The 57,671-nt window shown below is 69.9% G+C and carries 40 protein-coding genes, 2 tRNA genes and 1 pseudogene (1 of these 43 running past the window's edge); 24 read left to right on the top strand and 19 right to left on the bottom strand.

Annotated features, from left to right (window positions below; translation table 11 throughout):
• On the top strand, positions 1 to 427 hold the 3' end of the coding sequence (locus OEB96_RS12875) for a DUF4215 domain-containing protein (RefSeq protein WP_266215897.1). The gene continues 1,091 nt to the left of window position 1, outside the view; the window shows 427 of its 1,518 coding nt (coding positions 1,092-1,518); the start codon falls outside the window, past its left edge; its stop codon occupies positions 425 to 427.
• 33 nt (positions 428 to 460) lie between these two features.
• Here OEB96_RS12875 and OEB96_RS12870 read toward each other — a convergent pair whose 3' ends face one another.
• Both OEB96_RS12870 and OEB96_RS12865 read right to left on the bottom strand, forming a co-directional pair.
• Entirely contained in the window at positions 461 to 1,627 is a 1,167-nt protein-coding gene (locus OEB96_RS12870) for a S41 family peptidase (RefSeq protein ID WP_266215896.1), read from the bottom strand.
• Positions 1,628 to 1,797: 170 nt separating this feature from the next.
• On the bottom strand, positions 1,798 to 3,354 hold the full coding sequence (locus OEB96_RS12865) for a hypothetical protein (RefSeq protein ID WP_266215895.1): 1,557 nt from the start codon (positions 3,352 to 3,354) through the stop codon (positions 1,798 to 1,800).
• A gap of 325 nt (positions 3,355 to 3,679) precedes the next feature.
• On the opposite strand from OEB96_RS12865, the gene erpA reads away from it, so the two are divergent.
• Positions 3,680 to 4,084 carry an iron-sulfur cluster insertion protein ErpA gene (gene erpA, locus OEB96_RS12860; RefSeq protein ID WP_323137370.1) on the top strand — a complete coding sequence of 135 codons (405 nt, stop codon included), beginning with the start codon at positions 3,680 to 3,682 and terminating at the stop codon, positions 4,082 to 4,084.
• A gap of 16 nt (positions 4,085 to 4,100) precedes the next feature.
• Here the strand turns inward: erpA and OEB96_RS12855 are convergent, their stop codons facing one another.
• Positions 4,101 to 5,567, bottom strand: coding sequence for a hypothetical protein (locus OEB96_RS12855; protein ID WP_266215894.1), 1,467 nt, complete (start codon positions 5,565 to 5,567; stop codon positions 4,101 to 4,103).
• Positions 5,568 to 5,669: 102 nt separating this feature from the next.
• The gene (locus OEB96_RS12850; protein ID WP_266215893.1) at positions 5,670 to 6,629 is read right to left on the bottom strand and encodes a MopE-related protein; all 960 of its coding nucleotides are present in this window, start codon (positions 6,627 to 6,629) and stop codon (positions 5,670 to 5,672) included.
• A gap of 158 nt (positions 6,630 to 6,787) precedes the next feature.
• Here OEB96_RS12850 and OEB96_RS12845 point away from each other — a divergent pair, with 158 nt between their 5' ends.
• Complete coding sequence (locus OEB96_RS12845; RefSeq protein WP_266215892.1) at positions 6,788 to 8,215, top strand: amidohydrolase; 1,428 nt, start codon at positions 6,788 to 6,790, stop codon at positions 8,213 to 8,215.
• Positions 8,216 to 8,262: 47 nt separating this feature from the next.
• On the opposite strand, the gene OEB96_RS12840 is transcribed toward OEB96_RS12845, so the two are convergent.
• Positions 8,263 to 12,177: a serine/threonine-protein kinase gene (locus OEB96_RS12840; protein WP_266215891.1), complete on the bottom strand. Its 3,915-nt coding sequence runs from the start codon at positions 12,175 to 12,177 to the stop codon at positions 8,263 to 8,265.
• A 277-nt stretch (positions 12,178 to 12,454) separates the two neighbouring features.
• Between OEB96_RS12840 and OEB96_RS12835 the strand changes: the two genes are divergently transcribed.
• Both OEB96_RS12835 and OEB96_RS12830 read left to right on the top strand, forming a co-directional pair.
• A complete protein-coding gene (locus OEB96_RS12835; protein ID WP_266215890.1) occupies positions 12,455 to 13,396 on the top strand; it encodes a hypothetical protein in 942 nt (313 codons plus the stop codon).
• A 186-nt stretch (positions 13,397 to 13,582) separates the two neighbouring features.
• Positions 13,583 to 15,112, top strand: coding sequence for a hybrid sensor histidine kinase/response regulator (locus tag OEB96_RS12830; protein WP_266215889.1), 1,530 nt, complete (start codon positions 13,583 to 13,585; stop codon positions 15,110 to 15,112).
• Between the two features lie 42 nt (positions 15,113 to 15,154).
• Here the strand turns inward: OEB96_RS12830 and OEB96_RS12825 are convergent, their stop codons facing one another.
• Complete coding sequence (locus OEB96_RS12825; RefSeq protein ID WP_266215888.1) at positions 15,155 to 16,708, bottom strand: NAD(P)/FAD-dependent oxidoreductase; 1,554 nt, start codon at positions 16,706 to 16,708, stop codon at positions 15,155 to 15,157.
• A gap of 248 nt (positions 16,709 to 16,956) precedes the next feature.
• Between OEB96_RS12825 and OEB96_RS12820 the strand changes: the two genes are divergently transcribed.
• Entirely contained in the window at positions 16,957 to 17,700 is a 744-nt protein-coding gene (locus OEB96_RS12820) for a DUF6875 domain-containing protein (RefSeq protein WP_266215887.1), read from the top strand.
• 124 nt (positions 17,701 to 17,824) lie between these two features.
• Here the strand turns inward: OEB96_RS12820 and OEB96_RS12815 are convergent, their stop codons facing one another.
• Complete coding sequence (locus OEB96_RS12815) at positions 17,825 to 18,541, bottom strand: glutathione S-transferase family protein (protein WP_266215886.1); 717 nt, start codon at positions 18,539 to 18,541, stop codon at positions 17,825 to 17,827.
• Entirely contained in the window at positions 18,538 to 22,470 is a 3,933-nt protein-coding gene (locus tag OEB96_RS12810; protein ID WP_266215885.1) for a serine/threonine-protein kinase, read from the bottom strand. Before OEB96_RS12810 ends, OEB96_RS12815 begins: the two co-directional genes overlap by 4 nt.
• A 321-nt stretch (positions 22,471 to 22,791) precedes the next feature.
• Between OEB96_RS12810 and OEB96_RS12805 the strand changes: the two genes are divergently transcribed.
• A complete protein-coding gene (locus tag OEB96_RS12805) occupies positions 22,792 to 23,577 on the top strand; it encodes a hypothetical protein (protein WP_266215884.1) in 786 nt (261 codons plus the stop codon).
• A 9-nt stretch (positions 23,578 to 23,586) separates the two neighbouring features.
• On the opposite strand, the gene OEB96_RS12800 is transcribed toward OEB96_RS12805, so the two are convergent.
• Both OEB96_RS12800 and OEB96_RS12795 read right to left on the bottom strand, forming a co-directional pair.
• Positions 23,587 to 25,221, bottom strand: a complete 1,635-nt coding sequence (locus OEB96_RS12800) for a hypothetical protein (protein WP_266215883.1) — start codon at positions 25,219 to 25,221, stop codon at positions 23,587 to 23,589.
• 42 nt (positions 25,222 to 25,263) lie between these two features.
• Positions 25,264 to 25,806, bottom strand: a complete 543-nt coding sequence (locus tag OEB96_RS12795) for a hypothetical protein (protein WP_266215882.1) — start codon at positions 25,804 to 25,806, stop codon at positions 25,264 to 25,266.
• 1,149 nt (positions 25,807 to 26,955) lie between these two features.
• Here OEB96_RS12795 and OEB96_RS12790 point away from each other — a divergent pair.
• From OEB96_RS12790 to OEB96_RS12780, 3 genes are all read left to right on the top strand, one after another.
• Positions 26,956 to 28,107: an elongation factor Tu gene (locus tag OEB96_RS12790; protein WP_266215881.1), complete on the top strand. Its 1,152-nt coding sequence runs from the start codon at positions 26,956 to 26,958 to the stop codon at positions 28,105 to 28,107.
• Positions 28,108 to 28,167: 60 nt separating this feature from the next.
• Positions 28,168 to 28,244: transfer RNA gene (locus OEB96_RS12785), tRNA-Pro, on the top strand.
• 16 nt (positions 28,245 to 28,260) lie between these two features.
• Positions 28,261 to 28,336: transfer RNA gene (locus OEB96_RS12780), tRNA-Pro, on the top strand.
• Positions 28,337 to 28,406: 70 nt separating this feature from the next.
• Here the strand turns inward: OEB96_RS12780 and OEB96_RS12775 are convergent.
• From OEB96_RS12775 to OEB96_RS12765, 3 genes are all read right to left on the bottom strand, one after another.
• Entirely contained in the window at positions 28,407 to 28,742 is a 336-nt protein-coding gene (locus OEB96_RS12775; protein ID WP_266215880.1) for a hypothetical protein, read from the bottom strand.
• Positions 28,739 to 31,774: a protein kinase domain-containing protein gene (locus OEB96_RS12770; RefSeq protein ID WP_266215879.1), complete on the bottom strand. Its 3,036-nt coding sequence runs from the start codon at positions 31,772 to 31,774 to the stop codon at positions 28,739 to 28,741. Before OEB96_RS12770 ends, OEB96_RS12775 begins: the two co-directional genes overlap by 4 nt.
• 156 nt (positions 31,775 to 31,930) lie before the next feature.
• Positions 31,931 to 32,590 carry an RNA polymerase sigma factor gene (locus tag OEB96_RS12765; RefSeq protein WP_266215878.1) on the bottom strand — a complete coding sequence of 220 codons (660 nt, stop codon included), beginning with the start codon at positions 32,588 to 32,590 and terminating at the stop codon, positions 31,931 to 31,933.
• A 318-nt stretch (positions 32,591 to 32,908) separates the two neighbouring features.
• Here OEB96_RS12765 and OEB96_RS12760 point away from each other — a divergent pair, with 318 nt between their 5' ends.
• Complete coding sequence (locus OEB96_RS12760; protein ID WP_266215877.1) at positions 32,909 to 34,267, top strand: RNA ligase family protein; 1,359 nt, start codon at positions 32,909 to 32,911, stop codon at positions 34,265 to 34,267.
• Between the two features lie 14 nt (positions 34,268 to 34,281).
• Entirely contained in the window at positions 34,282 to 35,553 is a 1,272-nt protein-coding gene (locus OEB96_RS12755) for a geranylgeranyl reductase family protein (protein WP_266215876.1), read from the top strand.
• A gap of 4 nt (positions 35,554 to 35,557) precedes the next feature.
• Here OEB96_RS12755 and OEB96_RS12750 read toward each other — a convergent pair whose 3' ends face one another.
• Entirely contained in the window at positions 35,558 to 36,304 is a 747-nt protein-coding gene (locus OEB96_RS12750) for an MYXO-CTERM sorting domain-containing protein (RefSeq protein WP_266215875.1), read from the bottom strand.
• Positions 36,305 to 36,390: 86 nt separating this feature from the next.
• On the opposite strand from OEB96_RS12750, the gene OEB96_RS12745 reads away from it, so the two are divergent.
• The 3 genes from OEB96_RS12745 to orn are packed head-to-tail and all read left to right on the top strand — an operon-like array spanning position 36,391 to position 39,239.
• Positions 36,391 to 37,431 carry a threonine ammonia-lyase gene (locus OEB96_RS12745; RefSeq protein ID WP_266215874.1) on the top strand — a complete coding sequence of 347 codons (1,041 nt, stop codon included), beginning with the start codon at positions 36,391 to 36,393 and terminating at the stop codon, positions 37,429 to 37,431.
• Positions 37,431 to 38,654 (top strand): hypothetical protein, encoded by a 1,224-nt coding sequence (locus OEB96_RS12740; RefSeq protein ID WP_266215873.1) that lies wholly within the window; start codon positions 37,431 to 37,433, stop codon positions 38,652 to 38,654. The genes OEB96_RS12745 and OEB96_RS12740 overlap by 1 nt, the downstream gene beginning before the upstream one ends.
• Positions 38,655 to 38,672: 18 nt before the next feature.
• Entirely contained in the window at positions 38,673 to 39,239 is a 567-nt protein-coding gene (gene orn, locus OEB96_RS12735) for an oligoribonuclease (protein ID WP_266215872.1), read from the top strand.
• A 27-nt stretch (positions 39,240 to 39,266) separates the two neighbouring features.
• Here the strand turns inward: orn and amrA are convergent, their stop codons facing one another.
• Entirely contained in the window at positions 39,267 to 39,866 is a 600-nt protein-coding gene (gene amrA, locus OEB96_RS12730; protein WP_266215871.1) for an AmmeMemoRadiSam system protein A, read from the bottom strand.
• Between the two features lie 130 nt (positions 39,867 to 39,996).
• Here amrA and OEB96_RS12725 point away from each other — a divergent pair, with 130 nt between their 5' ends.
• Positions 39,997 to 42,411, top strand: coding sequence for a S46 family peptidase (locus OEB96_RS12725; protein WP_266215870.1), 2,415 nt, complete (start codon positions 39,997 to 39,999; stop codon positions 42,409 to 42,411).
• Between the two features lie 96 nt (positions 42,412 to 42,507).
• Positions 42,508 to 43,797 (top strand): pyridoxal phosphate-dependent aminotransferase, encoded by a 1,290-nt coding sequence (locus OEB96_RS12720; RefSeq protein ID WP_266215869.1) that lies wholly within the window; start codon positions 42,508 to 42,510, stop codon positions 43,795 to 43,797.
• A gap of 324 nt (positions 43,798 to 44,121) precedes the next feature.
• Here the strand turns inward: OEB96_RS12720 and OEB96_RS46630 are convergent.
• Positions 44,122 to 44,730: pseudogene (locus OEB96_RS46630) on the bottom strand (sigma 54-interacting transcriptional regulator); the annotation flags it as partial.
• A 197-nt stretch (positions 44,731 to 44,927) separates the two neighbouring features.
• A complete protein-coding gene (locus OEB96_RS12710) occupies positions 44,928 to 47,453 on the bottom strand; it encodes a hypothetical protein (RefSeq protein WP_266215867.1) in 2,526 nt (841 codons plus the stop codon).
• Positions 47,454 to 47,628: 175 nt separating this feature from the next.
• On the opposite strand from OEB96_RS12710, the gene OEB96_RS12705 reads away from it, so the two are divergent.
• From OEB96_RS12705 to OEB96_RS12680, 6 genes are all read left to right on the top strand, one after another.
• Positions 47,629 to 48,909: a vWA domain-containing protein gene (locus tag OEB96_RS12705; protein WP_266215866.1), complete on the top strand. Its 1,281-nt coding sequence runs from the start codon at positions 47,629 to 47,631 to the stop codon at positions 48,907 to 48,909.
• Between the two features lie 42 nt (positions 48,910 to 48,951).
• Positions 48,952 to 50,286: a choice-of-anchor V domain-containing protein gene (locus OEB96_RS12700; protein ID WP_266215865.1), complete on the top strand. Its 1,335-nt coding sequence runs from the start codon at positions 48,952 to 48,954 to the stop codon at positions 50,284 to 50,286.
• A complete protein-coding gene (locus OEB96_RS12695) occupies positions 50,283 to 51,002 on the top strand; it encodes an MBL fold metallo-hydrolase (RefSeq protein WP_266215864.1) in 720 nt (239 codons plus the stop codon). The genes OEB96_RS12700 and OEB96_RS12695 overlap by 4 nt, the downstream gene beginning before the upstream one ends.
• A gap of 43 nt (positions 51,003 to 51,045) precedes the next feature.
• Positions 51,046 to 51,450 (top strand): TerB family tellurite resistance protein, encoded by a 405-nt coding sequence (locus OEB96_RS12690; RefSeq protein WP_266215863.1) that lies wholly within the window; start codon positions 51,046 to 51,048, stop codon positions 51,448 to 51,450.
• 184 nt (positions 51,451 to 51,634) lie between these two features.
• A complete protein-coding gene (locus OEB96_RS12685; protein ID WP_266215862.1) occupies positions 51,635 to 53,494 on the top strand; it encodes a hypothetical protein in 1,860 nt (619 codons plus the stop codon).
• 4 nt (positions 53,495 to 53,498) lie between these two features.
• Positions 53,499 to 54,089 carry a nucleotidyltransferase family protein gene (locus OEB96_RS12680; protein ID WP_266215861.1) on the top strand — a complete coding sequence of 197 codons (591 nt, stop codon included), beginning with the start codon at positions 53,499 to 53,501 and terminating at the stop codon, positions 54,087 to 54,089.
• A gap of 160 nt (positions 54,090 to 54,249) precedes the next feature.
• Here the strand turns inward: OEB96_RS12680 and murD are convergent, their stop codons facing one another.
• Both murD and mraY read right to left on the bottom strand, forming a co-directional pair.
• A complete protein-coding gene (gene murD / locus OEB96_RS12675) occupies positions 54,250 to 55,683 on the bottom strand; it encodes a UDP-N-acetylmuramoyl-L-alanine--D-glutamate ligase (RefSeq protein ID WP_266215860.1) in 1,434 nt (477 codons plus the stop codon).
• Entirely contained in the window at positions 55,680 to 56,807 is a 1,128-nt protein-coding gene (mraY, locus tag OEB96_RS12670; protein ID WP_266215858.1) for a phospho-N-acetylmuramoyl-pentapeptide-transferase, read from the bottom strand. The genes murD and mraY overlap by 4 nt, the downstream gene beginning before the upstream one ends.
• 531 nt (positions 56,808 to 57,338) lie before the next feature.
• Between mraY and OEB96_RS12665 the strand changes: the two genes are divergently transcribed.
• Positions 57,339 to 57,671 (top strand): transposase (locus OEB96_RS12665; protein WP_266215857.1); only part of this gene is annotated, 333 nt, incomplete at its 3' end.

Genomic DNA, 57,671 nt, shown 5'->3' with positions numbered 1-57,671 from the left:
GCTGGCGTGCCCTCCGGGCTGGGGCCTGTGCTCACGGGCGCAACACGTCAACCGCAACACGGGGTGGAACGTACCCACGGGAGCCTTTGGCACGCCCGAGGTGGTCGTGGGGGAGATCTACTGCCGTGCCGGCAGCGGAGCCGGTCACTACACCCTGGGGCCCTACGACGGAGTGACGAGCCTACAGGACGATCCTCCCGTCAATTGCGGCTACGGCAGCTCGCGGTCGAGCTGCCCCAGCGTCTTTGGGTGCAACGAGACATACGTGCGCGCGCTGTGCTGCACGCCCACGCCCAGCTGTGGCAATGGTGTGGTCGACTCGGTCGAAGAGGAGTGCGACGACGGCAACCTCGACGAGAACGACGATTGCCTCAACTCGTGCTCGTGGCGCCAGCCCTCGGCGCACGGGGGTGGCGTGGGCTGCTGAGGGGCGGGCTCGCGCGCATGCCACCGATGATCGCTAGGGTTCGGCCCGGCGCAGCCCGAGGTCCGCGAGTGCCTCGTCGACGGCCCGCTCCATTTGGTCGGTGGTCAGCACCACGTCGGGCGTGACGCCGACGCCATCGATGGCGGCGTCGTCGGGCGAGAAATAGCGTGCGATGGTCAGCTTGAGCACCGAGCCATCGGGCATGCCCATGATCTCCTGCACGGTGCCCTTGCCGTAGCTGCGCTCGCCCACGCTGCGCGCCCGCCCGTTGTCGCGCAGGGCCGCGGTGAGCAGCTCGGCCGCCGAGGCGGTGTGTCGATCCTGGATGATCACCAGCGGAGTCTCGGTGTCGGTGCCCGCCTCGTGGGCGAGCTCCTCGCGGAGGATCCGACCCCCGCGGCCGCGGGTGCGGGTGAGGATGCCGCGGCGTACGAAGCGGTCGGCCACCACGAGCGCCTCGTCGACCTCGCCACCTGGATTTCCTCGGAGGTCGAGCACCACCGCCGCGAGGCCATGGGAGCCGGCGGAGCGCCGTAGCTGCGCGAGCTGCTTCTTGAACGCCTCTCCGGTGCCGCGGCGAAAGCCACGAAGCTCGATGATCGCGGCCTTGCCCTCGAACCCGTGCGCCCCCGCCACGGGCAACAGCTCGCTCACCAACTGCTCGCGCGGTGCCTCGCCGAGGGTGAGGTCCACGCGGGAGGGGCTGGAATCGTGCCGACGCTGCACCCGCAGAGCGACCTGCTCGCCCACCTCACCCGCGAGCAGACCCTCGGCCTCCACCTGGCTGAGCAGGCGTCCGACCTCGGTGCCGTCGATCTCGAGGATGCGATCGCCAGGAGCGAGGCCCGCGAGCGCTCCGGCCGAGCCCGGCAGCACGCCCATCACCTCGAGCACGCGGTCACCTCCGCCGGGGGCGGCGTGCAGGTGCACGGCCAGGCCGGCGGTGCCGTCCTTGACCTGGGTGCGCAGAGCCTTGCGCTCTTCGGCCGTGAGGAAGTGGCTGTGGGCATCGAGCCCGGCCACGATGTGCTTGAGCCCGCGTGCGAGCAGGGTCGAGCCGTCCACGGGATCGACGTAGCGATCGAGGACGGCATCGAGGGCCTGATGGAACGAGTCGCGATCGAAGCGGGAGCCCGCCGCGGTGGCTTCGGGGACGGTGACGGTCCGCCCCGGTAGCCACAGCACCATCGCGCTCGCCACGACCACACCGCACGCGAAACCGCTCCACCAGGTCGAGGTCCGGGTCCGGATCGGGCTGCGCCTCACCCCACCATCGTGGCCCACGATCCCGTCGCTTTCCAGCGAATCGGCTTCGAGGCGCCGGGACCTGCGAAGGCAGCTCCAGCTCGGCGGGCGGTCGCCGATCGGTACTACTTGGTCCCCTTGCCCTCGTTCTCCTTGGCCTTGATCTTCTGCAGGATCGCCTCGCCCTCGTCGATCACGTCGTCCTCGGCGGTGCGCTTGTCCTGACCCATGGCCGCGATGTCGGCGTCCATGTTCTCGAAGCGCGCGAGCATCTGGTAGAGGCCCAGGCGGCTGCCTGGCGCGGGACCCTCCACATCCGTGTCGTCGTCCTTGGCGGGAATGTAGATCTCCCCGCGCGCGCCATCGATCACGCACTCGTGCGCGGCATTGAGAATCGCCTGCGGATCCTTGACCGACGGCAGCCCCTGAAGGACCGCGTACTCCTCGGCGAAGTGGTTGATGAACGTGTCGATCGCCGCCGCCGAGCCACAGCGGGCGTAGAGCGGGTCGTACTTGTCGGGCACCACCGCGGTGGCCGTGTTGATCACGTTGTCGGCGTCGCGCTCCGCAAAGTCGCCGCCCGCGGTGGCCAGCATGCCGAAGTCGGAGAGCAGGTGGCCGTAGATGATCGAGCGCAGGTAGGCCTTGCGCAGCGCCGCTCCGTCGAGCTTCTTGCTGAACACGTAGGTGAGGTCGTTGTAGCCGCCACCGAGGTCCTCGCGCATGATGCCGAAGCCCAGGTCCTTCTCGGGCTTGACCTTCTTGGCCTTGTCGGGGATCTCGGGCGAGCCCTCCATGATCCACAGCGAGTGGGTGTCCTCGAGGAACGCCTCGCGCTCCCGCATGTCTCGCATGTTGAGCAGGGTGCCGATGAGCTGCTCGTCCTTGCGGATCTCGGTGGCCCATGCCTTGAACTGGGCCGAGGCCATCGCGTCCTCCCAGCTGATGGGCGGCGGCTCCTCCTTGCCCAGCTCCTTCTTGATGTCGCGCAGCACCCCGCGGAACGGCTCGTCGCCGGCGACCACGCGGCGGGCGTACATCTTCACCGCCATCCAGTCGTCCCAGATCTTCTGCTTGTTGTCGACGTAGTATGCCCGCATCTCCTCGACCGGCCCGCGCACGTCCTCGGGCAGCGAGGCCACGTCGGCCTGGGCCGAATCGCTGTTGAAGTACTGCAGCATGCGCAGCTCGGCGTAGGCCTTGAGGATCCTGTCGCGCTGCTCCTTGCCGTAGCCGTTCTTGACGCGTGCGACGAGGTCGGCGTACTCGCGCCGCGCGTCCTTGCGGTAGGCCCACGCATCGGCCTCGGCCGTGGCCTGCACGATCGCGCGAACCTTCTCGTTCTGGGGCAGCCCGGCGGGAACGCGGATCACCGCCATCACGCCCGCCTCGAGCTCGTACTTGTAGTCGCCCTCGGGCATGATCTCCGCGTCGGCCACGCCCGGCGGCTTGTTGAGCGCGTAGACCTTCGAGAGCACCGGCATCAGCTTGTCGCGCAGCGGATGCGGCGGAACCTCGGGCGGGAGCTCGACCTTCTCCTTGGGCTCCTTTTGCATGCCCTCCATCTGGCGCTGCATCGCCTCGTCGCGGTCGCAGCCAGAGGAGGCCAGCAGGAGCCCGAGCCCCACCACGGGAGCCCAGCCAACGATGCCAAGGGGCGATTTCAGGACGCTTGCCGCCATTTGCGCCCACGGTAGGCGTCCGCGCCGGGGCCTGTCAAACGTCGGGAACGGTGGCGGCGATCGCGACGCGGCTAGGCCAACATCGGGCCAACTTTGGGCCGACTTTGGGGCCGACTTTGGGGTGGGATCGCCGCCGAGCCTCACCGGATGGGTAACCTCTCGCCGGCCGGGGCGGTCCTTCGGTCCGCTGCCGAAGCCCCTCCTCGCCGGTTCTTCTTCCTCCCCCGGGACGCGAGGACTTGACCCCGGCGGCCCGTGAACGCAATCTTCCCCAACGTTAGCTTTGGCGACGAGAGCCGCGCCAGCTGCGCAACACTGGAGACCCATGTCCACCGAGACCATGACGACCGAGGCGACCGAGCCCAAGGCAGCGCCCGAGCCGATCGACGATCCCGCGATGGCGGGCGCCCTGTCGCTCACCGAGACCGCCGCGGACAAGGTTCGGGAGATCCGCGAGGCCGAGACCATCGAGCCCCACTACGCCCTGCGGGTCAAGGTGATGGGTGGCGGCTGCTCCGGCTTCCAATACGACCTCTACTTCGACGAGCACGCCGAGGGTGACTACGTGTTCGACAGCCAGGGGGTCACCCTCGTGAGCGACCAGATGAGCTTCATGTACCTGATGGGCACCTCCATCGACTACGTGGAGGGCCTGCAGGGGGCGGGGTTCAAGTTCAACAACCCCAACACCACGGGCAGCTGCGGCTGCGGGTCGTCGTTCTCGGTCTAGCGTCTCATCGACCCGCCTACTCGACCGGGATCACGTTCTCCTGGATCAGCCCCGCGAGGCACCGCAGTGCGGGGCTGAAGTCGGTATCGCAGATCGACTCCATGCAGCAACGGATGTCGCTCTCGTCCTCGTTGGTGGCGGGGTCGTCTTCGACGTCGAGGGCCTGGCAGACCTCTTTGATGCGCACGGGCGGGATCGCCTGACCGGTGAAGCCACCCATCCCGTCTTCACCCGTACAGCCGGGCCCGATGCCGAACTGGTACTGCTTGAACGACGCGTCGATCATGTTGTTCCAGTCGTCGGGCAGGATGTCACCGCCGTTGGCGTAGTCGGGGTCGCGCCAGTCGCGGTACTCGAGGTCGAACAACCCGCCCGCAGTGGGCTGATAGGGCGGATCGGGGTTGCGCGCGGTCACGGGCGGAATGCCCACGATGCCCAGCATCACCACGCGCCGGTTCTGATCCTGGAGGAAGTCGACGTACTCCTGCACGGGCCGCAGCCGATCCCCGGTGGACTCGCAGTTGCCGTAGAGCCCGTTGCCATCGGGGCCGTCGCAGGAGACCCCCGCGTTCCAGCAGATGGCGCTGGTGGGCTGGGCCATGCCGGTCTCGGGGTGATCCTCCTGAAAGGCGGCGTCGGCCATCACCGACTCGTCCACGATCGAGCAGTCGGCCTCGTCGGTGATGATCGCCACCGCGAGCAGTGAGCCGGTGCGCAGGAACGGGTCGGAGCCCTGGTTCCACGGAGCGCCGGGGTCGAGCGCCTGCAGCATGCTGTCGAGCGGCGACTCGTAGCCGCAGCCGTCGATCCCCTGCGGGCCCACGCACGACAGGGTCTGCGCCGCCGGGCTGTCGTCCATGCCATCACCGTCGACGTCGGCGGGAGCCACGTCGGGCACGTTGTCGAGCGAGCCGTTGAAGGAGATGAAGTCACCCTCGGGGGCCAGGGGCGTGGGGCAAACGGTGGTGCAGGCGCCCTCGGCATCGACGGGCGGCATCGACACGCTGGTGAACCGGTCCAGCCGATCGGTGCACGCACTGCTGATGGGCGTGCCCTCCTCGGGCGAGCGACCGGGCTTGTAGTAGGGGTCGCACAGCGGATTGCCCGAGTCGGTGGTGGTCACCATGATGTGCACGTTGGCGGCCACCGGGTTGCCCATGGCATCGGTGAGCTCCTCGAGCCCTCGCACCAGCTTGGGCATGTTGAGCGCCAGGTTCAGCTGCTCCTCGCCCATCGAGCCCGAGTTGTCGATGACGAACAGCAGGTCGACCTGGTCGTCGCACTGCCCGACGCCCTCACCGCAGTTGATGGTGCCGGTGTCTGCGTTGCCGACGTCGAGGATCGGTCCGGACTCGTCCGCCGCCGTCAGCACGATCCCGCTCTCGCCCGAGCCACCGTCGGTCGAGGGCGGCTCCTCCTTGCACCCGCTCACCCAGACGAGCAGTCCGAACGACGTCAATCCCCATCGCCACGCGTCGACCATGCGAGCATGCTAGCAGCCGCAGGTGCCTGGGCCCCAGCGAAGGTTTGGAATGACCGGCTGCGGCTCGGTCGAATCAGCACGTCGGGCGTCGGTGCGCCCCTCCTACCACACGTAGCCGGCCGTCCCCTCGCCGACGTAGCCGAAGCTCGCGATCGCGTTGTCTCGCTCGGCCGCGCTGGTGGTGTAGAAGTGGTCGCCGTTGGCGGCCCGGTAGAGTCGGTAGAGGGGGATCGAGCCGGCCGTGCCCGCGCCGGTGGCGATGTAGCCCAGCACGCCCTCGAGCTGCAGTCCCTCGCAGCCGGGATCCTGGGTGTAGAGGTGGAAGCCACCCGGCTGATAGCAGCGGTGGAAGGCGGTCAGCCCCGCGTGTGCGCCCGCGTAGAGCTCGAAGTAGCTGGCCACCTCGAGCGAGAAGCCGGCCCCCTGCCCCTCGGCGAGGCTGGCCGTGTAGAAGTGCTCGCCGGTGGTGGGATGCACGAAGCGATGCACGCTCACGCGGCAGCCGCCCACGCCTTCGTCGAAGTCGCCGTCGCAATCGTCGTCGTCGAGGTTGCAGCTCTCGGCCGCCGGGGCCGGCGCATCGCAGACCTCGGCGTTGCCCATGCACACCGTGGTCCCGTTGCCGCACGCGTTGGAGCATGCCTGCCCCACGTCGTCCACGGCTCCGTTGCAGTCGTCGTCGAGGCCATTGCAGACCTCGCCGCCCGGCAGCGCGGGAGTGCACGGCTGAGGGATCCCACCCACGCAGGTGGGCTGGGTGACCTCGCACGAGCCCACCCCGCAGGTTTGCGATGGCTGGTCCTCATCGACCTGACCATCGCCGTCGTCGTCGAGGCCATTGCAGATCTCCCCGCCCGGCGGAGGCGGATCGTCGGTGTCACCGGTGGGCGGCCCGACCGTGGTGGCCGAGCCACCCCCCGAGCCGTCGGCCACGTCGTCGCCGCTGGCGCCGTCACCGGTGCCATCGGAGCCGCCCCCGGCCTCGCCCACGCTGAAGGCCGAGCCCGCGCCATCGGTCCCCGTGCCCACGGCACATCCCAGCAGCAGCAGCGACGACGCCACGGCTTCCCATCCGGCACGCCAGAGGAAGCGTCTTGCGCACACACGCGCCTTGCCCGTCGAGCTCATCGTCGCGTTCGCCTGGTGGACCCACGATACCACTGCCGCGGGTCCCTCGCGCCTTCGCGCGTGGTGTCGATGGCGTCGTATGCTCGCCGTGCATGCGCGCCCCGCTGCCGGCTTCGTTCGTGCTCGTGACCGTCCTGCTCGGGGCGCCCGCTTGTCGGCCGACCACGGCGACCCCGATCGACGCCGACCCGCCCCAGCCCACGTCGCCCGCGTCTGCGCGTCCGGTCACGCCGGAGCCTCGCGAGGTGGTGCTGCCCGAGGTGGTGGGAGCATCGCCGCTCGCGGCCGAGATCGACCGCCTCGCGGCGGAGCTCGAGCCGGCGGTGGTGGGCTACCGCCGGGATCTCCACGAGCATCCCGAGCTGGGCAACCGCGAGCATCGCACGGCACGGGTGATCGGCGACCACCTGCGTGCCCACGGCTGGAGCGTGCGCACCGGGGTGGCGCACACCGGGCTGGTCGCCGTGCTCGAGGGCACGGCCCCGGGACCGGTGGTGGCGCTGCGGGCCGAGATGGACGCGCTGCCGGTCGAGGAGCAGACCGGCCTGCCGTTTGCGTCCAAGGCCACCGCGTCGTGGCGCGGCCAGGACACGCCGGTGATGCACGCGTGCGGCCACGACATGCACATGGCGATCGCCATGGGCGTGGCCGAGCTGCTGCCTCGCCTGCCCCGGCGGCCGGGCACCGTGGTGATCTTGTTCCAGCCGGCCGAGGAAGGCGCTCCCGAAGGCGAGGAGGGAGGGGCCGAGCTGATGGTGGCCGAGGGTGCGCTGGCCGAGCCCGCGCCCGAGGTGATCTTCGGGCTGCACGTGGTGCCCGAGCCGGTCGGCGACGTGCTCTATCGGGTGGGGCCTGCCATGGCCAGCGCCGATGCGCTGCGCATCGTGGTCAAGGGCAAGCAGACCCATGGCGCGTACCCGTGGCGAGGGGTCGATCCCGTCACGGTCTCGGCTCAGATCGTGCTGGCGCTGCAGACCATCGTGACCAGACAGCTCGACACCACCAAGAGCGCGTCGGTGATCTCGGTGGGCAGCATCTCGGGGGGCGTGCGCGGCAACATCATCCCCGACGAGGTGGAGATGATCGGCACGATCCGCACCTTCGATGCCGGGATCCGCCAGCAGCTGCACGAGCGCATCGAGCACATGGCTCGCCTCACCGCAGAGGCGTCGGGGGCCACGGCCGAGGTGACCATCGACCTGGGCTATCCCGTGGTCGACAACGATCCCATGCTGCTGTCCCGCATGCTGCCCACGCTGCAGCGGGTGGCCGGCCCCGGGCGCCTGCGCGAGCGACAGCCCGTGCTGGGCGCCGAGGACTTCGCGTTCTATCAGCAGCGGATCCCGGGGCTGTTCTTCTTCCTGGGCATCGTGCCCGAGGGCACCCCGGTGGCCCAGGCGCCCAGCAACCACTCGCCCAGGTTCCTCGCCGACGAGGCAGCGCTCGGGATCGGCGTGCGTGCGATGAGCCACCTGGTGGCCGACTACTTGTTCGCGGCCCAGCCCGATCCTCGGCCCTGAACACTGGAGTCGGTCCCGCCGTCGGGTCCCGCCGTCGGGCCCCGCCGTCAGGTCCCCGACCCGAGCTCGATCCACTGCGTGGCGAGCTGCAGGATGCGTGCGTTCTCGGGAACCCGGGTCGAGAAGCTCTCGCGTAGCTCCGGTTCGTCGATGCGGCGCGCTCGCTCGTCGACGCTGCGCTTGGCCGAGAGGATGGCCGCCCGGGCCTCGTCGAGGTGGCCGGCCGCCGCGAGGGCTTCGGCCCAGGTGAGCCGAATGAACGACTCGCCCTCCTGCACGCGATCGAGCGACTCGAGACCCTCGATCGCGATCCTGGCGTCCTCCAGCGCGAGCTGCGGGGCTCCCGACGAGAGGTGGATCTGCGCCCGGGTCGCACGCGAGATCGAGCGAGAGACGGCGTGGCCCTCGAGCAGCTCGATCGCCAGATCCACGTGACCCATTGCCTCGTGCGTGCGGCCTTCGTGGAGCAGGATCCACGCGATGTGGCAGCGGGTGAGGCCCATCATGCGCTGGTTGCCGTGCCGTTCGAAGCTGGCGAGGGCGTCGAGCTCGAGCTCGAGACCCTCGGTGAACCGACCAACGTCGACCAGGCGCCGGCCGAGGTTGTGGCGGGTAACGGCACAGACGTGCTCGAGCCGCAGCTCGACGCAGCGCTCGATCGTCTGCCGCAAGAGCGCCTCGCCCCGCTCGCGGCTCCCGACCTCGAGCATGAAGAAGCCGGCGCCGGCAAAGTGCTCGAGGGAGTTGCGCAGGCTCCCCGCGCTCTCGAACGCGTTGGCGGCGGCCTCCATGGCCTGGTACGCCTGGCTCAGATCGCCGTCGGCGATCGCGAGCATCGCTCGTGCCGAGTGCATGGTTGCGGCGGCCTCGGGATCCTCGTCGACCATGGTGGCCGTGATGTCGATGATCTTCTCCACGAGCCGTCGCGACGTCGCGACGTCGCCGGCGGCGGCGAGCGGCACGGCGGCGCGCACGAGGCCCATCGCGCCGCTGCAGCTGGCCAGCTCGGCGTTCATCAGTCGGTCGATGAGCTGCCCCACTCGCCAGGGCTGCTCGGTGCGGCTCATCGCGAGCGCAGCCTCCCCGGCGGCGCTGTACCAGCGGGCGCTGCCCAGGGGGAGCTCCTCGAGCGCGGCCATGGCCGCTTCCACGGCCTCCTGATGGCGGCCCGAGATCGCATGGAGCTCGGTCCGGCGCAGCAGCAACCGCCCCCGAGCCTCACCGGGCACGGCATGCCGCTGACCCCGCTCGACGAGCTGGAGCACCACGTCGAATTCGTGCCGCTCGAACGCCTGGTCGGCTGCCGTCGCGAACCACTCGGTGGCCTTGGGATGATCCTCTCCGCGCAAGAAGTGCTCGGCGAGCACCACCGCTTCCTGGCCCCCCGCGCGCTCCAGCCAGCGCCCCGCCAGGCGATGGCCCACGCGCCGATCGGCGTCGGTCAGGGTGGCGTAGGCCGCGTCGCACACCAGCGCGTGCCGAAACGTGTACTCGTAGTCACAGGGGATCTGCGAGCGTGGGCGAGGGGTCAGCCATTCTTCGTTGGCCAGGCGCATCAGCGTGGGTCCGAGCGCCTCCACGTCGGCATCGCGTCCCAGCAGCTCGCGGATGCCTCCCTGCCATGCGGTCTCGCCGAACACGCTGGCGGCGCGGAGCACCTTGCGCTCGAAGCTGGTCAGCGAGCCGAGCCGCGCCTGCATCATGCCCAGAACGGAGTCGGGCAGCTCGCCGCCCGAGCCATCGGCGACCGCGCGGATCAGCTCCTCGAGGAAGAACGCGTTGCCGCCGGCTCCCTTGACGATCCGCTCCACGTCGTGGTGCTCGACCGTGTCCCCGAGCACCTCGTGGACGAGCTTGCGGGCCGCCCGGGGCGCCAGCGGCGAGAGCTCGAGGGTCTCCACGTCGCGATGCTTCCACAGCTCGGGGAAGAGGTCGTGCACGGTGGGCCGAGCCAGCGCCAGGACCAGGATCGGCTGGCCCTCCAGCTGCTCGAGCAGCGTGTCCATCAGCTGCACGGTCGCGGCGTCGGCCCAGTGCAGATCCTCGAGCACGAACAAGACCGGGCTCGCGTTGCTCTCGGCCCGCAGCCAGGTGACCCAGGCTTCGCGGATTCGGGCGCGCAGCGAGGCGGAGTCCTCGCGGGCCAGTCGTAGCTCGAGCGGGGCGTCGTTGCCGTAGGCAGAGACGAGCTCGCCCAGATACAGGGTGACGCGCTCGATCTCTTCGCGGCCCACGTGGCGCGCGATCCGAGTCCGCAGCTTGTGCTGCCGAATGGCCGTGGGCTCGCCGTCCTCGAGGCTCGCCGCGCCGCAGAGCACCCGGGACATCAACGACAGCGGCGCCTGGGTCCGCATCGGATCGGCGCGACCGAGGAAGGTGGTCACCGGTTGTCCGGGGTGCGATCGGAGGCGGGCGTCGAGTTCGTGGCGCAGCCGGGACTTGCCCGCACCCGCGTTGCCGATCATCAGGACCGCGGCCGCGCACAGCTCCTCGCAGCACTCGGCAAACACGGCCTCGAGGTGTGCGAGCTCGCCACGTCGTCCGACCAGCGGCGTCTTCTTGCCCAGCAGGCGCCGGGTGCCCGATTGCGTGTCGCGGACCGCGACCAGGGTCAGCCCGGAGGTGCCATCGGCCACCTCGAAGCTGGGATCGAGCAGGCTCGCCGTCACGTCGTCGATGCAGATGTTGCCCGGTCGCCCGCGCAGCAGCAGATCGGCGCCGCGGTCGAGGACCTGCCCCATGATGGAGCGGCCCGTGACGATGCCGTGGCCGGAGGCCACCGCGATCGCATAGTGAGGCGCACGCTCGCGCAGGGCGAGCGCACAGCGGGCCGTGGTGGCGGCCTGATCGGAGGCCGCGCCGCCGCAATCCATCACGATGAGGCGAGTCCCGTCGACGAGCGTGTGGTCGTGCCCCAGGTGCTCCTTGGCGAGCTCGGTGAGATCGATGGGGTCGGCCACGTCCTCGGAGCGACCGCGGAAGAACAGCACCGAGCACAGTACCTGCTCGTCCTGCGTCAGCGCCTCGGAGATCAGCTCGAGCGGCTCGTCGTTGCCGTCGACCAGGCTGCGCAGGCGCTGCGCGAGCTCGCGGGCGTTGCCGATGCGGCGCTCGCGATCCTTCTCGAGCAGCCGGGCGACGATCTCCTCGAGCACCACGGGGATCTCCGGCACCAGGCGCCCGAGCCGGGGCGGGTTCTCCATGAGCACCTTGGCGAGCACCGCCATCACGTGCTCGCCCACGAACGCTGGCTCTCCGCACAGGCATTCGTGCAGCACGCAGCCCAGCGAGAACAGATCGGCGCGAGGATCGAGATCGGGGGCCCCCCTGGCCTGCTCCGGGGACATGTAGTCCGGGGTCCCGATCACCTTGCCGGGGAGGGTGAGCGTCCACGTGTGCGTCAGCAGCCGCGCCACGCCGAAGTCGAGCAAGCGCGCGTCGGAGGGGCGCCCCCCCACCAGGAAGATGTTGCTGGGCTTGATGTCGCGATGGATGACGCCGTGCTCGTGCGCGGCGGCGAGGGCCTCGGCCACCCGAACGGCCAGCGCCAGCGCATCATCGATCGACAGCGGCCCGTGATGGAGCCGATCGTCGAGGTCCACGCCATCGAGCCACTCCATCGCCAGGTAGGGGATCCCTTCGGGCGTGGTCCCGTGGTCCACGTACTCGACGATCCCCGGATGGGAGAGCCCCGACAGCGCACGGACCTCTCGCAGGATCCGCTCGGCGGTCGCCGGGGTGTGGTTCTCCGGACGAACGAGCTTGAGCGCGACCTTGCGATGGGTCCGCAGCGACGTGGCCGCATACACGTTGCCCATGCCCCCCGATGCGACGTGCCCGAGGATCCGGTAGCCGGGGACCACGGGAATGACCGGGTAAGCCGCGGTCGGGCCATCCGCCGTCGCAGATGGCCCTCGGTAGAGCCGTCGCACTCGCGGCACGACGATGGGCTTGGAGCTCATTTCCCGACGGGACCCTCGCGGAGCAATGGTCTTCGATTTCCAGGAATCCAAGGGAGCGCGATCGACCCTTCATCCGGGGCTCCTTGGTGCAAGCCCTCCGTGGACGCGGTTCTTGCCGCCCAGCGGCGACATTCGGAGCAGAGCCCGTCGTGAACCATGTAAAGTGATTTGTATCACGAAATTCCGGACCATGATCACCGTCATCCCAACCGCACCAGCATCGGCCCCTCGCAGGGTGGCATGGACGGTGCTGCGGACGCTGGCATAAAACCCGCTCATGCTCCGCCGCACCATCATGGCCATCGCGCTCGCGTTGCCCTTGGCCCCTGGTTGTTCCAAGCAGGGGAAGCTCACCGAGGTGGAGGTGCCCGAGGCGGGCGTGAGCATGCGCTACGATCTCACGCCCGGGCAGGAGTACGACGGTCACATTCGCATGCGCAATGCCGCCCAGACCCCTCTGGGCGACATCGTGACGGTGGTCGAATTCGACGCCAAGCTCGTGGTCTCGGCGAAGACGCAGGGTGGTGGGGCGCTCGTGCGCGCGCGCGTGGACGGGATCAAGCTCGATCTACGCCTGCCCGACGGGGTTCCCGCGGAAGCGGTCGGGCTCACCCAGGAGGCGGCCACGGCTCTCAACGGCAAGGAGCTCGGCTTCGACCTCACCGAGCTCGGCGAGGTGAGCAACGAGCCCGAGCCGCCCCCGGACGCGCCGATGGAGAGCAAGACCATCTTTACGATGATCGCCAGCGCGGTCACGGCCGGGTTCGTGAGGGTTCCCGAGCAGCCGATCAAGGACGGGGAGACCTGGGACGCCGCGCCGCGCGAGCGCAAGCCCGGCGTCACGTCGATGTCGAGCACGGGCACCCTCGGAGGTCTGGGGCGCAACGAAGCGGGCGAGGACATCGCCAAGCTCGAGCTCGCGTCCGAGGCCGAGATGGAGCGCGACGGGCAGCAGGTCAAGATGAAGCAGAGCACCAAGGCCGCGTTCTCTGCCACGGGGGGCTACCCGGTCTCGGTGAAGCGGACCATCAACAACGAGATCGTGGGCAAGGCCACGCTGCTCATCGAGATCGAGGCGGAGTGGGCCAAGGGCGGCAAGCAGGCGGTCGAGGCCTCGCCTCCGCCCGCCGAGGTCCAGGCCATCACCGACCCCTGCGATCCCGACTACGTGGGCGCCGAGGAGTGCGCCGACGAGGCCACGCCCGCGACCGAGGGCTAGGGCTAGGGGCTCCCCTGAGCCGCGGGCGGGGCCTTCGACGTCCGCTCACCCCGCACCGGCCCAGCGTCCCCTTTCGTGACCCTTCTTGGGCCGCTTGGGCGCTCGGCGACTTGGCGCGCATCCCGAGCCGTGGCGAGCCGGCGCTGCTTGCTATCATCCACGGGAGCTTGGTCTGCGGCGTCGTCCATGGCCCCCCGCGAGAACTATAGGCGCTACGACTCGGTCGAGGAGCACACGCGAACCTCGATGCATCGGTTTCCGATCGACCCGCGAGCCGAGGCGGCCGATTGTCTGGTCATCCTCGCGGGTGACGATCCCGGCCGACGCATCTACCTCGAAGGCGACGTGGTGCTCGGTCGCGGCAAGGACTGCGACGCGATCGTCTCCGATCAGGGCATCTCCCGACGCCACGCCCTGGTGGGGCGCAACACCGACGGCCACTACTACGTGCGCGACCTCGACAGTCGCAACGGGGTTCGCGTCAACGGGCACCGCGTCAAGGAGGCCGTGCTCGAGTTCGGCGACGAGATCGCGCTGGGCGAGCAGACCGTGCTGGCCCTGGCCCGGCGCGAGCGCTTCGAAGACCACCTCCTGGTCGCCCAGAAGATGCAGGCGCTCGGGCAGCTCGCGGGAGGGGTGGCGCACGACTTCAACAACATCCTCGGGGCGCTGTTCGCCAACGTCACCTTCCTCGGCACCAAGCACCACGACACCGAGACCGCGCAGTGCCTCGAGGAGATGGAGGCCGCGGTGCGCCGCGCCATCGATCTCACGCGGCAGCTGTCGGGGTTTGGTCGGCGCACGACCTCCGAGCACCGCTCGATCCGCCTCCACGAGCTGATCCGGGAGGGCGTGGACCTGCTGCGCCGTACGTTGCCGCGCAACGTGGCGATCACCACCGAGATCCCCGACGATCTGCTGGTCATCGGCGACACCTCGCGCTTGCTGCAGGTGGCGATGAACCTCTGCATCAATGCCAAGGACGCCATGCCTCGCGGCGGCACGCTGACCATCTCGGCCGACGCGGTCGAGGTGACCCAGGAGACCAAGCAGCTCCAGCCCGGTCCCTACGTGCGAGTCACCTTCGCCGACACGGGCCTGGGCATCGATCCGGTGACCCTGGCGCGGATCTTCGAGCCGTTCTTCACCACCAAGCCGCGCGGGCAGGGCACGGGCCTGGGCCTGGCCACCGTGCAGGCGATCCTGCGCGATCACAACGGCAGCATCGAGGCCCGCAGCGAGGTGGGCAAGGGCACCGAGTTCATCATCCACCTGCCCTCGGCCGAGAGCGCGCGCGAGAGCACGTTCGTGGGTCCGCGCCCCGAGCTCTCGATGAGCGGTGGCATCACCGGCCTGGTGCTGGTGGCCGACGACGACCCGCTCGTACGCACCGCCATCACGCGCGTGCTGTCACGCGACGGAGCCGACGTGGTCACCGCCACCGATGGTGCCGAGGCCCTTCGCCGCTACGCCGAGCGAGCCGCCGAGCTGCGCCTCATCGTGCTCGACCTCGACATGCCCCGCATCGACGGCGCCGAGGTGCTCAAGGTCCTCCGCTCCTTCGAATGCGACCTCCCCGTCGTCATCGTCTCGGGCCACACCGACCCCGCCCGGACCAAGGAGGTCAAGGCATTGGGCATCAGCGAGTTCCTCCCCAAGCCCTTCGACGCCCGCAGCTTGCTGGGGGCGGTCAAGCGCCACCTGCGGCGCCAGTAGACCGGCAACCTCTCGAGCCACCCGCGGCCTCGCGTCCTGGGACTAGCTGCTCTGGGCCACCTCCAGCAGCTCGTTGGTCAGCTGCTGCTTCTCCTTGTCGATCTTCTCCTGCTCGACCACCTGCGCCAGGCCGAGCCGGCCCCGCTCCATGCGGATGTACCACCCTCCCACCGCTTGATCCGGCTCCGCCGTGAGGTCCTCGTGCACGCTCCCCTTCTTCACGAGCAGCCGCGCCGCCGGATTTTCGGTGCCGAGCTGCGCCCGCTCGTTGACCATCTCGATCGCAAAGCTCACCGCCCGATCGATGGTGTTCGGATCCACCGCATCCCCCTCGAGATCCGCGCTCCCCGAGATCAGCGGGAGGATCACATCGAAGGCCGCGCGAAAGTCCGTCTGTGCGATGCCGTACAGCACCACCTCGTCCTGACGCCGGATCTGCTTGTACATCCCCGACACGATGATCGCGAAGTTCACGTACGCCTTGCGGATGCAGCGGTCGTGGAACCCGATCGCCGCGTCCTCGTCGAGCTCTCCGCGTAGCCGCCCCGCGATCGACGCGGCCGCCGAGACCGCTCCCAGGAACGCCAGGTGCACCCCGGTGGAGAACAGCGGGTCGATGAACGCCGCCGCGTCGCCCACGAGCCGGTAGCCCGGTCCCGAGAAGGTGTCGGCGATGTACGAGTAGTCGCGCCAGGTCTGGACCGGCTTGGTCATCTCGGCCTTGGCCAGCATGTTGCGCAGGTGCGGCGCCTTGTCGATGCCATGGCGGTAGATCGCCTCCACGTCGGCCCCGCCTTCGGCCCCCTCGGTCGGAAGTGCGGTGCGCAGGCGCTGGAACTCGTCCGTATGCATCACCACGCCCACGCTCATGGTGCCGTCGTGCAGCGGGATCGCCCAGATCCAGCCCGAGCCGTCCCGCAGCGCCTCCATGAAGAAGCGCCCCTCCTGCGGGGTGCCGTCGGGCGCGACGTACTCGTCGTAGCCCTTCCAGTAGCTGCCCACCGCCACATTGGCGAAGGCGGGCTGGAACTTGCGGTTGTGCAGCACCTTGGTCGACAGCAGGCCCGAGAGGCCCGAGGCGTCGATCACGTACTCGAACTCGAGCTCCCCGCTGCTGCCGCCCTGCTGCTGCCAGCGCGCACGCACCGGTCGATCGCCCTCGAAGTCGACGCCGGTGACCGCGGTTCGCTCGAACACCTGGGCGCCCATCTCGGCCGCGTACTGCAGCAGCAGGTGATCGAACTCCGAGCGGATCACCTGATAGGAGTGCTGGTGGACGCTGACCTTGCGGAAGTCGATGTGGCCCGGAGGCGCCCCCTCCTTGAGCGTGAAGTAGCCCCCGTGCTTGCGAACGAAGCCGTGCGCTTCCATGCGCTCGTACAGCCCCACGAACTTGAGCACCGGGATCGCCGACGTCAGCAGCGACTCTCCGATGTGGTAGCGCGGGAACTGGTCGCGCTCGAGGAGCGTGACCTCCATGCCCTCGCGAGCGAGCAAGATCGCGGCCATGGAGCCGCCAGGGCCGCCGCCGATCACGAGGACGCGGGTGCGTCGAGGAGGAAGGGAGGACGGGTCGGTGGTCATGTGGATGTCCACGAGCCCCAAATCTTCGCATGGCCCCGCAGAGCGTGGGGGGTCAGGGAATCCCCCGCCCCCGGAGTCACGTGTGCGTTCGAGTCCTCTCGGACACCGCCGGCCCGTCACGGGCCACCGCGTTGGATTCGCCGCCCGAGAGCCCCCGAGGAAGGTGGTCCAGCCTCGGACTGGTGGTGCCAAGGACCCTACCTCTGGGCTCGATCACGATCACCTCATGGTACCGTATCTGCGCTGGGATTCGGGGAGCGGTGGTCGACAACTTCTCGCTGACTCCGTTCGTCGCGCTCCGAGAGGTGCTGCAAGCCCTCCGCGGGACGATCGAGCTGACCGAGGTGGACGCCTCGGACCTTGGCGTGCTCGGTGAGGTCGCACGCTGGACGGTGGACTATCTATGTCGCACCCACGAGGACCTGGGGCGCAGCGGCGACGTGTGCCCGTACACCCAGGTGGCGATGCGCGAGGGCCTGCTCTACTCCGCCGTGTGTCACGTGTTCGATGCCGATCCACGTCCCTCGATGAACGCCGTGATGATGCAGACGATGAAGGACTTCGAGTCGCGGCCACCCCGGATGGGCGCCAAGGCCGGGCTCAAGGCGATGCTGGTGTTGTTCCCCAGCCTCGAGGGCGAGTGGGTGGACGATGTTCAGCTGAGCCTGTCTCAGACCTTCGTCGAGCGTGGGCTGATGATCGGGGAGTTCCACGCCGAGTGCGAGAAGCCCGGGCTGCACAACCAGGAGTTCAAGCCGCTGCGCAGCCCCATTCCCTTGCTCGCGGTCCGCAACATGATGCTGACCGACCTCGCGTTCCTCAAGGACTCGGACGCGAAGCTCAAGTGCTACCTCAAGCGCTTTGGCGACGCGGCGCTCAACGCCATCGGCGGCTACCTCCGTTCGCCCCACGACGTCGTCACCCCCGAGGTCGCCAACCGCCTCGAAGCCGCCGTCTACGGCATCCTCGTCCCCGACGACGACGACGAACCCACCCCCAAGTAAGAAGCCATCGAGAGCATCTCACTACAGCAACCAGGAGGGCTCCGCCCGACCGCCGGGGAGGGGGCCCCGTGACGGCTTTGCCGGCACGGGGGCGGGGCTGCGAAGCCCCGCCATCAAGACGAGGCTAATAGTACCGCTCTCGGATGCGCTCGCAGTAGTCGCACAGCGCTCGGCGCGAGCGGAGGTTCGCCCATACCGGGCTCTCCGATGGGGTCCAGTAGGTCAGCGACAGGAACCCGAACACCGTGGCGTCGATGTCGCGGGGCTCTTCGCCGAAGAAGAACGGTCCGTCGCCGAGCAGCGTCTCGATGACGTCGAGATCCTCGATGCCCATCTGCACGATCTGCTCGTGCGTGTGGCGGCCCACCCCGCGGGCATGGAGCTGCTTGCGCAGCGCCGAGCGGGCCACGTTGCGGACCAGCACCCGCACGCCGGGCGGGAGCTGGTCGAAGAACTCGTAGGCTCGCTTCCAGCCGCCGTCGAAGATGAACAGCTCGTGCTCCCACACCTGGTGGAAGTGATCCTCGAGCATCAGGCGAACCGCGGTGGCGAGGGCGAGCTGCTGCGGCGTGAGCCCGGTATCGGTCCGGATGCCGCGACGCTGCTTGATGGTCTCGATCACCATCTCCGAGTCTCCGAGGGCCTGGCCATCGACCATCACCCAGGGGCACTTGCCCTTGGGGCCCTTGCCCGGGTTGTTCTCCACGTGGACCCGGTGCGGCAGGTCCTGCATCCGCAACCACGTGATGAGCTTGACTCCGAAGGGGGACGCGGTGAGCACCGGAATGTCCCACGCCGGACCAAAGGTGTAGACGTCGAGAGGAGCCTGGGTGTCGTTCATGAGGGGGCCTTTGGCCATTCCTGGGCATGCTGCAGGATGGCTGCGTTCTCGCTGACTCGATGCAAGAAATCGCGCTTGACCATGTCCGCAGCGCCGAGATCCTCGGCGCGCTCGAGCAGGTTGGCGTGGGCCTCCGCGATGGCGGCCAGGGCCTGCTCTCGCCTTCCGCAGCCCCACAGCGCCTCGGCATAGGCCAAGCGGGTGAGCGACTCGCCCTCGTGCACGAGCACGAGCTGCTGGAGCTGATCGAAGGCCTGCTGCGCGTAGACCATGGCGTCGTGGGGCCGGTCGACGTGGAGCAGCACCTGGGCCAACGTCGACAGCGCCACGATCTTCGAACCCGACTCGCGCTCGAGCAGCTCGACGCCGCGCCGCGCGTGGAGCTCGGCCTCGAGCGGATCGCCGTCTTCGAGCGCGATGCGCCCGAGGAAGGCGTGGGTCAGGCCCTCCATGCGGCGATTGCCGTGGTTCTGGAACGCCTTGAGCGCGCTGCGCTCGAGGGCACGTCCCTCGTCGATGCGTCCGACCTCGGCGAGGCGACGCCCGAGGTTGTGCTTGGCGACCGCGTTGAGGTGGTGCAGGCCCACGCCCTCGGTCGTCCGGATGACCTCCATGAGCAGCCCCTCGCCACGCATCAGCATGCCGAGTTCGAGGCAGGTGTAGCCCGCGCTCGCCCGGTGCTCCCAGGCGGTGCGCAGGCTCCCCGCGGACTCGAACTCTCGCGATGCCGCCTCGAGCTCGAACAGCGTGGTCGCCAGCTCGCCCGTGCACAGGGCCCGCAGCGCGCGAGCGGAGTGATAGGGGCCGCGGGCGTCCGGATTGCGATCGGCGATGGCCTGCAGCGCGCGCTCGACCGAGTCCAGCACCTCCAGCGCCGTCCCTCCAAAGCCCGTGGATGCCAGGGGGATCGCCGCGCGGATGATCCCCATCAGCTCCACCCCTCCGCCCGACAGACCCAGGTCCATCTCGTCGAAGTGCTCGATGACCTCGAGCACGCGGCCGTGCTCGCCGATGCGTGCGCTGGCCAGGCTGGCCTCGCCCGCCGCGGCCAGCCACGATGGCGTTCCCTCGGTGAGATCCGCCATCGCCCGAAACGCGAAGCGCGAGGCTTCCGCGTGGCGACCCAGGCAGGCTTCGGTCTCGGCTCGCAGCAGCTCGAGGCTGCCCTGCAGCTCGCTGCCCTGCAGCTCGCCGCCCTCCGCACAGGCCAGGGCACGATCGGTGATCTCGCGGACCGCCTCGAACTCGTTGCGCGCGAACGCCTGTCGTCCGGCCTCCACGTAGAAGCGGACCGCCTCGGAGAGCTCCTGCCCCAGGCGGAAGTGCTCGGCCAGGATGTAGCTGTTGCTCTCGCCGCGCTCGCTCAGCCAGCGTGCCACCGAGCGGTGGGCGGCCACCGTGTCCTCCTCGGTGAGCATGCCGTAGGCCGCATCGCGGATCGACAGGTGGTGGAACTCGTACTCTTCCTCGCCGGGATAGCGCGAGGTGGGGCGCCGTACGACGAGCTCCTGATCGATGAGCTCCTCGAGCCACTCGCGGACCAGCGCCGCGCTCGAGCCCCGCTTGCGCAGCGCCACCACGCCATCGAGCCAGAACACCGGGCCGAACACGCTGCCGGCCCGCAGGATCTGGCGCGCGTCGAAGCCCAGGCTCTGAAGCCTCGCGTGCATCAGGGCCGAGATCGTGTCCTCGGTGCCCCCGAACTGCTCGTCACCGCGCTGGCCCACCGCACGGGCGAGCTCCTCGAGCAGCAGGGGGTTGCCCGCGGCGCGCTCGATGATGCGCTGCACGAGCTTGGGCGAGAGATCGTCGCCGAGCACCTCCTGGAGGAACGCGGCGCAGTCGCTCGCAGACAGGCGCTCGAGCTGGAAGCGAGAGAAGCCCGGGGTGCCCTCGAGCGCGGCCCAGGGAGAGGCGCCTGGTCGGGCCAGCACCAACAGCGTGAGCGCCCCCGTGGCCGTCGAGCGCAGCGCATGATCGAAGTAGCGCAGCGTGGCCAGGTCGCCCCACTGGCAGTCGTCGAGGACGATCACCAGCGACTGCTTGGAGCTCGCAACCGCGATCAGATCCTCCCACGCGCGCCGGGTCTGCTCGGCCATGTACTGCGGGTCCTGGCGCGCGATCACCAGCGGCAAGCAGAACTCGTTGGGATAGGGGGTGCGGCTGAGCTCGCCGAGGAACGCCTCCACGCGTCGCAGCTCGGTGCCCTGGAAGTACTCGGAGAGCCGGCGGTGCAGCTTGGACTGCCGGATCGCCATGCTCTCGCCCTCGGCGATTCCCGCCATCGCGTGCACGAGCTGGGCGAGCAGCGCGAACGGTGATCCTGCGCTCACCGGGTCGCCACGAGCGATCCACACCAGCGGCGGCGTGTTGCTGGCTTCGAGCCCGCTGAGCAGCTCCTGGACCAGGCGAGACTTGCCCATGCCGGCCTCGGCCTGCATGACCACCGCCCGCGGGCGGCGAGTCGCCACCGCGTCGAGGTAGGTGAGCAGCAGGCGGTCCACGTCGCCGGTGCGGCCCACCCAGGGGCTCGGCTTGCCCAGCAGCAGGCGCCCGGCCGCGAGCTCGCGGCGAGGTCGGAGCAGGCGACACACCGCATCGGTGCGCTCCACGTCGAAGCGCACGTCGAGCAGGTTGGCTGCGCGAGGGTCGATGAGGATGGGGTGCTCGCCCTCGTCGTCGGACGTGGGCTCGTCCTGGTCGAGCAGCCGCTCCGCCGCGGTGATCAGGCTCTGCTGCGTTTGTGGGGGAATCTGGCCCAACACCAGGGCGAGGCGAGCGGTGGGGCATACCCGGCGCACCTCGAGCGCGCACAGGGCCGTGCGCAGGGTGTGATCGCCCTCGGAGATCCGGCTCTCGAGCGTGATGACCAGGCTCAGCAGGCCCAGCACGCGCTGGGTGGCGCCGAACTTCGAGAGCACCTCGGCCACGGCGTCGCGGGAGGGATGCGCCCGGGGATCGAGCTCCACCCGAATCAACCCGACCAGCTGCTTCTCCTGGGCCGACAGCACGGACGTGTCGTCCGGGTCGAGGCGGGAGGCCAGCGCCTGCAGGTGCGAGGCCACCACGCCGCCGTGGGCCGGACGCAGGCTGCGGTCGGTGGACAGCATGCGGCGCAGCAGCTCGTCGAGCTCGTTGGGCACCGACAGCCCCAGCGTGGTGCCGTCGACGACCTGGGCGCTGCTGCTCTTCTCGACCACCGTGGCCGTGGGGAGATCCTCGCTGCCCTGCAGGCTGGGGCGGCTCTCGGTGGTCGACAGGCAGCGCGTGAGCAGCAGGCCCAGCGAGTACACATCGGCGCGAGCATCGATCTGCGAGCGCTCGAGGTGCAGCTCCGGGGCCATGTAGCCCGGCGTACCACCCCGAATCAGCACGAATTGAGTGAACTGCGCGATGCCGAAGTCGGCGATCTTGGCCTGGTCCACGTTGCCATCGGGCAGCAGGATGTTGCTGGGCTTGATGTCGCGGTGGATCACCCCCACGCGGTGTGCGGCGGCCAGGCCTTCGGCCAGGCGCAGCCCGAGCCGCAGCGTTTGGGCCACCGTCAGCGGCTCGCGACGAAGCTTGGACTTGAGGTCCTCGCCCTCGACCCACTCCATGGCCAGGTAGGGGGCCCCGCTACTGGTGCGGCCGTGGTGCACGTAGCGGACGATCGAGGGGTGCCGCAGGTTGGCCAGCAGCTCCGCCTCGCGCTGGAAGCTGTCGAGCAGCTGCTGGGTGTCGAGCGATGTTCCGGGCTCCGGAGGCTCGCCCGTCTGCGAGCTGTGAGGTGTAGGCTGGTCCCGGATCACCTTGAGCGCGATGGGGCGTCGATCGTCGAGCAGGTCGGTGGCTCGGTAGACGCTGCCCATGCCGCCCGAGTCGATGATCTCGCCCACCTCGAAGCGCTCGGCCACGACGGAGCCCGGCTCGAGGATCGCCCCGACCATCGTTGCGAAATCTCCGGGTCCTGCACTTCGCAAGTTGCTCGTGCTACCGGATGTCGCGGCGGTATCTCGAAGGGGTCGACCCACGGGGTGTTTCAGGGGCGAGTGTACCAACGCCTCGGACAACGTGCGGTCGAGTCTGAGGCCGTCGCCCCATGTGTCCCGTTTCGGAGTGTCCGGATGGGGCAACCCGCAGATGCGTGTACGGTGATCCCGGACATTTGCGTACGAGCGACCTCGCGCAGGCGACGCAAAAACGGCGTAACTACGGACGGGCTTTCGGCATGGGCGCTCCGCGCTGCGCTGATACCATCCGGGCCCGCAATGGCCTCGTCCTGGTTCTCTCCCAACCCCGACAAGGCCTGGGCCGAGCGCTGGCTGCTGGGCTATAGCGCCGCCTGGATGCTCGCGGTCGCGCTGGTGATCGTCACCGGCTGGATCCACACCTGGGGCGACCGAGGCTACCTGCTGTTCTCGATCGCGCTCGGGGCAGCCGCGGTCGTGGGCCCGTGGCTGTGGCCGGGTCGTCCCGATCGCGGGCGGCCGGTCTGGGAGTGCTGGTGGTTCAAGCTCAACGCATGGGTGTTCGTGCTGGTGTTCTTCGGCACCTACGTGGGCACCCACTACTTCTTCGACCTGATGGGCATGCGCTACAGCTTTCCCGTCACGTGGACGCTGCAGGCCGACATGGGGCGCTCGTCGCAGACGGTCCCCGTGTTCATGTACCCGCTGACGCAGGCCTACTTCGTGACCTACTTCGTGGCCGCCCCCGTCGCGCTGCGCAAGCTCGGCGGGTCGGTCGGCCGGGGCTGGCTCGGTCGCGTGCTCGTGGTGCTGGTGCTCGGCTACGGCATCGCATGGATGGAGACCTTCGCCATGGCCAACGACGGCCTGTCGGACTACTTCGCCTACGCCGACAAGGCCAAGATGCTGCGCTTCGGATCGCTGGGCTACTCCGCCTACTTCCTGGTGGGCTTGCCGCTGGTGATCCGCATCGACGAGGACCGCGAGCGCTGGCCGCTGTGGCGCGTGCTGCTCGAGGCGGCGGCGGCCTGCTGCGCGATCTGGGTGCTGCTCGAGCTCTGGGCCGCGGTGGTGGGGCCGCTCTAGGGTTCGGGCTCAGCTCCCCGGCCCCAGGTCTTCGAAGCTCGTGTCGCAGCGCGTGCGGCACGCGATCGGTGGACGCAGCGACAGCCCGGTGATCGTACCCACGTCGACCAGGCCGAGCTCGGCCAGCAGCAAGCGTGGGCGATCGTCGGCGCCCCACAGCTCGATCAGCATCGAGGACTCGTCGAGCCGCCGCAGGCGCACGTGGGTTCCCGCTTCCTTGCCCGAGCGCCGGCCCAGCAGAGCGCCTTCGCTGCCGAGCACCACGACCTGCCATTGCTTGCCGCAGGGGCCGCCCGTGCTGATCAGCAGCTGGTGGTCATCGCCCAGGCTACACGCGGTCCACTGCGTGGCATCGAGCGAGGTGCGCTTGGGCAGGTGGGGGCGCAGGCCAGCGAGCGAGGTCGCCGACGCGGGCTCGCAGCCCGGCGGAGGCGATGCGAGCGTGCCCGACGGATCGGTGGCCAAAGGAGCACCCTCGATGTCCCAGTCGGCCAGCATCTGGGCGGGCGCTCGCTGGTCGAGGCGACCGGTGGTGCGGCGCTCGTAGACGCCTTCGTCGAGCACGATCGCCTCGACCTTGGCGTCGTCGCCCTCCACGCGGCCGATGCCGAAGCCCAGGCCCTCGGTGTGGCGAAACACGCGTCCGCCAAAGCCCCCCATGTCGCCCAGCGGGACCAGCACCCGCGTGTGGGTGTCGAGCAGCGAGTAGGCGCCCTGGTGATCGTCGCACGTGGACCACGTGGCTTGCTCGATCAGCAGCAGTCGATCGCCCGTGCGGCCCACCAGTGCGGTACCGGGCAAGAGCCGCTGCAGGCGCCCGTCCGCGTCGACCCGCTCGAGGAAGGCTCGTCCGGCCGAGTGCGTGCGTAGCTTCTTGCGCCACACGGGTGGATCGAACGCCACCACCGTGTGCGCGAGCGTGATCGCCAGCGGATCGCGCGGGGTGCCGGTGCGGCCGTAGACCTCGAGCTCGGCCAGCTGCACGGGACCCTCGCCATGGGTCTCCATGATCTCCACGCTGAGGTTGCGGGTCTGCACGGGCTCGCCGAGCAGCACGTGCCAGAGCCGGTCCTCGTCGGCGAGCCGGGCTTCGGCCCAGCCCTGCGTGGTGTGTACGCGGATCCGCTTGGGTCGCGCGCGGGCCGGGCCATCACCGGGAGGGAGCGCGTAGAGGCGTATCGCCTCCACCTCGGCCGGCACGGGGAAGTGGATGCCGAGGGCGCAGCCGCTCTCGGACGAGGGACGGCAGCTCCACGCGGTGTGCAGATCGTCGTCGCGAACGAGTCGCTCGCTGCCCTCGCCGGGGCTCGACCACTCGGGGCGCTCCACCGCACCTGCCAGCGCATACACCTTGGAGAGCTTGTCGAGGTCGAAGCCCATGTGCTCGCCGCTCTTGCCGGGGAAGCGAAGCTTCTGGCTCGCGCGCACCAGGGGCTCGGGCGGCGCCGAGACGGGCTCGGCCGATGGATCCGCCTCGGCGGCCGCGGCAGGTCGGGGCGGTGGAGGAGGCGGGTCCTCGTCGAGGCCCAGCAACGCCTCGAGCTTGCCGCAGCCGGGGAGCAGCAGCGCGCAGAGCAGCAGCGAGAGGCGTCGGGCGGCGAGGTGCATCGGCCGATCGGGCGAGACGAGCCCGCGGTGGCCCATTGGTAGCATGGACGAGCCGCGTGTGGGCGCGTGCACCAGCGCTCAGCGACTCAGGCGACGGACCAGTCGTCGTCCCGGTCGCGATCGACCGCCGCCTCCCTCGCCCTCGTCGACCTTCCCCGGCTCGGGATCGGGCGGAGGCTTCGACGAGCGCTTGGTCTCGCGTTCGGGGCCAGCGCTCGCGGGAGCGGCGGGGTCAGGGCCCGACGCCTCGACGGAGGTCGGGGACGACGGGGAGTTGCGCGCGGCCAGCCATGCCAGCCCACCGATCCCGAGCGCGGCGGTGACGATCCCCGCGATCACGATCGGGCGCCGCGAGGGAGACGGGACTCCGGGCGCGGGAGCGGGCATCATCGCGGGCGCCGACGTCACGGGGTACGCGGTGGGCGGACCGGACGGCATTGGAGGAGCGGCCATCACGGGGGGATCGGTGGGCAAGCCGTAGACGGTGGGATCGGTGCCGAAGCTCGATGGGCTCGCGGGTGCCGACGCTGGCGTGGCCTCGAGGCCGTACACGGTTGGATCGGTGCCGAAGCCCGACGGGCTCGCGGGTGCCGACGCTGGCGTGGCCTCGAGGCCGTACACGGTTGGATCGGTGCCGAACCTCGATGGGCTCGATGGGCTCGATGGGCTCGCAGGTGCCGACGCTGGCGTGGCTTCGAGGCCGTACACGGTTGGATCGGTACCGAACCTCGATGGGCTCGTAGGTGCCGGCGCTGGCGCGGCTTCGAGGCCGTACACGGTGGGGTCGGTACCGAACCTCGATGGGCTCGCAGGTGCCGGCGCTGGCGCGGCCTCGAGGCCGTACACGGTGGGGTCGGTGCCGAACCTCGATGGGCTCGATGGGCTCGCCGATGCCGGCGCTGGCGTGGCCTCGAGGCCGTACACGGTTGGGTCGGTGCCGAAGCTCGAGGCGCCCGGCGCCGCGGCCTCGAGCCCGAGCATCGTGGGGGCGTGGCCCGAGGGGTTGGCGGTCGGGGGGATCGTCGCAGCCGTGGCCAACGGCTCGGCCTCGCGATCGGCCATCGCATTCGTGGGGGCGATGGTCGGCGCGAACGCTCTGGCCGTGCGCTGGTGGGGGTCGTTCACGCGATCACCTGCAACGAGTATCGAGTCGCGACTGTCCGTCGTGCAACCGCATCCATGCACCACTCCTCGCGGCTCGGACCGCACGTCCTCGCCATTCGAAGCACGGTCCGCGAAAAATTCTCCTTGACGCATCGACGGGCATGGCGCATGAAAGGTCATCATGACCGCGAAGCGACAGATGCTCGATCTGCGCGTCGGCCTGCTCCCGCAGGGCGGACGCTCGGATTCGGCGCTGCCAGCAACCGCGGCGTAACCGGCCAGTTGGGCTGGTAGGACCAAACCCCCGAATTCGCGCGTCGAGAGCCGATTGGCGGCATTCGACGACGCCCGACACGAGCCGGACGACGCGTAGTCCCGCGAGCAACACCGAGCGCTGAAGCCCAGGCTTTGGCCTCTCGCTCGCGCGGTGGGCCTGGTGCTCACCCCCAGCGATGGGAAGGACGATCGCGAGCCGAGGCGGTGACGACCCGAGGGATCGTCGCCGTGTTCGTCGCCGCGTCACCGTCGTGTCGGATGCGGGGGCCCCGGCACCGCGGCCGAGTGCGAGCGCGGTGCCGGGGCCCGGGGTCCACGTGCGTGCTCCTGCCGCGAGCACGATGCGAGGGCCGATCGATTCCTTCGTCAGCAGTGAAGCAGGCAAGACCCATGAACAAGCAGCACATCAACGTTGGGACCATCGGACACGTCGACCACGGCAAGACCACCCTCACCGCGGCCATCACCAAGGCGATGGCCTCGCGACACGGGGGTCACGCGCGGGCCTTCGACGAGATCGACAACGCCAAGGAGGAGAAGGAGCGGGGGATCACCATCAACGCCTCGCACGTGCAGTACGAGTCGGCGACCCGTCACTACGCCCACATCGACTGCCCCGGCCACGCCGACTACGTCAAGAACATGATCACGGGTGCCTCGCAGATGGACGGGGCGATCCTGCTGGTCGACGGCAGCCAGGGCCTGCAGCCGCAGACGCGGGAGCACGTGGTGCTCGCGCGGCAGGTCGGGGTCGAGCACCTCGTCGTGTTCGTCAACAAGGTCGACATCGCCGACCAGGAGATGCTCGACTTGGTCGAGCTCGAGGTGCAGGAGCTGCTCGGCGCCTATGGCTATCACGACGTGCCGTTCGTGCGGGGCTCGGCGCTGCGAGCCTTGCAGGGCACCGACGAGGCCTGCATCGAGCAGCTGGTGGAGGTGATGGACACGCGCTTTCCCGTTCCCACGCGCGACCTCGAGGCGCCGTTCCTCATGCCCATCGAGGGGGTCTGCACGATCCCCGGGCGCGGCACGGTGGTGACCGGTCGAGTGGAGCGGGGATGCCTTCCGCTGGGGGCCACCATCGAGGTGGTGGGTCGCAGCGAGGGCAAGGCGGTGTCGGCGGTCGTGACCGGCATCCAGGCGTTCCACCGCAACATTCCGTCGGCCGACGCCGGCCTCAACGTGGGGCTCTTGCTCCGCGGGGTCGAGCGCGACGGGGTGGAGCGTGGTCAGGTGGTCATCGCACCGGGCAGCCTGCGGCCCCACGCCACGGGCAAGGCCGAGGTGATCACCCTCAGCGCCAAGGAAGGCGGGCGCCACACTCCGTTCGGCACCGGCTACCGCCCGCAGCTCCACTTCGGGGCGGCGGACGTGTCGGCCACCCTCGACGTGGGCGAGCGCGGCAGCGTGAGCCCCGGCGAGCGCGCGGAGATTGCCTTCCGCCTCGACAAGCCCGTGGCCTGTGAGCCCGGGATGCGGTTCGCCATCCGCGAGGGTGGGCGCACCGTGGGCGCCGGCTTCGTGACCGAGGTCGGCGGGTGAACGACATCGAGCCGGGGGCGGCCCCATCGAAGGGGTCGCTCCCGGCTCGACCAGGAACATCGGCGTGTAGTCCAGCGGTCCAGGACACCTGTTTCGGGAGCAGGAGGGCGCAGGTTCGAATCCTGCCACGCCGACCATTCAACGGTTGACATTCGGGCTGTAGTCCAGCGGCCAGGACGCGTGCTCGGGGAGCACGAGAGCGCAGGTTCGAGTCCTGCCAGCCCGACCATTGCCATCACCCTCCGCCTTCCTCGGTCGCTCGCATCGGCATGGGGCATGTCGATGCGAGCGTTCGAGCGCTAGCGGCCGGGCGACACCTTCACGTAGCCCCCATACCACTGCGGAGTGGCCGCCCTCTCCGCGAAGAACACGAGCTCGGTCTCGCCGGGGTCGACGTTCTTGGACTGAGGTGGCAGCTGCGGGGTGCCGCCGATCCCGTCCTTGTAGATCACGTCTTCGTTGGAGCCCGAGTACTGAACGAACACGAACGTCACCGTGCTCGAGCTGTTGACGGTGATGGTGGGGGCATTCGGAATGCTGTCGGAGAGCTGTGTCCACGATCCGGAGCCTTGCTGCCTCCAGTACAGATGAGTGGTGTCGTCACAGTTCACTTCGATCGTCACGATCGTGCTCATGGGTCCTCGTTCTTCTTGGGGTGATCAACGATTGTTTGCTCGGGAAGGGGTGCGCACGGCCGTCCGCAGGCGTCGAGCCAGGCGTCGAGATCGGCCACGAATTCGGTGAAGCCGGCGCCTGCGTAGGCGTCTCGGGCCTGGCGAACGAGGCGTCCGGCTTCACGGGAGTCTTCCTCGCTGGGGGCGGCGCCCTCGACCCGGAGGGCCTGGCCCAGCGTCCACCGCAGCCCCGCACCCAGGGAGGGGTCCTGCTCGAGCGCGGAGGTCAGCGCGAGGACCTTGCGCAGGTCGGCGATGCCCGCCGCGCGCTCGCCCAGCTCGAGCCGCACCTTTCCGCGCCCGAACAAGGGATAGGCGCGACGCGGGTCATCGGGGGCCGTGTCGACCGTGAGCACGGCCAGCGATTGATCGTAGAGCGTGAGCGCCAGCGCATGCTCACCGCTGGCCGCCAGGCAATCGGCCATGTTGCTGTCGATCATCGCCAAGTCCACGCGATTGGGAGCTCGCACGCCCTCGTAGGCCTCACGGGCCTCGCGATAGTGCACGAGGGCTCGCGCCGGGTCTTCACGCGTTTGGTAGAGGGCACCGAGCAAGTTGGCCGCCTCGCCGCGGATCTGGGGAGAGACGTGCTCGTCGACGTCTCGCTGGACCAGCAGGGCCTGCTCGACGGCGGCGTCGAGCTTGCCCTCCATGCGGTGGATCTGCGCCAGCAACAAGCGCGGTCGCAGCATGGCCTTGTCACCAGCCCGATCGAAGGTGGCGTAGGTGGCAAGCGCGGTCTCGACGAGGGTGCGGGCCTCGGGGAAGCGCCCGCCCGCATACTCGAGATAGGCCAGGTCCTGGAGCGAGATGGCCAGCTGGGGGAGGTTCCCGCTCTCGTCGCTCATGCGGCGCACCTGCTCGAACGTCTCGTGCGCCCGGTCGAGCTCGTTGCGCTGGATGTAGATCTCGCCGAGGGTCATGAGCGCCTCGGCGTGGGCCGTGTCACCGCGTTGCTCGAGCGTCTCGTGCATGCGAACCGCTTGCTCGGCCATCTCCAGCGCGTCGTCGAGTCGCTCGTTGACCAGCGCGACCATGGCTTCTTGCAGCCGGTGCCTCGCCGCCATGCGTGGCTGGTGGTCGAGTCGGGCCAGCTTGCCGCGGATGGCGGCGAGCCAGGCGCTCGCGGCCGATGCGTCGTCATCGGCAACGGCCGCGCGCACCAGCTCGTTCAAGGTCTCGATCGCTCGCATGGAGTCACCGAGCGCCTCGGCGAGCTCGAGCGCGGACTCGAGGTCCTGTCGGGCGCGAGCCCACTGCCGCATCTCGCGGAGCAGGTGCCCGCGGTTGAATCGCGCCTCGAGCCGCAGCCCGGGGGCCTCGGGGATCGCCTCGGCGGCCTCGACCGCGTGCTCGGCCGCGTCCATGCCACGCTCGTCGTGCCCCGTGGCCCCGATTGCCCACGAGCGTGCAATGAGCTCGTGGATCTTGGCGGCCTGCTCGGCGTGCTCGGAGGGCACTGGCGCAGGACCACGCAGCAGCGCTTCTGCGTCGGCACAGGGCTCGAGCGAGGGGATCTCCTCGAGGGCGCCCACCGCATGCGCGGCCACGCGTGCGTCGGCGAGCGAGAGCTCCTCGACGGTGGCCTGCACATAGGTGAGGCGATCGGCGAGGCAGGCCATGCGTCGGGCCAGAGCCTGCTCGCCCGCTTCGTGTCTCACCCAGGTGGCCTCGCAGGCGTCGACTCGGGCCTCGACCCACGCAGAGGCATAGGCATCGAGGTGCTCCTCCACGCGCTCTCGCGTACGCGCGGCGTCGGGCAGGCCCGAGCGCTCGATCGCCGTACCGACCATGTGGCGCTGCTCGGCCGACCATGCCGGCATGGACGCGTCCCTCAGGCCTTCGCAGGGCTGCTCGCCCTGGAACACGCCGGAGGCGTAGAGCACGACGCCCAGCCCTGCCATCACCGTCGCCGATGCGGCCACGGTGCGCACGCGACGTCGTCGGGCCAGGCCGCGCTCGAGCGCGGCGAGCAGCGCCTCCATGCTGGGGTAGCGCTGGTGGATGGCGACCGAGAGCCCGCGACGCAGCACCTCGTAGAGCCACTTGGGTACGGGCGGCAGGCTCGGGCGACCGGCGGGAGCCACCAGCACCTGGGACTGGATCGCGTAGAGGATCGACATCGGGGTCGAGCCCGCGAACGGTCGCGTCCCGTAGAGCGCCTCGTGCAGGGACACGCAGAACGCGAACTGATCGCTGTTGGGCTCTGCCGCCTTGCCCATGAGCTGCTCCGGGGCCATGTAGGCCAGGGTCCCGAGCATGGTCCCGGTTCGGGTCAGCGACAGGTTGAGCATGCGCTGCGATCGCGAGGCTCGCAGGCTCTCCTCGGCGGTGACCTCGGCCTCCTGAGCCCGCTCGACGTCCACCGGTGCGACCGTGGACTCGGGCTCGGTACCCACACCCCGCGCGAGGCCGAAGTCGAGCACCTTCACCAAGCCCTGCTCGTCGAGGATGCAATTGGCGGGCTTGAAGTCTCGATGCACCAGGCCCTGGGCATGAGCGGCAACAAGCCCCCGGCCCGCCTGAAGGTAGACCTGAAGCACCTCGGTCCAGGAGCGCGGTCGTCGCTGCCAGCGATCGAGCGACGTACCTCGCACCAGCTCCATGGCCATGCACAGGCGCCCGTCGACCTCGCTGACGTCATAGACACGAACGACGTTGGGATGGGCAAGCTGGGCCAGCGCCTGGGCCTCGCGCAGGAGCCGCTGCCCCTGCTTTCCGCCGCGGCCATCGTGGAGCACCTTGAGCGCGACGTCGCGACCGAGGGTCTCGTCGTGAGCCCGCAGCACCTTGCCCATGCCGCCCTGGCCGAGCGTGCCGTGCACGAGGTATCGCCCGATGCGCTGCTCTCCCGGCGAGCCGAACAGTCGAGCGAACACCTCGTCACGCTGCAGCCGCATGTCGACCCCACGCCGGGCGGGCTCGTCCTCGCGGCTGTCGTCCAGCGTTTCGCGCGCGATGATGGTGTCCTCGACGTTCGGCTTGGCTCGCACGGGGCGCCCGACTCCAGCCGGGTCGCCGTGGCCCTGGTGACCTTCGGAGGTCGACCATGAGGTCTTCGCAGGCATCGCTCGAAGGAGTAGTGCGTGTAGCCGCGCGGGTGTTGACGCCGGACTGGTGAATTTCGTCGAGTTTCGAGCGAACGCTGCTCAAGCGGGGACCACTTGCAGTGTGGCCCGAATGCGGTCGAGCCAGTCCTCGAGCTCGGCCAGTGTGCTGTCGCGGGTGTGGGGATTGGCGGGAAGCTGCGCAATCGCGCGCTCGAGGAGCTCCCGCCCGCGGACCAGCCGGGATCGGGCCGTCGCGGCCGGGATTCCGAGCGCGGTACCGATCTCGGTGGAGCTCATGTCCTCCCAGTACCTCATCTCGAGCACGACCTGAAGGTCCATGGGGATCCGGCGCAACCCGTCGAGCAGGAGCTGTTCCTGTTGGGCCGCCCCCACCAGGGTGCTGGGCCCGGGCGCGATGTCGTGGATCGATGCCGAGCCCAGCTCCCCCACGTGCTCGGTGGCCCGCATGCGGCGAAAGTAGACCTTGAGCACGTTGAAGGCGACACTGAACAGGTAGGAGCGAAAGCTACCGTCGTTGCGCAGTCGATCACGCCCACGCAGGCATGCCTCGAACGTCTCCTGAATGAGATCCTCGTGGTCGGTGCTCACCTTGTTGGCGAAGAACCGTGACACGGGCTCGAAGTAGCGGGCGAACAGCTCCTGTCCGGCACGCGAGTCACCCTCGCGCCACGCAGCAAGGAGCTCCGGGTCGCCAGCCACCGCATGCAACGGTATCACCGCGTCGATTGCATTTGACATCGCCGCCGACCATTGCTATCCGAAGTCGACACCATGTCGACCTTGCGCACCAACGCTCACATCGATCTCGCGGAGGCCCCAGTGGTCTTCGCCGAGCGCCATGTGGTCGTCTCGCGCCAGCAAGGTCATCGAGGAGAGTACGAGGTTTCCACGGGAGGCCTGGCTCCACCCGCTTGAACGCAGCCCAATCGGCCATTCGAGCGCACGTGGAGCCACCTGGGAGACCCGGTGGCTCTTCTGCTTTCGAAGCCCGCTCGTCGGTACGGGCGGATCGAGGATTGCCATTTCGTACCACCCCCTTCGAACCGGAGGACCATCATGTCCGTGCTCGCAATGACCGTCACCCGTGTACAAGACCATCCCAACGCCGACTCCCTGCGCATCTACGAGTTCGAGGCGCCCGGATCGTCGGGGCTGGTGGTGGTGGCCAACCTCGACGACCAGTACGCCGTGGGCGACGTGGTCGCCATTGCTCGCGTGGGGACGGTGCTCGAGGACGGCACCAAGATCCGCAAGAGTCGACTGCGCGGCGTGGACTCGTTCGGCATGGCCCTGGGCCGGGTGCAGGATCCAGCGGGCCAGGATCTCAGCGATCGCTACTGCTCTGGGGATGGGGCCCAGGATGGAGACGGGCCCTCGGAGGGCACGCCCAGCGTGCCGCTGATCAAGTGGGCCAGCATCGAGCAGCTCCATGCGGTGCGCTTTGGGTTGCAGTCGAACGCCGAGGCCATGGGGACGCCGCTGCCCCGGGTGAGCTACCGCGCCAAGGTCAAGGTCGACGGCACCAACGCGGCGATCCACGCGTTGCCGGGCGGCTTCGCGGCGCAGAGCCGCACGCGGCTGCTCACGCCCGATGACGACAACTACGGCTTTGCGGCCTGGGTGCATGCCAACGCCGAGTGGAGCGCGGGGCTGCACGCCCGGCTCGGCCGCGCGGTGATCTTCGGCGAGTGGTGCGGGCGCGGGATCCAAAAGCGCACGGCGATCTCGAAGGTCGAGCGCAACGTGCTGGCCGTGTTCGCGGTGCAGCTCTATCCCGCCCTGGGAGATCCCGAGCGGGAGGCGGCGCGGCTGCTCGTCGAGCCGGAGCGGCTGCGAGCGCTCTTGCCCGAGCACCCCGACGTGTTCGTGCTGCCGTGGCACGGCGAGCCCACCGAGCTCGACTTCTCCGACCCCGAGCGGCTGCGCGTGCAGGCCGAGCAGATCGATGCGCTGGTGGCCGACGTGGAGGCCACCGATCCCTGGGTGGCCGAGATCTTCGGGCTCGAGGGTCTGGGCGAGGGCGTGGTGCTCTACCCGGTGGAGGGCGTCGAGTTCGACGACGATGGCACCACCGATCGCGATCGCTACGTGCCGCTCATGTTCAAGGCCAAGGGTGAGGAGCATCGGGTCAACCGGCAGAAGCGGCCGGCGCAGATCGACCCCGAGGTCGTGCGGAGCATCGAGGGCTTCGTGGAGCTGATGGTCACCCCGGCGCGGCTCGAGCAGGGCCTCGAGCAGGTGTGCGCCGGCCAGGCCGACATGCGCCATACTGGCCCGTTCCTCCAGTGGATCGGACGAGACGTGCAAAAGGAGAGCGCCGCCGAGCTCGCCGCGGCGGGACTCGAGTGGAAGCAGGTCGCCAAGGCCGTGGGGCAGGCCGCCCAGCGGTGGTTTCGGGCGCGGGCCATGGCGTGATAACCACCGCGCCCATGATCGACGTGGTCGACGTGGCGATCGTGGGCGCGGGTACGGCCGGGGCGGCGGTGGCGGCCCTGTGTGCCGAGCGGGGGCTGTCGACGATCTGCGTGGATCGTCGGCCGCTCCACGAGGCGGGGGCGCGGTGGGTCAACGGCGTGCCCGCGTGGGCCTTTGGCGAGGCGGGCTTGCAGCCGCCCCAGGGCGAGGAGCTTCGCGCGGCCGATCACGTGTTCCATCTCGTGGTGGGCTGGGGCCCTTCGCGGCTCACCCTTCGGGGGCACGGGCTGCTCGAGGTGGACATGCCTCGATTGGTAGAGCGGCTGCAGGATCTCGCCCGCTCGGCCGGGGCCCGGCTCCGCGGCGAGGTGGAGATCACCGGGATCGAGGGCACGCGGCTGCGGCTCGCCGACGAGGCGATCGACGCGCGGTGGATCGTCGATGCCTCGGGCCTGTCGGGGGCTCGCCTGCTGCGACAGGCTCCGGTGCCGCGGACCGATCTGTGCGCGGCGGCCCAGCAGGTCCACGCGCTCGCGGATCCAAAGGCGGCACGCGCGTGGCTGGCCAAGCACGAGGCGAGCGAGGGACACACGCTGTGCTTCACCAGTGTGGCGGGCGGGTACTCGATCGTCTCGGTGCGGGTAGAGGGAGACTCGGTCGGGATCCTGACCGGCAGCATTCCCGCGCTGGGGCATCCATCGGGTCAGCGCCTGCTCGACGAGTTCGTGGCCGAGCACCCGTGGATCGGGGCGCGGCGCTTCGGAGGGGCGCGAGCGGTGCCGCTCGGGCGGCCGCGCGACGTGCTGGCCGAGGGTCCCGTGGCGCTCGTCGGTGACGCGGCGGGTCAGGTGTTCTCGGCGCACGGCTCGGGGATCGCCGCGGGCCTGCTCGCGGCGAGGCTGTTGGCCGACACCCTGGCCGAGGGGGGAGATCCCGAGCGCTATGCCGTGCGGTGGCAGCGACGCTACGGCGGGCTGTTTGCCGCCTACGACGCGTTTCGGCGGTTCTCGCAGGGCCTGTCGGTGTCGGAGGTCGAGCGGATGATCGAGGGGGGCCTGCTCGACGAGGCCTCGGCGATCGCGGCGCTGCGACAGGAGCTGCCTCCGTTGCCGCTGTCGCAGCTGCTCGGCAAGGCGCGGAGGCTGTTGCGCGCGCCGGGACTCGCCGCGAGGTTCGCTCCCGTGGCCGCTCGCATGGTCGCGGCGCAGGGCCTCTACCGTGGCTATCCGGCCGAGGCCACGCAGCGGGCGCGCTGGTGCACCTGGGCGGCGCGCTTGCTCGATTGAGCTCTTACTGGCGTCGACGGCGACGAGTCCCGAGGCCCAGCAGCACGAGCATGCTCGCGAGCAAGCCCGCCGGTTCGCGTGGTCCGGTGTGGCAGCCACAGCCGCCACCCCCAGCGTCGGTGGCTCCAGACCCCGTGCTGCCCGAGCCGTCGCTCGAAGAGCCGGTGGAGGCCGGCGGAGGAGGCGGAGGAGGCGGGCTCCCGGTGGTGTCGTCGCCCGCGCTGCCGGGTACGGTCACCTCGATGGGCGCGGAGAACTGCACCTGACCGTTGACGTCGGCGGCCGCGTCGAGGGTGTGGGTCCCGGGCATCAGCCCCACCGTGAAGATCATGTCCTCGGTGTCGCAGCCTTCGTCACCGCTCTGGCAGTTGGTCACCGTCATGCCATCGACGCGGATGTTGATGCTGAACGGCGGTCGCGGGCCGCACACGCAGCCGTCGCACGAGCACGTGTAGGGCGCGGTGACGCGGACGTCGGTGGTCGCACCAACGGTGGCGCCATCGGCTGGGCTGACGATCTGGACCACGTCCGTGGAGGGCTCGCACTCGCTGCACGGCTCGCCCGTGGAGCTGCTGCCGGAGCCGGAGTCGGAGCCGGTGCTCGAGCCCGTGTCGGTGCCCGAGCCCGTGTCGGTGCCGGTGCCGGTGCCGGTTCCCGTGCCGGTGCCGGTTCCCATGCCTCCGGCCCAGGCGGTGGCGGGAATCAGGAGCGTCGACGCAACCAGCGAGGAGCGGAGCCAGGTCCAAGTCATGGTGGCCGACGGTAGCACGGGGCGACGGGATTCGGGGAGCGCGTGCCCTTCGACGACGCTCGTCGAGCTGCTAGCCTTGGCGCCCGATGCCCGACGACGAACTCGAGCCGCTGCCTTCCCTCTCCGTGGAGGACGTGCGGGCGGCCGCAGCCCGCATCGACGGTCGCGTGCATCGAACGCCGGTGCTGCGCATCGAGGCGCTCGATGCCCGCGCCGGGGTCGAGCTGTGGCTCAAGGCCGAGAACCTCCAGCGGATCGGCGCCTTCAAGGCGCGCGGGGCCATGCACGCGGTGGGGCACCTGACTCGAGGCGAGCGCGACCGCGGCATCATCACGTTCAGCTCGGGCAACCACGCGCAGGCGGTGGCCCTGGCCGCGCGCAGCTACGGCTGTCGGGCCACGATCGTGATGCCCACCGACGCGCCTGCGATCAAGGTGGCGGGGGTTTCCGCCCTGGGCGGTGAGGTGATCTTCGCCGGCACCACGTCCGACGAGCGCAAGGCGGTCGCCCTCGAGCTGGCCGAGCGCACCGGGGGGGCCGTAGTCCAGCCGTTCGATCACCCGCACATCGTGGCGGGCGCGGGCACGGCCACGCTCGAGCTGCTCGACGAGGTGGCGGTGCGCACCGGCGGCGGCACCCTCGATGCGCTGCTGGTGCCCGTGGGGGGCGGAGGCCTGATCGCTGGCGCGTGCCTGGCGGCGGCGGCCACCGGCACCAAGGTCTACGGCGCGGAGCCGCACGGCTGCGATGCCATGGCGCGCAGCCTCGAGGCGGGACGACGGGTGGCGGTGCCGCCCGGACCCACGCTGGCCGATGGCCTCAAGCCAACCATGGTGGGGCGCCTCAACTTCGCGATCGCCCAGGCCCACCTGGCCGGATCGTTTCGCGTGAGCGACGAGCAGCTCGGTCCCGCGTTGGTGTCGCTGTTGGTGCACGGCAAGGTGCTGGTCGAGCCCTCGGGCGCCGCCGGGCTCGCGGTGGCGCTGGCGGGCCTCGTGCCGGGCCAGGACCAGCGCCAGCGATCGGACCAGGAACCTCCGCGCCGGATCGGCGTGATCCTCTCGGGCGGCAACGTCGACCCTGCTCTGGTCGCCTCGCTGCTCACCATGCATGGAGGAACCGCCTGATGCCGTCGCGCTCGCTCATCAGGCTGGGATTGGTCGTGGGTCTGGCCGGCTGCCCCGCCAAGCGCGACGACGGCGGGAGCGCACAGACCCCCAAGGCGCAGGGCACCGAGCCGGCGGCCGATGGGGCCGTTGCGGTGCCGCCGACGGCCGACGACGACGATGATGCCGAGCGCAACGAGTCGGCGCACCACGTGGTGTTCGCCGATCGCACCAGCCAGGCCTATCTGCTGCTGCTGACCGAGGGCTCGGGCCACGCGCTCGACCGCGAGGCGCTGGCCGAGCTGGTGCGCAAGGCCCTGGCCGGGGCCGATGACGAGCCCGAGGCCAAGCTGTTGCTCGAGATGGTCGCCACCGAGCCACGCCCACCTCAGGGCGATCCCTCGCTCGATCCCAGCGAGCGCGACGAGATCCGCCACCGCGATCTGCTCGGCCTGCACCTGGACCTGCTGCCAGTGGCGCCCGCGGGCGAGGAGCCGCTCATACCGCTCGAGGTGCTGCGCGATCCGATCTCGACGCGGGCCCTCACCGATGCGGAGCGCACGAGCCTGCCCGCCCGTCGCCACGCCCTGGTGTTGCGGGCCCACTACCGCAACCGCTACGGGATCCGCGGGCTGCGGCTGCTCCAGACCCTGGTGCGCATCGTCGCCATCGATCGCAAGGCGCTGGTCCACGATCCCGACACCGGCGAGACCATGGGCGTGGAGGCGTTCACGGCTCGTCGCCTGCAGTCGACCGTGGGCAACGTGGCCGACCAGGTCGTGGTGGTGCCGTTCCCCGACGAGCGCAACGGCGAGGGCTCCGTGCGGCTCACCACCCGGGGCATGCGTCGCTTCGGCAGCGTCGATCTCGAGCTCGATGGACTGCCGCGCGAGGTCGAGGCGCTCGAGGCCGCCACCCACCTGCTCTACGGCCTGGCCTTCAAGATGGTGCGGGCCGGGGAGTACGATCAGGAGGGCTATGCGGTCGAGGTCGACGACGTGATCGAGGTGACGCACCACGACGTGACCTCGGCCTACGCAGGCCAGACCGGGAAGGTGCCCCGCTGCGACGGCTGTCCCGAGCGCGTGCGCCTGCACCTGGTGGAGCGTCCCGCCGAGGCCCACGATCCCATCGAGCACGTGGTGGCCCGGATCGTGGCTCCCCGGGTCGACAGCGATGCGGCCGACTACGATCACCCCGCGTGGGTTCGGGGGGCGCTGGCCGATCTGCTGGGCGTGCGCTGAATCGTGTAAGGTTCCCCGGTGACCGAGCAGACCGCAGCGCCGAGCCAGGAACCGGCCCCGCTGGTGTGGATCGACATGGAGATGTCGGGCCTCGACCCCGACGCCTGCCGCATCCTCGAGATCGCGACCATCATCACCAACGCCGACCTCGAGGTCTTGGTCGAGGGTCCCGACCTGGTGGTGCACCAGCCCGACGCCGTGCTCGATGCCATGGACGAGTGGTGCACGCGTCATCACGGCGACAGCGGGCTGACCGAGCAGGTGCGCGCGTCGACCATCGACGAGGCCGAGGCCGAGCGTCAGACCCTCGAGCTCCTGGCCCGTTGGACGCAGGCGGGGGCCTCACCGCTGTGCGGCAACTCGATCCACCAGGATCGACGCTTCATCGCGCGCTACATGCCCCGGCTCGATGCGTTCCTGCACTACCGGATGGTCGATGTGTCGTCGCTCAAGGAGCTGTCGCGCCGCTGGTATCCCGACCTCAAGCCGCCGCCAAAGCGCGAGACCCACCGAGCGCTCGACGACATCCGCGAGTCGATCGAAGAGCTGCGGTTCTATCGCACCACGCTGTTTCGCGCGCCGTAGCGGCCACGGGCCCGAGTCCGGCGGTCCCTAGGACTCGGCGAATTCGATCGCGTAGAAGCGCTCGCCACGAACCCACGGCCCGCGCCGGGCCGCGTCGATCCCCGCCTTGCGGCACAGCGCCGCCACGAATTGCGTGGGCTCGGGCAGGCTCTCCCACACCACGGGCAGGAACACGGCCCGTCGCGCGTCGTCGTGGAGCACCAGGCCATCGCGGCCGGGCACGAGCGCGGCGGTGATCGCCTCGAGCCCTTGCTCGTCCATCGGCTCGGGTGGCGTGAGCACCGAGATCGACGCGTGCAGCCGCGGCAGCTCGTCGGGCCGAGGCACCGGCGTGCGCGGATCGTGCAGCCCGGCTTGCACCGCGAAGTACCGCACGCCGTCGCGCAGCGAGCGGTGCGGCTCGAGGGTTCCGATGCAGCCGACGAGGCGCTCGCCCTGGTGCCACGACACGAACAAGCGCGAGGGCTCGTCGAGCCCGGGGTCGGCCGGCGGGGGATCGATCGGCGTCGTGGGCACGCCCATCGCCTCCGTCAGCGCATGCCGAGCCGACGCCAGCAACCAGCGCCGGCTGATCGGCGACAGCTGCCCTTGCGTCGTCAGACCAGCCTCGGGGATCCCCGGTTTCACGGCTTCGATCTTGCCTCGATCCACTGCCCTTGGCCATGCCGACCCGCGCGCGAAATGGTGTAGGGTCGGCGTCGAGATGCCCGCACCGAGACCATCCCGTCGTCGCGTTCGCTCCGCCGGCCGTGCACCCGTGCGCGGCCCGGGCCGGCGCCGCACCTGGCTCGGTGCCTTCGTGCTCCTCGGCGTGGGCATCGGCCAGCCCGGGCATGCCGACGAGGGCCAGTGGATGCCCAAGCAGCTCGCCGAGCTGCCGCAGGCCGAGCTGAAGCAGGCGGGCCTGCGCCTGTCACCCAGCGAGCTGTGGAACCCGAGCGATGGCGGGCTGATGCGCGCGGTCGTGAACCTCTCGGGCTGCTCGGCGGGGTTCCTGTCCAACAAGGGCCTGCTGGCCACCAATCACCACTGCGCCTACGGGGCCATCCAGTCCAACAGCTCGGTCGAGCACGACTACCTGCGCGATGGCTTCGTGGCCGCCACGCTGGCCGACGAGCTGCCCGCGCGCGGCAGCACGGTCAAGGTGCTCGTGTCGATCGACGACGTGACGGAGTCGATGCGGAAGGTCGCCGAGGCCGAGCCCGATCCGGCCCGCCGCGCTCGCGCGTTCGAGCAGGCCGGCTCCACGATGGTGGCCACATGCGAGCAGGAGCACCCCGGCCACCACTGCCAGGTGGCCGAGTTCTACAACGGTCACGAGGTCCAGCTGCTGCGCTACCTCGAGCTGCTCGACGTGCGCCTGGTCTACGCGCCGCCGTCGTCGATCGGCAACTACGGGGGCGAGGTCGACAACTGGATGTGGCCGCGCCACACCGGCGACTTCTCCATGCTGCGCGCCTACGTGGGCCCCGATGGCAAGCCGGCCGCGTACGCCGAGGACAACGTGCCCTACGTGCCCGAGCGTCACTTCGAGCTCGGCACCGAGGGCGTGGGCCCGGGCGACTTCGTGGCGATCCTGGGCTATCCGGGCAAGACCGAGCGCTACCTGCCGGCGGTGGAGCTTCGGCGCAAGCTCGAGCAATTCCTGCCCGCTCGCGTGTCGCTCTACGGCGAGTGGATCGAGCTGCTCGAGCGCCTGGGCCAGGCCGATCCCGCCGTGCGCATCAAGGTGGCGGCCAAGCTGCGTGGCCTGCAAAACCGCCACAAGAACTCGCGCGGCATGATCGAGGGGATCCACCGCAATGGCCTGCTGGCCCGGCGCCAGGCCGAGGACGAGGCGATGGCGGTCTGGCTGGCCGGGCAGCCGCCCGACGTCCAGGCCCGGCATGCGGGGGTGCTCGAGGGCCTGAACGCGCTCAGCGAGCGGCGCCACGCGGGATTCGAGCGCGACTTCCTGATCGAGAACCTCGGCGGCGGGGCCAATGCGCTGGCGGTGGCGATCGACCTGGTGCGGCGCGCCAGGGAGCAGGCCAAGCCCGATCTCGAGCGCCGCGGTCCCTACCAGGAGCGCGGCGCCGAGCGGCTGTGGTCGCGCCAGAACGGACGCCTGCACGACTACGACGCGGGCGTGGACGAGGCGCTGATGGTCGCGCTGTTTCGCCGCATCGAGGCCCTCCCTCCCGAGCTGCGCTTCACCGGCTTCGGAGTGGCCGACGTCCCGCGGGTGCTGCGGGCGACCAAGGTGACCGAAGAGGCGTTCGCCAAGGCGGCCTTCGATGCCGCCGATGCCGAGGCGCTCGCCGCCAGCCGCGACCCCCTGCTGGTGCTGGCGCACGAGCTGGTCGAGGCGATCGAGCAGCACGAGGAGCGGTCGGATCGCGACAGCGGCGAGCTGCTGGTGCTGGGCCCGCGCTACTTCGAGATGCTCGAGGCGGTACGCGGCGGGCCCGTATACCCCGATGCCAACGGCACGCTGCGCTTCTCTCACGCCACCGTGCAGGGCTACACGCCGCGCGACGGCATGCTCGCGACCCCACAGACGGTGCTGGCGGGTCAGGTAGCCAAGCACACGGGGCAGGAGCCGTTCGACCTGGCCGAGGCGGTGCGCAACGCGGCTCCCTCGGCCGCGCAGAGCTACTGGTCCGACCCCGCGCTGGGCGACGTACCCGTGGCGTTCCTCGCCAACGGCGACACCACCGGGGGCAACTCGGGCAGCCCGGTGATCGATGGCCAGGGTCGCTTCATCGGTCTGAACTTCGATCGCGTGTGGGAGAACATCGCGGGCGACGTGGGCTGGAACCAGGCACGCTCGCGCAACATCATCGTCGACGTTCGCTACCTGCTGTGGGTGCTCGACGAGGTGACCGACGCGGGTCCGTTGCTCGAGGAGCTCGGTGTGGCTCACCTGCGCGACGCTCCGCCTCGCTCGGCCAGCGACTCGGCGCGAGGGGCCATGGGCAACAGCGGTCACGCGACCCCCAGCGCCCGCGACGAAGGCGAAGGCCTGGTCGGTACGCCGCTCGACCAGACCAAGCCCCTCGAGACCGCACGAAGCGGCACATCCGGGGGCGGTTGTGCGTGCAGCAGCGGTGGGCCATCGGAGCACGCTGGCTGGTCCTGGCTCGGCGGGCTGCTCTTGATGGGCGTACGACGCCGCGGCCCACGCGGCTGAATCGCCGCGATCGCCTCTCGACGTGCCTCCGTAGCCGCCGAGACGGCAATTGCGCGATACGCGCATACGCCGGACGATGGTCTATGATTGGGGCGCATGGCTCGGACCACGCCCCAGATCAACCTGAACCTCAACGTCCGCGGGATGCAGGCATCGGCGACGGTGGCGATCAACGAGCGCAGCAACTCGCTCATCGCCCAGGGGCGCGAGGTGCTCAAGCTCGGGCTCGGACAGTCGCCGTTCCCGGTACCGGAGCCGGTGGTCGAGGCGCTACGCCGCAACGCCCACGAGAAGGACTACCTGCCGGTCAAGGGCCTCGCCGCGCTGCGCGACGCCGTGGCCGACTACCACTCCCGATCCAACGGCCTGGTGCGCACCGGAGAGGACGTGCTCATCGGACCCGGGAGCAAGGAGCTGATGTTCCTGTTGCAGCTGGTGTTCTACGGAGACCTCGTCATTCCCACGCCGGCATGGGTCTCGTATGCCCCGCAGGCCCGCATCATCGGCCGGCAGGTGCGCCTGGTCTCCACGCGGCAAGAGGACGACTGGCGCCTGAGCCCCGAGCAGCTCGCCGCCCTGTGCGAGGAGGATCCGGGGCGCCCACGGATCTTGATCCTCAACTATCCCTCCAATCCAACCGGGGCGACCTTTCGCGTGGACGAGCTGCGCGCCCTGGCCCGGGTGGCAGCGCAGCACCGCGTGGTGATGCTGTCCGACGAGATCTACGGGGAGGTGCACCACAAGGGACAGCACGTGTCGATCGCTCGCTTCTATCCCGAGGGCACGATCATAAGCGCAGGACTCTCCAAGTGGTGCGGAGCCGGGGGCTGGCGGCTGGGGACGTTCTTGTTCCCGCCGACCATGCGGTGGTTGCTCGACGCGATGGCCGCAGCGGCCAGCGAGACCTTCACGTCGACCAGCGCGCCCATCCAGCACGCGGCGGTCACGGCGTTCCGCGGCGGGGAGGAGATCGAGGAGTACCTCCAACGCTCGCGACGCGTGCTGGGGGCGCTGGGTCGCTGGTGCCACCGTCGACTGACGGAAGGCGGCCTACGCTGCTGCAAGCCGTCGGGAGGCTTCTACCTGTTTCCCGACTTCAGCACGCGCGCGTCGGCGCTTGCCGCCCGGGGCATCGACGACAGCGTGGGGCTGTGCGAGCGGCTGCTCGAGGACACCGGCGTGGCGATCCTGCCCGGAAGCTGCTTTGGTCGCGACGTACGCGAGCTGACGGCGCGCCTGGCCTACGTGGACTTCGACGGGGAGGCGGCGCTGCACGCCGTTGCGGCGCTGGGCAAGGACGCCCCACTCGACGACGCGTTCCTCCGCCGCCATTGTGCCAAAGTGACCAAGGCGATCGATCGCATGGTCGAATGGGCGAGCGACTGACTCGGAGGTCGGTGAGGTCCTGGCCGAGGCGGCCTGGAGCGAGACGGGGATCACCATGCCGTGGCCCTGGCGATAGAGGCCATGCCGTCGCAGGCGCTCGCGCAGCACCTTGCGCGAGCAGCCGGCCCGGCGGGCGGCCTCGCTGAGGTTGTCACCGGTCTGGTGGAGGAGCTGGCGCAGATACCATCCATCGACCTCGCGCCGCATGGCGGAGAACGGACGCCCGGCCAGCGCCTCGAGCGACGGCGGAGCCAGCGGATCGAGGGCCAGGTGGCACCGCTCGATGCGATCGCTCGTGGCGTGGACCAGCGCGCCATCGAGCACCTTGCGAAGCTCGCGAACGTTGTCGGGCCACGGGTGGCTGGCCAGCGCTTGCAAGGCCTCGGCGTCCAGGTCCACGGCCGATCGGCGGGCCCGGTGGAGCATGACCTCGACCAGGGGCAGCAGATCGTCGGGACGGTCCCGCAGCGGCACCACCTCGAGCACCCGGTCGGCCCATCGCTGGGCCAGCGCCGGGTGCAGGCGACCCTCTCGCCGTAGGCCGGCCTCCGGGACGTGGCTCGTTGCGATGAGCCGGACCGAGCCATTCGAGGCCTCGGCCAGACGGCGCTCGAGCGCGACCTGGTCTTCGAGGGACCAGTCCTCTAGATCATCGAGGACCAGCGTTCCTCCCTGTTCTACGAGGGTGGCCCACAGGTTGGCCGGGGGTGAGGGCTCGGCCGCGGTACACGGGAGGAAGATCGCGTGGGCCGAGCACGAGGCAAGATGGAGCAGACGGGCCAGCAAGGACTTGCCAACTCCGGATTCTCCCATGAGGAGCACGCCCAGAGGGCTCGAGGACCATGAACGCATGCGAGCCAAGGCCTGCTGCATGCTCGGGTCGTGGGTGACGAATGCGTCGAAGGGATCGAGAACGGTGATCGCGGTGGACATGAGGCCATGACAGAAGCAACACGCGGGCCAACCATGCGATCGAATGATCCCGCATCGATCCGTCGAACACGGGCGGGTCAATGGCCCACCGGTTGGCCACCCCGGTCCGCCGGTTGGCCACCCCAAGTTCGACTCTCGGTAGACCTCACCGACCGCGCAGCGATCGGACATGGACGTGGGAAGGACCCGCTGGATCCCTACTCGTCGGAGGAGGCCGGCGACGGACCGTCCACGAAGCTCACGGCCGCGCGGAGCCGGTCCAGGGCGCGCGTGGCTGCGTTCCAGGCCTCGACCGAGCGGAATCCATGGCGCTTGTCGTTGTGCACCACGGTGTGGGTGTATCCAGCCAGGCCGCAGAACAGCAGCTCGAACACGTTCTTGATGTGGTCGTCGAACACGTAGAAGCCGCTGGGGACCGACTCGTCCACGCGAATGGTCACCAGCTCGCGGTCGACCATGGTGTCGTTGACCACCCAGTCGCCGTTCTCCACGCCCTTGCTGCCCACGTCGGGCACGTCGTGCCACAGGAAGTCGGGCCAGCGACCCCAGTGGTGGTCCGACGTCGCCGGGCAGTAGGCCTGTGGCTGGCCCCGCTCGTCTCGTCGCACCAGGTAGTCGAGCGTGGCCTCACCGAAGCGCGCCTTGACGTCCACCTGCCAGCGCTCGGTGCGAGCCTCGGGATTGGCGCCGGTCTTGGTCACGCGGAGGCGGGTGACCACGCCGTTCCACACGGCCGAGGCCTGGTCGGTGTCGGCGCAGATGTTGTGAGCCTGACGCAGGGCCAGGTGCAGCAGCGCGGTGAACTGCGAGGGATCGTCGCGCTTCATCTCGCGGCTGAGGGTGCAGCGCAGCGGAGACTGCAGCGGGACCTCGATGTCCTCGCTCGGCACGCGCGAGGCGACCCACGTGTCGCCTCGCTGCGTGTAGCGATCCATCTCGGCCACGATGCGATTGCCGGCCGGATCGTAGTACACGCGCAGCAGCTTGCGAGACGCGGCATCGTCCATGTGCGTGCCCAGGAAGTACCGCCCCTCCGGTCCCGGATCCGCGCCCGGTCGCAGGTCGATCACGGTGGTCTGGTCGCGCTGTACGGGATAGCCGGTGTGGGGATCGAAGGCGTCGACCTTGATCTTGGCCTCGATGCGGGCGCCCGAGACGTCGATGACGTTGTAGTCGCCCTCCACGGTGGTCACGTAGCGCGGATTCTTGGCGAACGACACCGTCTCGAGCTCGGGCAGGTGCCGAAAGAACGCGGTGCCCATGTCGGGTCGCTGGCCGTCGGGAAGCTCGATGGCGGTCACGTGCATCAGCTCGCGACGGCTTCCCATGGGCCAGCGAAAGCCCTTGCCGCGGCCGGGGCCGGTGAACTGCAGACGATCGGGGCGACTGTCGTTGCGCGAGCCACCAAAGCGACGGAACCCCCGCCGTCGCTGGCCGGTGCCATCCAGACGGCTGTAGCTCGAGCCCAGCTCGAGCACGCTGGCCAGCATCTCGAGCAGCAGCTCGCGATCGTAGATCGTGGTGCGGCCCGTGTCCGCGCGGTACTCCTCCACGCGAGGCGGGGGGTCGCCGGTCAAGGTCAGCCCGAGCAGCTCCAGCACCGCCTTGACGTCGCAGTGACCGGCCCACGACACCCAGTCGATCGCGCCCTGCTGGACGAATCCCCCTTCGTCCCAGTCGAAGCGGATGCCCTTGCGCAGGTGCGGGTCGTCGGGGGCGCGGCGGAACGTGAGCTGCTCGGGCTCGCGCGGAGCGCTGCGTAGCAGCTCCGGCTCGACCTCGAGCGGCTGGTGGTCCTGGAGCCGCAGCCCTCCCGCGGCGTCGCGGTACACCCACGCGCCCGCATGGGAGTGGTTTGCGGTCGGAGCGATGCGCAGCAGCTCGTAGTGCGGGGCGAGAGGGTCGGAATCGGGGACCTCGGAGACGATCCGCCGGCTCTCGGCGTCGATCAGGAAGCCACCGAGCGAGCGCTCGATGTCGGTCTCCTCGATGCCGTGGTAGGCGTACTTCTTGCGCATGAGCCAGTCGAGGTGGGCCCGCGTCTGCTGGTGCTGGCGACGGACCGACTCGCGGTTGGCCGAGTGCAGCAGCGCCATGTCCTCGCTGCCCTCCGCGGGCAGCGAGGACAGCAGCTGCTCGAGGTAGTGCACGAACGGAGCGTCGTGTCCGAAGCTGTGATACGTGCCGGTGTCGGCGTCGTCGAACTCCACCGTGCCCGCGTAGGCCTCCTCCTCGAGCTCGGTCACGGCGCGGTAGCAGCCTGCACGCTCGGAGGCCGGGAGGGTGCCGCTCCCGAGCCAGGCCTCCACGCGGCTGCGCACCTGGGTGAACAGCGCGGCGGTTCGAAGCACGCGGATCCGGTTGCGCCAGTAGCAGGGGCTGTCCGGCGGGGCGCTCTTCGGGTCCAGATCGCGGGTGGCGAGCACGTCGGCGTGGAGGGTGAGGGCGCTGGCGATCGCCTCGCGCAGCCCGGCGGCGCTGGTCGGTGGCGAGGCGGGCTCGAACGACGCGATCGACGGCCCTGGATCCTCGACCTCGGCAAAGGCAAAGCGGATCCGTGGGTGCGGTCGTCCGCCGTTGACGCGCTCGAAGAGGGTGGCGATCACCCGGCCTCCCGGTCGCAGGGGCTGGTCGCGAACGTCCTTGATGCGGGTGCCCAGGTCGAGCGTCTGCGCAGCGTCGAGGAATGCCTGGTAGGCCTCGTTGCGGACGACTTTCTTCATGAGGCTCCGATCGGGGCGAGGCGCCCACGGGCTGGGGGGATGTTACAGCGCGGTGAAGACGATGGGTGGCGCGATCGCGCTCGAATCGTGCCCCAATCCCACCCCTGGCCGGGATGGTCTGGTCGATCTCGAAGGTGGCTCCGGTTCGGGCCAGGACTGGACTATGCTCGACGCCATGGATGGGAACGCGGACGGGCGCGGGTCGATGCCGAGCACGGGGTTGGTGCTCGGTGCGGGGTTGGTGTCGGTGCTGTTGGGGTGTGGCGGCGACGGAGGGCGAGCCGATGACTCGGGGCCGACGAGCTTGACCGGGATCACGATCACCGCCACCGCCACCGACGGCGATCCCACCGAGACCTCGGCCGCCTCGGTCGACGGCACGGCCGATGGCACCGGCGGGGGTGGGCCGTGTGAGACCGACGACGACTGCCCGGCTGGGCAGCACTGCGGTGCGATGTCCAAGCAGTGCCTCGGCCCCATCGACTGCGTGCTCGACAACGACTGCGACGAGGGCTTCACCTGCGAGGAGGGCATGTGCACGATCGGGGGCGGCTGCGGGGGCTTCGTGTTCTCGTTCGACGAGGTCCCGCCCAACCTGCTCATCCTGCTCGACCGCAGCGGCAGCATGGACGGCGACGTGCCCGGCACCGGCATGAACCGCTGGGAGGTGGCGCGCGAGGCCATCTTCGGGGTGACCACCCAGTTCAACGACGCCATCGACTTCGGGCTGGCGACCTACTCGTCGTGCCTGCCCGGCGGGTGCTCACCCGGGGACATCGTGGTGCCGATCCTCCCCGTCAACGCTCCCCTCATCCAGAGCTTCCTCGACAACACGGCGGGACAGGGCAGCCTCAACGGTCAGGCGATGAACCCCGACGGCACGATCAGGTACCTGTGCGACAGCGGCAACCCCGAGACCAGCACGGGCGTGTCGCTCGACGCGCTGGTGGGCGAGCCCAGCCTGCAGGATCCCACGCGCACCAACGCGGTGCTCTTGCTGACCGATGGCGGCGAGAGCAGCGAGTGCACCGGCAGCGTCAATGGGCCGGCCGGGGCCGCCAACCTGCTGAACCAGGCCGTGCCCGTGCAGACGTTCGCGGTGGGCATGGGCGGGGCCAGCCTCTCGCAGCTCGAGCAGATCGCCATGGCGGGGGGCACCGGGCAGCCCTACTTCGCCGATCAGCCCGCGGACCTGCAGATGGCCATGGCCGCCATCGCCTCGTCGGTGACCTCGTGCACCTTCCAGCTCACCGAGGTCCCGCCCAACGCCAACGAGATCTACGTGTTCTTCGACGACGATCCCGCCGGCGTGCCCAACGACCCGGCCAACGGCTGGACCTACGACTCCACCACCAACACGATCATCTTCCACGGGGCCGCGTGCCAGGCGATCCAGGATGGATCGGTGGTGGGGATCGACATCGTCTACGGCTGCAACATGCCGCCCGTCGGGTAGCCCCGCAGGGGCCCCTCCATGTAGACTCCCGGCCGGTCTCCCGTGCGTCGTCCTTCCCCGCTCGATCTCGCGCTTGGTCTCGCGCTCGGCCTCGGCTCCCTCGCCGCGGCAAGCATGCCCCGCTCGGCGTGGGCCCACTCGGGTGGGGTCAACGGCAGCGGGTGTGGTTGTCATGGCGGGGGCACCGTGGGCATGGACATCACCACCAATCCCGCAGTCGTGTCCCCGGGCCAGACGGTGCAGGTGACGGTGACGATCTCGTCGCCCGGCGCGGCCGAGGCGGGGCTGTTCCTGCAGTCCAACGAGGGCGACTACGCAAGCCTCGGCTCGGGCCTGGCCGAGGTGGTGGCCGGGCTCACCCACACGCAGCCCCGGGCGATGGCCGGCGGTCAGGCGCAGTTCTCGTTCGACTGGACCGCCCCGGCGGCCCCGGGCGCGGTGCGCTTCGAGCTGTGGGCGGTGGCGGCCAACGGCAACAACGGCTCCTCGGGCGACCTCACCGACGAGGGCGCGTTCGACTTCGTCTACGGCTGCGAGGCGCAGACCTACTATCGCGACTTCGACGGCGACGGCTACGGCCGCACCAACCTGCCGCGGGTGCACTGCGCCGGAGCGCCCCCCGATGGCTACGCGCCGCTGCCCGACGACTGCGACGACAACCGGGCCGACACCTACCCGGGCGCGCCCGAGTACTGCAATCAGATCGACGACGATTGCGACAACGAGATCGACGAGGATGCGATCCCGGTGGATCTCTACCCCGACGGCGACGGCGACGGCTACTACGGCCAGCTCGAGTACGAGAGCGGCGAGATGATGATGGGCTGCGTGGGCACCCCTGGCTGGGCCGGGCAGCCCGGCGATTGCCGCCCCGAGGATCCCACCATCAACCCCGGCGCCGAGGAGGTCTGCAACGGATTCGACGACGACTGCGATGCCGACGTGGACGAGCGCGTGCGCCCCCAGTGCGGCGAGGGCTGGTGCCGCCGCGAGTCGATCAATTGCGAGCCCGAGGGCTGCACCCCCGGAGAGCCCAGGGACGAGGAGTGCAACTTCTTCGACGACGACTGCGACGGCGAGGTCGACGAGGACTCGCCGTGCCCCGAGGGACTGACGTGCCAGGCCGGAGAGTGCCGGGCCGGGAGCGGCCCCGAAGGGCTCGACGAGAGCGGCACCCCCGGCGACGATGGCCCGGGCGACGACGGCGGCTCGGGCACGGGAACCGGCGCTGGACAGACCGAGGGCCCCGGCGCGGGCGGCTGCGGCTGTCGCCACGGCGGTGATCCGGGAACGGCGTGGGCATGGCTGCTGGGCCTGGTCATCGGCGGGGCCGTGCGACGCCGAGAGCCGAGGGCGACCACGGAGGACGACCGATGAACGACGGGGCGACCAACGAGGGCCCGTTCGTGCACCAGCTGGCGCTGGGGCCGTGGGACAACTTCATCACCTTCATCGGGGACAAGGCCTCGCGCACCTGTGCGGTGGTCGATCCGGCCTGGGATGCGGCCACGATCCTGCGCGAGGCCGAGCGGCTCGACGTCCGCATCACGCGGATCCTGTGCACCCACAGCCACTTCGATCACGTCGATCAGGTCGAGGCCCTGCTGCAGACCGTCGACGTGCCCGTGCACATGCTGCGCGAAGAGGTCGAGTTCTCGGGGTTTCGCTGCAACAACCTCCAGCAGAACCGTCCGGGTGACGTGGTGCGCGTGGGCGAGCACGTCGACGTCACCTTCATGCACACGCCGGGGCACACGCCCGGCTCGACCAGCTACCGGCTGCGCGGCTCGATCGTGACCGGCGACACGATGTTCGTGAACGGCTGCGGGCGCTGCGACTTCATCGGTGGCGATCCCCGGGTCATGTTCGGCACGCTGCGCACGCTGGTCAGCGCGCTCCCGGGCGACACCATCATGTATCCGGGGCACGACTACGGCAGCACGCCCACCTCGACCATCGACGCCCAGCTGCGCGACAACCCGTTCCTCCAGCGCGGGACGGTGCAGGACTTCGTGGCGCACCGCATGGAGGGAAGGACGCCCGACACGCCGCTTCCGCCCCGACCCGACTGGACGCCGTCCTCGACCCACTGATCGTGCCCCATCGTGGCCCCCGAGGGGGTATGCTGGCTTGGTGGTGGTCGACGCTGCGTTGGACTCGTTGGTGCGACGCGTCATGGTCCGGGTGGCCATGATCGACGGCACGCTCCACGAGGACGAGGTCGCACGCTTGCGGTGGACGGTGGGGCGGCTGACCGGCAGCACGCCCGACGAACAGCAGGTGCGGGACGACGTCGCGGAGGTCCTGGCCAATGCCAGGCCGCTGCCCGAGCTCATCGAGCAGGCACGACGAGAGCTCGATGTGGAGGGCCGCCGCACGGTGGTGCGTGCCGCCTGTGCGATCGCCACCGCCGACGGCGTCGTGCCGGCCGCCGAAGAGGCGCTGCTCCTCGAGATTGCCCGCGGCTTGGACATCTCGCCGGCCGAGCTGCGCGCGCTCGCGAGCCCGCTGGCGCTGGCGCGTGCGCTCGCCGAACCATAGTGGGGTCCGCGGCGCCGGTTTTCTCACGATGGACGGTCCGCATGGCCCCGAAACACCGACCCTGCCGCGTGACGCGAGATGTCGGCGGCCGGCAGCGCCGCCGGGCGACACCCCGCGAAGGGGCACCCACACCACCGCGAGTGCTCGGCTGGGCAGCGGGTCACGAGAGTGTATCCTCCCGCGCATGTCCACGCGTCGAAGCGCATTGCTCATGGCTTCGCTGGTCGTACCGCTCGCGCTCGCGAGCTGCGGCAAGAAGAAGAACAACGAGGAAACCCAGCCGCCCCTGACCCCCGTGCCCGCGGTGGCCGTCGACGACGCGCCCGCACCGCAGCGCCCCGCACCCGCGGTCGAGCGCATCACGGTGACCGGCAGCATCGAGGGCCTCGACGACATGCTCGCCGCGTTCAAGAAGTTCTCCGAGAGCTACATGCCCGACGAGGCCCAGGACCCCAAGGCGGAGATCCAGGCGGGCCTCTTGGGCATGGGCTTTGGCCCCGGGTTCTTCAACAACCTCGATCTGAACGGGCTGCACGCGTTCACCACGTCCACGCCCGTCAGCGGCGGTGGGCCCCAGGACTCGAGCGTGGCGGCGAGCGTGGCGGTGGTCGACGCACGCAAGCTCATCGAGAACATGCCCCAGAGCCAGCGCCCCGCGCCGCTGGGCGAGGGCATGTGGGAGCTGGCGGTCGATTCCACCCGGCTGCTGATGCGCGAGCAGGGCAAGGAGCTCCTGCTGGGCATGTCGACGGCCGACATCGACACGGCCGGCAAGCTGCGCGGTCAGACCAAGCCCGGCGCCCGCATGCGGGTTCGCGCCACCAACATCCCGACCGACGACATCGATCCCTCCGCCGTGCTCGAGGAGCTGCCCCTGGGTGGCAAGCTGGCGCGGGACCTCGACGAGATCCTGCGCGAGCTGGAGTCGGTGGGGATGTCGCTCGATCTGGGCACCACCCGCGACTTCACGGCTGCGGTGGACGCCCAGGCGCCGTTCCACAAGCTGGGCCTGGGGCCCATCGGTCAGCCACGGGCCGCCGCCACCGCCCTCGAGTCGCGCCTGCCGGCCGACCCGGTGTTCGTGACCACGCTGTCGTGGGGCGACCCCGCGTTGCTGCACAAGCTGGTCGACAGCGTGCCCATGGGTCAGGTGCCCGATCCCGTCAAGCCGATGGTCGAGAAGGCGATGAAGAGCGCCCATGGGTTGCTCGACCAGGTCGCCAGCGACGTGACGTTCGCGCTCTACCTCGACAAGAAGGGTCAGGCCACGTTCGTGATGGCAGCCGACGTCAAGGACGACGCCAAGACCAAGGCCGCCCTGCAGGGCGTGCATCAGGTGCTCAGCGAGGGCGTGGATGCCCAGGCCACGATGGCGGGCAAGAACAAGGACGGCGCGTTCTCGGCCAAGCTCGAGCTCGACGGTCTCAAGATGCCCGGCGGCGCGGCCGATCACCTCACGATCAAGATCCCCAAGGACTTCCAGGGCGACGTGAAGAAGGCCCGGATGTTCCTGAGCAAGGGCTCGCTCGAGGCCGTCTCCTACGTGCACCAGGGCACCGCGATCATGGCGATCGGGGCCGGGGCACGCGGCCTGGTGACCGACGTGGCCAAGAACCTGGGCAAGCCTCGCAAGAGCAGCCTGGCCCAGCACGCGGGCCTCGAGAGCCTGCGCAAGTCCATGGGCGGCTGCCAGATCTGCATCGCCGGCGACCCGCTCGAGTACTTCCGCTTCCGGCTGATCCTCGTGCGCGACGACTCCGACGACAAGACGGTGCAGAAGCAGGTCGGCACCAACATGGGTCGCCTGTCCAAGCTCTCGTCGATCGGCGAGCCCGGCTTCGGGGTGAAGGTGGAGGCCGAGCAGGCCTCGGTGGGCCTGGTGGTACCGCAGGCCACGCTGTTCGCCCCGGCTGCCACCGTCAAGGCGCTGGGCGAGATCAACGAATTCGTCGACGATCCCGAGACCGCGATCGCCGAGGCGGCGCCCAAGAAGGACGAGTCCAAGCGATCCGAGAAGAAGGCTCCCGCCAAGAAGGCAGGGTGATGAAGTGAGCGGTCTGGCCGCGGTGGTGCTCGCCGCCGGGGCCTCGACCCGCATGGGCCGGCCCAAGGCGCTGCTTCGGTGGCGGGGCCGGCCCTTCGTTTGGCACGTGTGCCAGCAGGCCCGGGCGGCGGGGGCGGGGCTGGTGGTGGTGGTGGAGGGGGCGGTGGTGCTGCCGCGGGGTGAGCTCGGCGAGGGGGCGGTGGTGGTCCGGAACGACCGCTGGGCGGATGGGCCGCTCGGGAGCCTGCAGACGGGGCTGCGGGCGCTCGACGAGGCGGGGGTGAAGACGCCGGTGTTGGTGCTCACCGTCGACAGGCCGCACCTGCGAGAGCAGACCCTGCGGGCGTTGGCCAAGGCGGTGGCAGCGGAGCCCGACGCGATCTGGCAGCCACGGCTGGGGGAGCGGCGGGGGCACCCGATCGTGTACCCGGCCGACGTGGTGCCGATGCTAGTACGGCTGCGACCACCACAGACGCCCCGAACCTTGCTGGCTCAGCACGATGTCGCAGCGCGGCGAAAGCAGATCGAGGTGGATGACCCGGCCGTGCTCGATAATTTGGATGCACCCGAGGATCTGGAGCGACTACCGCCGTGAACCCGCCACGTCGATCGGCTACCGTGCCGATACAAGTGCTTCAGCAACTCGAGCTGAGGCTCGGGCCGCTGCAGCTCTTGCTCGGTGACAACGGCACGGGCAACGGGGTGGCGGGGCTGAAGGCGTTGCCGTCCGCGGCGCGTCGTTCGGACCTGATCATTCACTCGAGCCCCAGCACCGCTGCGGTGAACATCTCCCCGCGCTGCGCATAGCTCTTGTACTGATCGAAGCTCGCGCACGCGGGTGCCAGCACCACCGCCTCGCCGTGCTTGGCCAGCGCGCGCGCCTTGGGCACGGCATCGTCCATCAGGCCCGCGCGCACCACCGGCACCACGCCCTCGGCCATCGCCGCGAACTCTTCGGCCGCCTTGCCCACGGCCACCAGCCCTCGCCCCTGCCGGGCCAACACCTCGCGCAGCGGCGTGAGGTCGTCCCCCTTCGAGAGCCCGCCCGCGATCAGCACGAACGGCCGCTCGAGCCCTCGCAGCCCCGCCAGCGCGCTGGTGACGTTGGTGGCCTTGGAATCGTCGTAGTAGACCACGCCATCGAGCTCGCGAACCCGCACCATCCGATGCGGCAGTCCCTCGAATCGCTCGAGCCCCCGCTGGCACGCCTCGGCCGACACCCCCAGGTGCCGCGCGGCCAGCAGGGCGAACAGCGCATTGCGAGCGTTGTGTCCCCCGGCGATCCGCAGGCTCGACCGCGGATACTTCTCGGCCTGGTAGAGCACCAGCTGCTGGGCCGCGCCATCGTCCTCGACCACGGCCGTCTTGGGGTCGCCCACCCGCGCCACCCAGGCGCCGGTGGGGATCTCGGATGGCTGGCCCGAGCCCTCGGGAGGGGCCAGGCGATCGGTCCACTCGTCGTCGGCGTCGAGCAACGCGAGTCCCGTGGCCCCCAGCCCCCCGAAGATGCGCGCCTTGGTGCGGGCGTACTCCTCCATCGAGGCGTAGCGGTCGAGGTGGTCGGGCGTGACGTTGATGATCATCGCCACGTCGGTGGGCACCGGGGGCAGGGTCTCGAGCTGGTAGCTCGAGCACTCGAGCACCAACGAGTCGATCCACTGGGCCCCCCGCAGGGTCTCGAGCAGGCGCTCGCACAGCGGCACGCCGAGGTTGCCCCCCACGAACGGATGCCGGCCATCGGCCTGGAGCAGCGCCCCCGTGAGCGCGGTGACGGTGCTCTTGCCATTGGTCCCGGTCACCAGCACCGTGGGCACGGCCGGCCACTGCGGCTGCCCCCCAAAGCACACCAGGTGCATCGCCAGGCTCAGCTCGCCATGGATTGCCGCCGAGGGCGCCAGGCGCTCGGCCCGACGGCGGATCTCTTGCGGTGGCACCCCCGGGCTGAGGACCAGCAGATCGATGCCCTCGAACGCGGCATCGGGCGGCTGCGGCATGCCGAGGAAGGTCGATAGGTCGACCGGCAGCCCCTCGATGGACTCGCGCGCGTCGTAACCACGAACCCGGACGCCCAGTCCGACGAGCAGGTCCACGGCCGCCAGGCCGCTACGGCCCAGCCCGATCACGAGGGCGTGGTTCCAGGGAGCCCGTGCCTGCGGTCCGGGCGTGGGATGGTCGCTCGTCGTGCTCATCGCAGCTTGAGGGTAGCCACTGCCACCAGCGCCAGCATGAAGCTGATGATCCAGAAGCGGACGATCACCTTGGGCTCGGCCCAGCCCTTGAGCTCGAAGTGGTGATGGATGGGAGCCATCTTGAACACTCGCTTGCCCGTGAGCTTGAACGAGACCACCTGCACGATCACGCTGACCGTCTCGAGCACGAAGATACCGCCCACGATCACCAGGGTGAACTCGTTCTTGGACGCCACCGCCAGGAACCCCAGGCCGGCGCCCAGGGGAAGGGAGCCCACGTCGCCCATGAACACACTGGCGGGGTAGGTGTTGTACCAGAGGAAGCCGATCCCGGCCCCGATCATGGCCCCGCAGTAGATCGCCAGCTCCCCGACCATGGGCAGGTGGGGGATGCGGAGGTAGGTCGCGATGTCGAAGCCCGCAATGAGGGTACCGGCTGCATAGGTCAGCACGAGGAAGGTGGCGGCCGAGATGATCACCGGTCCAATGGCCAGCCCGTCGAGGCCGTCGGTCAGGTTGACCGCATTGGAGAACCCGGTGATCACGAACACCGCGAACACCACGTAGATCACCGGGGAGAGGCTCAGGCGGTAGCTGTCGCTGTAGAAGTCGAGCAAGGGGACCTGCACCCGATAGCGGATGTCCTCGGGGACCACCGCCGATTGCTCGAACAGCCAGTAGGAGACCGCGGCCGAGATCACCACCTGGCCCAGGAACTTGAGCTTGCCCGGCAGGCCGCCCGAGCTCTTGCGTCGGATCTTGAGGAAGTCGTCGAGGAACCCGATCACCCCGAAGCCGGCCGTGGTGAGGCTGACCAGCAGGATGTAGGGGTTGCGCATGTCGGCCCACAGGAGCGTGGGGATGATGAGCGTGAACAGGATCAGGCTGCCGCCCATGGTGGGCGTGCCTCGCTTGGACAGGTGCGACTCCGGGCCGTCGTCGCGCACCACCTGCCCGAGCTGGATCCGCTGGAGCGTGCGGATGAACCAGGGGTAGAGGACCAGCGACAGGACGAGCGCGGTGAGGGTGGCCGCGATGATGCGCGTGGACGTGTAGCGCAGCACGTTGAGCCACGAGAGCCACGCGTACTGGGCACTGAGCGGGTAGAGCAGGGTGTACAGCACGCCGGTGTCCTCGGGGTTCGTGGCTCCCGGGCGCCGTTGGCGGCGTACGCGGGGTCGATGCCCGTACCGCTACGATTGGCACACGGCGGGCCTTCCACGCAAGAATTCGCGCCACTGGCACCACCGACGATGCCTACGCAGGGCGAGTGGCAAGCTGTGCTGTTCGCTTGCCTACCGCTGCCCGCCGGACGAGCACAGCACAGCGCCCCGAAAGCCCTCCCCAATGCCCCCCTGGGGGGCAAGCTGGCTGTTCGCTTGCCTACCGCTGCCCGCCGGACGAGCACAGCACCGCGCCCCGAAAGCCCTCCCCAATGCCCCCCTGGGGGGCAAGCTGGCTGTTCGCTTGCCTACCGCTGCCCGCCGGGCGAGCCGAGCACAGCGCCCCGAAATGCCACCCCAATGCCCCCCTTGGGGGGCAAGCTGGCTGTTCGCTTGCCTACCGCTGCCCGCGGGGGGCCTAAACTAGAGCGGCGATCAGATAGCGCCAAGGGGATCGACCCTGGGGCTCGATCATGATCTCGTGGTTGGGTCATGCCCCGCCACGAGAACATCCGATGGAGCCCCGCGATCGAACTGACCAAGGTGGAGGAGATGATCTGTGCGCGGTGTAAGCGCACGGGACGGCTCTTCGCCTTCCTGCGAAGGCACCGCCACGAGCTGTTCCCCGAGGACTTCCAGGCCGAGCTCGCTGAGATCTATGCCGACACGCCCAAGGGCAAGCCGCCCGTGCCGCCCGCACTGCTGGCGATGGTGACGATCCTCCAGGCTGCCGGTGGCGTCTCGGATGCGGCGGCCGTCGAAGCAGCGGTCTTCGATCGGCGTTGGCAGATGGTGCTCGATTGCGACGGCGCCGAAACGGCACCG

Origin of the sequence: Paraliomyxa miuraensis, assembly GCF_026337845.1 — a bacterium.
Taxonomy (GTDB): Bacteria; Myxococcota_A; Polyangia; order Nannocystales; family Nannocystaceae; genus Paraliomyxa; species Paraliomyxa miuraensis.
Note: the sequence above shows the minus strand (reverse complement) of the source record. Positions and strands in the feature narration are given on the sequence as shown.

Bases quoted from the DNA above. Each gene is read 5' to 3' on its own strand.
- murD (WP_266215860.1), bottom strand. From the start codon at position 55,683: ATGAGCACGACGAGCGACCATCCCACGCCCGGACCGCAGGCACGGGCT.
- OEB96_RS12710 (WP_266215867.1), bottom strand. From the start codon at position 47,453: ATGAAGAAAGTCGTCCGCAACGAGGCCTACCAGGCATTCCTCGACGCT.
- OEB96_RS12685 (WP_266215862.1), top strand. From the start codon at position 51,635: ATGTCCACGCGTCGAAGCGCATTGCTCATGGCTTCGCTGGTCGTACCG.
- OEB96_RS12810 (WP_266215885.1), bottom strand. From the start codon at position 22,470: ATGGTCGGGGCGATCCTCGAGCCGGGCTCCGTCGTGGCCGAGCGCTTC.
- OEB96_RS12845 (WP_266215892.1), top strand. From the start codon at position 6,788: ATGCGCGCCCCGCTGCCGGCTTCGTTCGTGCTCGTGACCGTCCTGCTC.
- OEB96_RS12745 (WP_266215874.1), top strand. From the start codon at position 36,391: ATGCCCGACGACGAACTCGAGCCGCTGCCTTCCCTCTCCGTGGAGGAC.
- OEB96_RS12790 (WP_266215881.1), top strand. From the start codon at position 26,956: ATGAACAAGCAGCACATCAACGTTGGGACCATCGGACACGTCGACCAC.
- OEB96_RS12835 (WP_266215890.1), top strand. From the start codon at position 12,455: ATGCTCCGCCGCACCATCATGGCCATCGCGCTCGCGTTGCCCTTGGCC.
- OEB96_RS12805 (WP_266215884.1), top strand. From the start codon at position 22,792: ATGGCCTCGTCCTGGTTCTCTCCCAACCCCGACAAGGCCTGGGCCGAG.
- OEB96_RS12720 (WP_266215869.1), top strand. From the start codon at position 42,508: ATGGCTCGGACCACGCCCCAGATCAACCTGAACCTCAACGTCCGCGGG.
- OEB96_RS12695 (WP_266215864.1), top strand. From the start codon at position 50,283: ATGAACGACGGGGCGACCAACGAGGGCCCGTTCGTGCACCAGCTGGCG.
- OEB96_RS12775 (WP_266215880.1), bottom strand. From the start codon at position 28,742: ATGAGCACGATCGTGACGATCGAAGTGAACTGTGACGACACCACTCAT.
- OEB96_RS12765 (WP_266215878.1), bottom strand. From the start codon at position 32,590: ATGTCAAATGCAATCGACGCGGTGATACCGTTGCATGCGGTGGCTGGC.
- OEB96_RS12705 (WP_266215866.1), top strand. From the start codon at position 47,629: ATGGATGGGAACGCGGACGGGCGCGGGTCGATGCCGAGCACGGGGTTG.
- OEB96_RS12815 (WP_266215886.1), bottom strand. From the start codon at position 18,541: ATGAACGACACCCAGGCTCCTCTCGACGTCTACACCTTTGGTCCGGCG.
- OEB96_RS12840 (WP_266215891.1), bottom strand. From the start codon at position 12,177: ATGAGCTCCAAGCCCATCGTCGTGCCGCGAGTGCGACGGCTCTACCGA.
- erpA (WP_323137370.1), top strand. From the start codon at position 3,680: ATGTCCACCGAGACCATGACGACCGAGGCGACCGAGCCCAAGGCAGCG.
- OEB96_RS12800 (WP_266215883.1), bottom strand. From the start codon at position 25,221: ATGGGCCACCGCGGGCTCGTCTCGCCCGATCGGCCGATGCACCTCGCC.
- OEB96_RS12740 (WP_266215873.1), top strand. From the start codon at position 37,431: ATGCCGTCGCGCTCGCTCATCAGGCTGGGATTGGTCGTGGGTCTGGCC.
- OEB96_RS12755 (WP_266215876.1), top strand. From the start codon at position 34,282: ATGATCGACGTGGTCGACGTGGCGATCGTGGGCGCGGGTACGGCCGGG.
- OEB96_RS12760 (WP_266215877.1), top strand. From the start codon at position 32,909: ATGTCCGTGCTCGCAATGACCGTCACCCGTGTACAAGACCATCCCAAC.
- OEB96_RS12830 (WP_266215889.1), top strand. From the start codon at position 13,583: ATGGCCCCCCGCGAGAACTATAGGCGCTACGACTCGGTCGAGGAGCAC.
- OEB96_RS12750 (WP_266215875.1), bottom strand. From the start codon at position 36,304: ATGACTTGGACCTGGCTCCGCTCCTCGCTGGTTGCGTCGACGCTCCTG.
- OEB96_RS12865 (WP_266215895.1), bottom strand. From the start codon at position 3,354: ATGGCGGCAAGCGTCCTGAAATCGCCCCTTGGCATCGTTGGCTGGGCT.
- OEB96_RS12855 (WP_266215894.1), bottom strand. From the start codon at position 5,567: ATGGTCGACGCGTGGCGATGGGGATTGACGTCGTTCGGACTGCTCGTC.